General features: G+C 64.3%; 43 protein-coding genes, 1 rRNA gene and 2 pseudogenes. 16 read left to right on the top strand and 30 right to left on the bottom strand.

The annotated features are described in order from the left end of the window. The first annotated feature begins 146 nt into the window (after positions 1-146). From BLV20_RS17995 to BLV20_RS32090, 3 genes and pseudogenes are all read left to right on the top strand, one after another. Positions 147-1601 carry an ArnT family glycosyltransferase gene (locus BLV20_RS17995; RefSeq protein ID WP_092303732.1) on the top strand — a complete coding sequence of 485 codons (1455 nt, stop codon included), beginning with the start codon at positions 147-149 and terminating at the stop codon, positions 1599-1601. 459 nt (positions 1602-2060) lie between these two features. After that, positions 2061-3074 (top strand): annotated as a pseudogene (locus BLV20_RS32095) (methyl-accepting chemotaxis protein); the annotation flags it as partial. 42 nt (positions 3075-3116) lie between these two features. Then, a complete protein-coding gene (locus tag BLV20_RS32090) occupies positions 3117-3980 on the top strand; it encodes a methyl-accepting chemotaxis protein (protein ID WP_371914326.1) in 864 nt (287 codons plus the stop codon). A gap of 995 nt (positions 3981-4975) precedes the next feature. Here BLV20_RS32090 and BLV20_RS17985 read toward each other — a convergent pair. The 7 genes from BLV20_RS17985 to BLV20_RS17955 form a co-directional block, all read right to left on the bottom strand. After that, positions 4976-5533, bottom strand: a complete 558-nt coding sequence (locus tag BLV20_RS17985; RefSeq protein WP_092303728.1) for a hypothetical protein — start codon at positions 5531-5533, stop codon at positions 4976-4978. A gap of 129 nt (positions 5534-5662) precedes the next feature. After that, a complete protein-coding gene (locus BLV20_RS17980; protein ID WP_092303726.1) occupies positions 5663-7033 on the bottom strand; it encodes a DUF1329 domain-containing protein in 1371 nt (456 codons plus the stop codon). A gap of 44 nt (positions 7034-7077) precedes the next feature. Beyond that, positions 7078-9063 carry a DUF1302 domain-containing protein gene (locus BLV20_RS17975; protein ID WP_256577822.1) on the bottom strand — a complete coding sequence of 662 codons (1986 nt, stop codon included), beginning with the start codon at positions 9061-9063 and terminating at the stop codon, positions 7078-7080. 53 nt (positions 9064-9116) lie between these two features. Continuing rightward, positions 9117-10442 carry a phospholipase C/P1 nuclease family protein gene (locus BLV20_RS17970; protein WP_092303724.1) on the bottom strand — a complete coding sequence of 442 codons (1326 nt, stop codon included), beginning with the start codon at positions 10440-10442 and terminating at the stop codon, positions 9117-9119. 190 nt (positions 10443-10632) lie between these two features. After that, positions 10633-12195, bottom strand: coding sequence for an FGGY-family carbohydrate kinase (locus BLV20_RS17965; protein ID WP_092303722.1), 1563 nt, complete (start codon positions 12193-12195; stop codon positions 10633-10635). Further along, the gene (locus tag BLV20_RS17960; RefSeq protein ID WP_092303720.1) at positions 12192-13805 is read right to left on the bottom strand and encodes a glycerol-3-phosphate dehydrogenase/oxidase; all 1614 of its coding nucleotides are present in this window, start codon (positions 13803-13805) and stop codon (positions 12192-12194) included. Before BLV20_RS17960 ends, BLV20_RS17965 begins: the two co-directional genes overlap by 4 nt. 5 nt (positions 13806-13810) lie before the next feature. Continuing rightward, on the bottom strand, positions 13811-15406 hold the full coding sequence (locus BLV20_RS17955; RefSeq protein WP_092303718.1) for an FAD-binding oxidoreductase: 1596 nt from the start codon (positions 15404-15406) through the stop codon (positions 13811-13813). 251 nt (positions 15407-15657) lie between these two features. Between BLV20_RS17955 and BLV20_RS17950 the strand changes: the two genes are divergently transcribed. Then, the gene (locus BLV20_RS17950) at positions 15658-16683 is read left to right on the top strand and encodes an AraC family transcriptional regulator GliR (protein WP_092303716.1); all 1026 of its coding nucleotides are present in this window, start codon (positions 15658-15660) and stop codon (positions 16681-16683) included. A gap of 836 nt (positions 16684-17519) precedes the next feature. Here the strand turns inward: BLV20_RS17950 and BLV20_RS17945 are convergent. From BLV20_RS17945 to BLV20_RS17915, 7 genes are all read right to left on the bottom strand, one after another. Further along, a complete protein-coding gene (locus BLV20_RS17945) occupies positions 17520-17888 on the bottom strand; it encodes a glyoxalase superfamily protein (protein WP_092303714.1) in 369 nt (122 codons plus the stop codon). 114 nt (positions 17889-18002) lie between these two features. After that, positions 18003-19463, bottom strand: a complete 1461-nt coding sequence (locus BLV20_RS17940) for an N-acyl-D-amino-acid deacylase family protein (protein ID WP_092303712.1) — start codon at positions 19461-19463, stop codon at positions 18003-18005. Between the two features lies 1 nt (position 19464). Further along, on the bottom strand, positions 19465-20325 hold the full coding sequence (locus BLV20_RS17935) for a MurR/RpiR family transcriptional regulator (protein WP_092303710.1): 861 nt from the start codon (positions 20323-20325) through the stop codon (positions 19465-19467). 15 nt (positions 20326-20340) lie between these two features. Then, on the bottom strand, positions 20341-21690 hold the full coding sequence (locus BLV20_RS17930; RefSeq protein WP_092303708.1) for a GntT/GntP/DsdX family permease: 1350 nt from the start codon (positions 21688-21690) through the stop codon (positions 20341-20343). A gap of 301 nt (positions 21691-21991) precedes the next feature. Continuing rightward, entirely contained in the window at positions 21992-23659 is a 1668-nt protein-coding gene (gene ggt / locus BLV20_RS17925; RefSeq protein WP_092303706.1) for a gamma-glutamyltransferase, read from the bottom strand. A 171-nt stretch (positions 23660-23830) separates the two neighbouring features. Continuing rightward, positions 23831-24742 (bottom strand): LysR family transcriptional regulator, encoded by a 912-nt coding sequence (locus tag BLV20_RS17920; RefSeq protein ID WP_092303705.1) that lies wholly within the window; start codon positions 24740-24742, stop codon positions 23831-23833. Between the two features lie 172 nt (positions 24743-24914). Further along, positions 24915-25505, bottom strand: coding sequence for an NADPH:quinone oxidoreductase MdaB (locus BLV20_RS17915; RefSeq protein ID WP_092303703.1), 591 nt, complete (start codon positions 25503-25505; stop codon positions 24915-24917). A gap of 204 nt (positions 25506-25709) precedes the next feature. Here BLV20_RS17915 and BLV20_RS17910 point away from each other — a divergent pair, with 204 nt between their 5' ends. Then, complete coding sequence (locus BLV20_RS17910) at positions 25710-26024, top strand: putative quinol monooxygenase (RefSeq protein WP_092303701.1); 315 nt, start codon at positions 25710-25712, stop codon at positions 26022-26024. Here BLV20_RS17910 and BLV20_RS17905 read toward each other — a convergent pair. After that, positions 26014-26778 (bottom strand): sulfite exporter TauE/SafE family protein, encoded by a 765-nt coding sequence (locus BLV20_RS17905; protein WP_092303699.1) that lies wholly within the window; start codon positions 26776-26778, stop codon positions 26014-26016. The genes BLV20_RS17910 and BLV20_RS17905 overlap by 11 nt on opposite strands. Positions 26779-26975: 197 nt before the next feature. Here BLV20_RS17905 and BLV20_RS17900 point away from each other — a divergent pair, with 197 nt between their 5' ends. After that, positions 26976-27860, top strand: coding sequence for a LysR family transcriptional regulator (locus tag BLV20_RS17900; protein ID WP_092303698.1), 885 nt, complete (start codon positions 26976-26978; stop codon positions 27858-27860). 105 nt (positions 27861-27965) lie between these two features. Here the strand turns inward: BLV20_RS17900 and BLV20_RS17895 are convergent, their stop codons facing one another. From BLV20_RS17895 to kynU, 3 genes are all read right to left on the bottom strand, one after another. Further along, positions 27966-29372, bottom strand: a complete 1407-nt coding sequence (locus BLV20_RS17895) for an amino acid permease (protein ID WP_092303696.1) — start codon at positions 29370-29372, stop codon at positions 27966-27968. Further along, positions 29329-29493, bottom strand: coding sequence for a hypothetical protein (locus BLV20_RS31455; RefSeq protein WP_175540226.1), 165 nt, complete (start codon positions 29491-29493; stop codon positions 29329-29331). Before BLV20_RS31455 ends, BLV20_RS17895 begins: the two co-directional genes overlap by 44 nt. An 82-nt stretch (positions 29494-29575) precedes the next feature. Continuing rightward, positions 29576-30826, bottom strand: coding sequence for a kynureninase (gene kynU, locus BLV20_RS17890; RefSeq protein ID WP_092303694.1), 1251 nt, complete (start codon positions 30824-30826; stop codon positions 29576-29578). Between the two features lie 183 nt (positions 30827-31009). On the opposite strand from kynU, the gene BLV20_RS17885 reads away from it, so the two are divergent. Next, positions 31010-31483, top strand: coding sequence for an Lrp/AsnC family transcriptional regulator (locus BLV20_RS17885; RefSeq protein WP_092304050.1), 474 nt, complete (start codon positions 31010-31012; stop codon positions 31481-31483). 5 nt (positions 31484-31488) lie between these two features. On the opposite strand, the gene BLV20_RS17880 is transcribed toward BLV20_RS17885, so the two are convergent. Then, positions 31489-32502: an AraC family transcriptional regulator gene (locus BLV20_RS17880; protein ID WP_092303692.1), complete on the bottom strand. Its 1014-nt coding sequence runs from the start codon at positions 32500-32502 to the stop codon at positions 31489-31491. Between the two features lie 483 nt (positions 32503-32985). Between BLV20_RS17880 and antA the strand changes: the two genes are divergently transcribed. The 4 genes from antA to BLV20_RS17860 all read left to right on the top strand — a co-directional run bounded on the left by antA (position 32986) and on the right by BLV20_RS17860 (position 37368). Continuing rightward, on the top strand, positions 32986-34371 hold the full coding sequence (gene antA, locus BLV20_RS17875; RefSeq protein WP_092303690.1) for an anthranilate 1,2-dioxygenase large subunit: 1386 nt from the start codon (positions 32986-32988) through the stop codon (positions 34369-34371). A gap of 2 nt (positions 34372-34373) precedes the next feature. Continuing rightward, complete coding sequence (antB, locus tag BLV20_RS17870) at positions 34374-34865, top strand: anthranilate 1,2-dioxygenase small subunit (RefSeq protein WP_025809954.1); 492 nt, start codon at positions 34374-34376, stop codon at positions 34863-34865. 12 nt (positions 34866-34877) lie between these two features. Beyond that, positions 34878-35897 carry an anthranilate 1,2-dioxygenase electron transfer component AntC gene (gene antC, locus BLV20_RS17865; protein WP_092303688.1) on the top strand — a complete coding sequence of 340 codons (1020 nt, stop codon included), beginning with the start codon at positions 34878-34880 and terminating at the stop codon, positions 35895-35897. 73 nt (positions 35898-35970) lie between these two features. After that, on the top strand, positions 35971-37368 hold the full coding sequence (locus tag BLV20_RS17860) for an amino acid permease (protein WP_092303686.1): 1398 nt from the start codon (positions 35971-35973) through the stop codon (positions 37366-37368). 184 nt (positions 37369-37552) lie between these two features. On the opposite strand, the gene kynA is transcribed toward BLV20_RS17860, so the two are convergent. Both kynA and kynB read right to left on the bottom strand, forming a co-directional pair. Next, positions 37553-38407 (bottom strand): tryptophan 2,3-dioxygenase, encoded by an 855-nt coding sequence (gene kynA / locus BLV20_RS17855; protein ID WP_092303684.1) that lies wholly within the window; start codon positions 38405-38407, stop codon positions 37553-37555. 104 nt (positions 38408-38511) lie between these two features. After that, positions 38512-39153: an arylformamidase gene (gene kynB / locus BLV20_RS17850; RefSeq protein WP_092304049.1), complete on the bottom strand. Its 642-nt coding sequence runs from the start codon at positions 39151-39153 to the stop codon at positions 38512-38514. 265 nt (positions 39154-39418) lie between these two features. On the opposite strand from kynB, the gene BLV20_RS17845 reads away from it, so the two are divergent. After that, positions 39419-39769, top strand: a complete 351-nt coding sequence (locus BLV20_RS17845) for a cupin domain-containing protein (RefSeq protein ID WP_023969491.1) — start codon at positions 39419-39421, stop codon at positions 39767-39769. Between the two features lie 234 nt (positions 39770-40003). Here the strand turns inward: BLV20_RS17845 and mmsB are convergent, their stop codons facing one another. After that, entirely contained in the window at positions 40004-40891 is an 888-nt protein-coding gene (mmsB, locus tag BLV20_RS17840; RefSeq protein ID WP_092303682.1) for a 3-hydroxyisobutyrate dehydrogenase, read from the bottom strand. Between the two features lie 11 nt (positions 40892-40902). After that, on the bottom strand, positions 40903-42429 hold the full coding sequence (locus tag BLV20_RS17835) for a CoA-acylating methylmalonate-semialdehyde dehydrogenase (RefSeq protein ID WP_092303680.1): 1527 nt from the start codon (positions 42427-42429) through the stop codon (positions 40903-40905). A 152-nt stretch (positions 42430-42581) separates the two neighbouring features. On the opposite strand from BLV20_RS17835, the gene BLV20_RS17830 reads away from it, so the two are divergent. The 4 genes and pseudogenes from BLV20_RS17830 to BLV20_RS31050 form a co-directional block, all read left to right on the top strand. Next, positions 42582-43532, top strand: coding sequence for a LysR family transcriptional regulator (locus BLV20_RS17830; protein WP_092303679.1), 951 nt, complete (start codon positions 42582-42584; stop codon positions 43530-43532). A 145-nt stretch (positions 43533-43677) separates the two neighbouring features. Continuing rightward, positions 43678-44832 (top strand): polymorphic toxin type 44 domain-containing protein, encoded by a 1155-nt coding sequence (locus BLV20_RS17825; RefSeq protein ID WP_092303677.1) that lies wholly within the window; start codon positions 43678-43680, stop codon positions 44830-44832. Further along, positions 44813-45232, top strand: a complete 420-nt coding sequence (locus BLV20_RS17820) for a hypothetical protein (protein ID WP_092303675.1) — start codon at positions 44813-44815, stop codon at positions 45230-45232. Before BLV20_RS17825 ends, BLV20_RS17820 begins: the two co-directional genes overlap by 20 nt. Positions 45233-45250: 18 nt before the next feature. Next, positions 45251-45364 (top strand): annotated as a pseudogene (locus tag BLV20_RS31050) (LysR family transcriptional regulator); the annotation flags it as partial. On the opposite strand, the gene BLV20_RS17815 reads toward BLV20_RS31050, so the two are convergent. The 7 genes from BLV20_RS17815 to rrf form a co-directional block, all read right to left on the bottom strand. Beyond that, on the bottom strand, positions 45364-45867 hold the full coding sequence (locus BLV20_RS17815) for an outer membrane lipoprotein YfiB (RefSeq protein WP_092303673.1): 504 nt from the start codon (positions 45865-45867) through the stop codon (positions 45364-45366). The pseudogene BLV20_RS31050 and the gene BLV20_RS17815 overlap by 1 nt on opposite strands. 4 nt (positions 45868-45871) lie before the next feature. Continuing rightward, a complete protein-coding gene (locus tag BLV20_RS17810) occupies positions 45872-47140 on the bottom strand; it encodes a diguanylate cyclase DgcN/YfiN (RefSeq protein ID WP_092303671.1) in 1269 nt (422 codons plus the stop codon). Next, positions 47137-47712, bottom strand: a complete 576-nt coding sequence (locus BLV20_RS17805) for a regulatory sequestration protein YfiR (RefSeq protein ID WP_092303669.1) — start codon at positions 47710-47712, stop codon at positions 47137-47139. The genes BLV20_RS17810 and BLV20_RS17805 overlap by 4 nt, the downstream gene beginning before the upstream one ends. A 420-nt stretch (positions 47713-48132) precedes the next feature. Then, a complete protein-coding gene (recD, locus tag BLV20_RS17800) occupies positions 48133-50208 on the bottom strand; it encodes an exodeoxyribonuclease V subunit alpha (protein ID WP_092303667.1) in 2076 nt (691 codons plus the stop codon). Next, positions 50205-53897, bottom strand: a complete 3693-nt coding sequence (gene recB, locus BLV20_RS17795) for an exodeoxyribonuclease V subunit beta (protein ID WP_092303665.1) — start codon at positions 53895-53897, stop codon at positions 50205-50207. The genes recD and recB overlap by 4 nt, the downstream gene beginning before the upstream one ends. Then, positions 53894-57346 (bottom strand): exodeoxyribonuclease V subunit gamma, encoded by a 3453-nt coding sequence (gene recC, locus BLV20_RS17790; protein ID WP_092303663.1) that lies wholly within the window; start codon positions 57344-57346, stop codon positions 53894-53896. The genes recB and recC overlap by 4 nt, the downstream gene beginning before the upstream one ends. Positions 57347-57509: 163 nt before the next feature. Beyond that, positions 57510-57625: ribosomal RNA gene (gene rrf, locus BLV20_RS17785) — 5S ribosomal RNA — on the bottom strand. Positions 57626-57671 lie beyond the last annotated feature (46 nt).

Below are 57671 nucleotides of genomic sequence, written 5' to 3'. Positions count from 1 at the left end.
CGTTGTGTACCACATTCGGCAAGGAAAATGGACGGCGGCAAGGGCCGGCCAGCCGATCTTTCGCGCGTTCACCAAATGTTAAGAATCGCCTCCGTATACTCGGGCCGCCAGGCCTTTCCGGCGCCACCTCTTCGGCAGTTCCCACCATGTCGCGACCCGCCCCGTTGCTGTTTCTGCTTGCCGCTTTGCTGTTCTTCTTCGCCCTGGGCAACCACCAATTGCAAGGCTCCACCGAAGCCCGGGTGGCCGGGATCGCCATGCAAATGCACCTGGACGACGACTGGGTGACACCGCGCCTGTTCGGCCAGCCCTTCCTGGAGAAACCGCCGCTGAGCTTGTGGCTCGACGCCAGCGCCATCCGCCTGTTCGGTGGCACGCCGTGGGCGGTGCGCCTGGCCTCGGCCTTTGCCGGGCTGTTCAGCGTCATGCTGCTGTACGCCATGCTGCGCCGCTTCGGCCGGCCAAAGGCGGTGGCCTGGGTGGCGGGCGCGATGCTGGCGACCATGGCCAGTTACTGGGGCAACGTGCGCGGGGTCGGTGAAGACGCCTTACTCAGCCTCGGCGTGAGCCTGGCGCTGCTGGCGTTTTTCCAGGCGCAACGGCGCCAGGCCGAACGCCAGCCGGCCACCCTGGGCTGGTTGCTGTTCGCCCTCGGCATCGCCATCGCCACCCTGAGCAAGGGCGTGCTGGGCCTGGCGATGCCGGGCGTGGTGATCTTCGCCTACCTGCTGGCCGACAGCCTGATCGAAAAGCGCTTCGCCTTCGGCCACTGGCTCAAGCCCGCCTTGCTCACCCTCCTCGGCCTGGTGCCGCTGACGATCTGGCTGTATTGCCTGTACCAGCGCGGTGGCCTGCAGGCCCTGGGCGAAGTGCTGTGGACCAACAGCGTCGGGCGCTTCGATGGCTCCTTTGTCGAGGCCGGGCACTACGAACCTTTCTATTACTACCTGGCCAAGCTGCCGCAGGCCTTCCTGCCGTGGAACATCCTGGTCTACCTGGGCCTGTGGCACTTTCGCAAAAGCCTGGTGAAAAACCGCTACCTGCTGTTTTTCAGCCTGTGGCTGCTGGCGCAGTTCACCCTGCTGTGCCTGGCGTCGAGCAAGCGCACCGTGTACCTGATGTCGCTGACCCCGGCCGCCGCGGTGCTCGCAGCCGAATACGCAGCGGTGCTGTACGAGCGCCTGCGCCAGCGCGCCGGGGGTGAAGGGTTCTGGGGTGTCGTCGGGCGCCAGCGCCGCGGCCTGGCCATGGGCGGGCTGGCGCTGGTGGTGTGCAGCTATCTGGCGGCCGCGCAATGGGCCGCGCCACGGGCCGATCGCACGCTGTCCTTTGTGCCGCTGATCAGCGAGATCCAGACGCTCCAGGCCGCCGGGCAACAGGTGGCGCTGTATCAGGCCAACGAGCGCACCGGCGGCGCCAGCGTGTTCTACACCCAGAGCCTGCTCAAGGACGTGCAGACCGAGGCTCAGCTGCGGGACTACCTCGGCGCTTCGCCCACCCACGTGGCGCTGATGGCCGCGCAGGACACCCCGCCGGCACCGCTCAAGGTGCTGAAGAAAATCCAGGTCAGCCGCCAGGCCTATTACTTCGTCAGTTATTGAGGCAGTGGGCGCACAGCGCTGAGCGAACGCCAGTCACCGGCTTCGATGAAACCGAGCATGCGCTGGCGACCAGCGCAGGTTTTACCACCGCAAGGCTGAGTCCCGACGTCACCTTCCAACCGCCCCCTTGAGCACCCGAGATTGATCGAGCAGTGCCGCCCCGGCCTGCCCCTGACAACCGCGCGCGGCAGCCGATCGATGCCGCGCACTTTAGGCCGCCAGGCGTGGGCCGGGGGGTGAAACGGATGTGAAAAAAGCTCAATCGGCCAGGCGGCGTGCGCAGCGAAAACAGGCCCTCGGCAAGCCCCAAAACAGTGCAAAAAACTAATCCGACGAAATCGTTTCAGCTATTGCCCCTGCCGCCGATACACACCTGCGAACAAATCCTTGCTGGCCACCAATAACAACAATCTTCCAGCGATACACGATCAAGCAGCACAACGTTCCTGGAGGAATTGCATGAATAGCTGGTTCGGCAACATCAGCGTCAACCTCAAGCTGGGCCTGGGCTTCGGCCTGGTCCTGGCCCTCACCACCATCCTTGCGATCACGGGCTGGACCAGCCTGGGCGGTCTGATCGACCGCAGCAACTGGATGAGCGACATCACCCAGCTGAACGCCGGGCTGACCAAGCTGCGCGTGACCCGCCTGCAATACATGCTGACCAACGGCGACGAAACCGCCGCGCAGAATGTGCAGGCCACCCTGGACGACTTCTCGGCCCAGCAGCAGAAGCTGCAGAACAGCTTCAAGAACCCGGCCAACGTCAAGCTGCTCAAGGAACAGGGCGCCACCATCAGCGCCTACCAGGCGTCCCTGAACAAGATGCGCAACGCCTACCGCAACGCCAATGCCGCCCGCGCGGTGATGAACGGCAACTCGGAAGCGGCGCGCAACCTGATCAACAGCATCACCGCGCACGTTCAGCAAATGCCCCTGAGCGACCAGCGCTTCGAACAGTTCCAGGCCATCACCAAGGCCCGCGAAGAGTTCCTGCTGGCGCGTTTCGAAGTCCGTGAATACATCTACAACAGCACCCCGGACGCCGAACGCAATGCCGCCGCCCAAATGAACGCGGCGATTGCCGCGCTGGGTGGCCTGGACAGCCATTTCAGCAGCACCCAGGGCGATGCCCTGCGCCAGTTGAAAACAGCGCTGGATGACTACCGCACCTCCCTGCTGACCTTCAAGGCCGCGGTCGGTGAAGCCGGCCAGGCGCGCAAGGAAATGACCGAACAGGGCGCCCTGATCGTCAGCCAGAGCGAAGAGCTGTACCAGTTCCAGCTCGACCGCCGCGACGAAGAAAGCGTCCAGGCCCGCAGCCTGCAAATGATCAGCACCCTGCTGGCGCTGCTGGTGGGCATCCTGGCCGCGGTGATCATCACCCGCCAGATCACCCGTCCACTGCGTGAAACCATGACCGTGGTCGAGCGCATCGCGTCCGGCGACCTGACCCAGGACGTGCGCGTTACCCGCCGCGACGAACTCGGCGTGCTGCAACAAGGCATCGGCCGCATGGGCGTGACCCTGCGCGAGCTGATCGGTGGCATCCGCGACGGCGTGACCCAGATCGCCAGCGCCGCCGAAGAGCTGTCGGCGGTGACCGAAGAAACCAGCGCCGGGGTCAACAGCCAAAAGGTCGAGACCGACCAGGTGGCCACCGCCATGCACGAGATGACCGCCACCGTGCAGGAAGTCGCGCGCAACGCCGAAGAAGCCTCGCAAGCCGCGGCCGCCGCCGACGGCGAAGCCCGCGAAGGCGACAAGGTGGTGGCCGAAGCCATCGCCCAGATCGAACGCCTGGCCAGCGAAGTGGTGCGCTCCACCGACGCCATGAGCGTGCTGCAACAGGAAAGCCAGAAGATCGGCAGCGTCATGGACGTGATCAAGGCCGTGGCCGAACAGACCAACCTGCTGGCCCTGAACGCCGCCATCGAAGCCGCCCGCGCCGGTGAAGCCGGCCGCGGTTTCGCCGTGGTCGCCGACGAAGTGCGCGCCCTGGCGCAACGCACGCAGAAGTCCACCGAGGAAATCGAAGGCCTGGTGGCCGGCCTGCAGAACGGCACCCAGCAAGTGGCCAACGTGATGAACAACAGCCGCAACCTGACCGACAGCAGCGTCGACCTGACCCGCAAGGCCGGTGCCTCCCTGGAGAACATCACCCGCACGGTGTCGAACATCCAGTCGATGAACCAGCAGATCGCCGCCGCTGCCGAACAGCAAAGCGCCGTGGCCGAGGAAATCAGCCGTAGCATCATCAACGTGCGCGACGTCTCGGAACAGACCGCCGCCGCCAGCGACGAAACCGCCGCGTCCAGCGTCGAGCTGGCGCGCCTGGGCAACCAGCTGCAAATGATGGTCAGCCACTTCCGCGTCTGACCCTCAAGGCCCTATCGCAAGCAACCTCGCTCGCGATAGGCCGCCCACCCTCCCCAATCCCCGTAGCCGCTGCCGCAGGCTGCGATAAGGCCGAAGGCCTTCGCCGGTCTCAAGACCTTGCGCCTGCTGCGCAGTCGATCGCAGCCTCGCGGGGCTCGGCAGCGGCTACAAAGCGCCGACCGGCAGGTCGCGCATGGCTTTTGACTTTGATCTACCCGCCCCATCGGCAAGAACCTCACTCTCAGACAGCGCCGTACACGAACTAACGCCCACAACCCCTGTAGCCGCTGCCGCAGGCTGCGATAGGACCGAAGGTCCTCCAGCGATCTCAAGCCCCTGCGCCCGCTTCGCGGCCGATCGCAGCCTCGCAAGCTCGGCAGCGGCTACAGGGTTTAGCGCCGACCGGTAGGTCGCGCATGGCGCTGCTTTGCCCTTTGGCTTTTGATCTTGATCTACCCGCCCCATCGGGAGGCCGAGTGGAGGTGTTCATCAGGGGGATGGCGCGCAGCGCCCCTCGACGCAGTCGAGGACATCGTATGGAGGTTGAAGCGAAGCCAACCGGAGTCGATGCCCCCTGAGGGACGCCGGAGCGAGGGAACCTGAGCGCAGCGAAGGCCGTACGCCAGGGGCGAGACCTTTTGGTTACTTTTGGGGCGTTTGCCAAAAGTGACCCGCCGTAAGGGCGGAACCCTAAGCGGCCGTGACCGCAGGAATGGATATGTACACCGTCCAAGAAATGCACCGCCAGAACAGACGTCATCGCGGGCAAGCCTCGCTCCTACGGAGGCTGACAAAACATGCCCCCCATAAGCCGCCGTTACCGCAGGAACGGATATGTACACCATCCAAAAAAATGCAGCGCCAGGACGGACGCCATCGCGGGCAAGCCTCGCTCCTACGGAAGCTGAAACCGTTGGTGGCCGCGACCGCACATCCAAAAAATGCAGCGCCAGCACAGACGCCATCCCGGGTAATCGAGCGCCGTCCGGCCGCTCCTACTCAATCCGCCAAATCCGCACCGTGGCGTTCTTCAACTCCAACGACCACTCCTCTTGCGACAAACGAAGCCGCCGCAGCGTCTCCCCCATCTGCGTCTCCGCCACATAATCCTTGGCAATCACCAGAATCAGGAACTTGTTCCGAAACCCCTCCATCCGTCGCAACCGATGCAGATCGGCAAACACCGACCACGCCACAGACTCCGCCGGGTCAACCTGCGGAAACCAGAGCCGGCCATCGCCATCTTCTTGCAGCACCGATAGGGTCTGGCCCATGCCCTTGCCCATCAGGCACTTGGGAAACGACACATCCCCCAGGCACTTCACCTCGGCCGCCATATCGAAGTCTTGCGTGTACAGGTCGACTTTGGTGCGTCCAACCGCGTTGCCGCCGGTCCAGACATCGGTATGACCCCGCTGCCAGGCATACAGGCTGAGCTCGGCCTGAATCCAGTGCTCCCGGCAATCGCTCAGCTCCAGCACCTGCGCCATGCGCTCGCTGATCGCATCGAACGCCCCGAGAAAAACCTCTGGCCATGCAATGGCTGTGTTCATTTTTTGGACTCCGTTCCTGAAAGGGTCAGGGGGAGCTTTCGCGCTCCCCCAAGTGTGCTGCCTCTTGCGTATCGGCCCCCGTTGCCGCGTCTTGAACCGTCAACGCCCTCGCCAGCCCAAGGCAGCCCCTTACCGGGTCCCGCGCAAGCGCAACGCCGACGGCATGAAGTAAGCGTCTTCCGGCACCGGTTGGGCAAAGTCCACGGTCTGCGCTTCCTCGTTATCCAGGTTCTGCACGTAGTAGCGGCGCGCCTGCAGGTCGTGGAACACGTCCAGCGCGCTCCAGGTCGTCGGCAGGTCGTAGAAGTTCTTCAGATAGGCCATCGACACCCGCCACAGATCGCCGCGGCCATCGTATTGGTCCACCACCGCCGCGCCCCAGCTGTCCTCGTCGAGAAACAGCACACGCTTGGAATAGATGTGCCGGGCGTTGGGCTTCAAGGTGCCTTCCACCACCCACACCCGATGCAGCTCATAACGGCTGTGCTGCGGGTTGAGGTGCCCGGCGTGGAGCAAATCGGCGTACTTCACCGCCGGGCTGGACACCTTGTAGTTGTTGTACGGAATGTAGATCTCCTTCTTGCCCAGCAGCTTCCAGTCGTAGCGGTCGGGCGAGCCGTTGAACATGTCGGTGTCGTCGGCCGTGCGCAAGCCGTCGGACGCGGCGATCGGCGTGTCGTACGCCAGGTTCGGCGCGCGCCGCACCCGCCGCTGGCCGGCGTCGTAGATCCAGGCCTGGCGGGCCTCCTTGATCTGGTCCAGGGTCTCATGCACCAGGGCGGCGCCACCGGCCAGGCGTGCCGGGCTTTTCACGAAGGCCAGGTAATAGAACAGCACGTTCTTCAAGCCGGCGAATTGCCCGTCCTTGCGGTAGTAGTTGAACAGCCCTTCCTGCTGCGAGGTCACCAGCGCGAAGCTGCCATTGCGCTGCACCGGCGCCTCGGAAGCGCGGCGTACCACATAGGTGCCGCGGTAGCGTGTGATGTGGTTCCACAAGGCCTCGACCCCACTTTTCGGGATCGGGAACGGCACCCCGCCGTAGGCGTCGGCAAAGCCGTTGCCACCGTCGAGCAGCTTGGCGCTGGTGGCGTTCTTGTAGGTGTTGTCATACACCCATTGCGGCGCCGAGCCAGAGCGGCGGCTCTTGTACACCGGCATCTGGAAGGTGTCCGGGTAGCTGTTGAACAGGGCGATTTCACCGGCGGTGAGGTTGGCCTTGTACTGCTCCAGGTTGGCCTTGGTGATGGTGAACAACGGCGTGTCGCCGGCGAACGGGTCGACATGGTGCTTGCCGGGTTGATAACCCTGGGGCGCCTGGGTGATGCCGCCGTCCCAGGCCGGAATGGTGCCGGCCGCGTTGCCGGCACGCTCGGCGCCCAGCGGCGTCAGGCTGCCCTTGAGTGTTTGCGCCTCATCGCCGTTCGCCGCCAGGGCGCTGGCAGCGGCCATGCCCAGGGCCAGCGCCAGGCCGGCGTGGATCAATCGGTGCTTGTGCAACATGGATGTTCTCCGAAGCGGCTCGACAGGTGCCGCAGGCTGATGGCTCACAGGAAGTACTTGAGGTTGAAACCGATGTTGTCGCGGTCACGCACGCCGTTGTTCTGGCCACCGCCGAAAAACTCGGTGTACTGCAACTCGGCTTCCAGCTTGTTCTGGTAGTTGGCCTTGACCCCCAGGGTGTAGGCCTTGCGGCCCTCGATGAAGTTGCCGGCCTGGTAGGAGTTGCCCTCGAAATCGTCCTTGTAGACCACGTAGGGCGACACGTTGACCCCGGCGTAGACGTCGTTCCAGGTGCCGTTGAACATCAGCGTGTAGCTGTAGGCGTTGCGGTTGACCTGGTCGTCGCGCTCGCCCCCGGAGACGTAGGAAAAGTTGCCGGTGCCGGCGTAATAGCGGGTGCTGCCGTCATGGGCCGTGTACTTCAGGCTGCTGCCGCGCAGGTGCTCGGAGGCCAGCTCGAAGACCCCGAACAACGAGTCGAACGACAGGCTTGGGCCGAAGTTGTAGATGCTGCCCAGGGAGGCGTTGAAGGCTTCGATCCGTTCGGCGTTATTGATCTCGCTGTCGAGCCGGACCATTTGCCCGCCGACATTCACGGTCCGGCCAGCCGCCGCGGCCGCCGCGCCGTTGGCCAGGTCGCCGACCAGGTCGTTGGTGGCCGCGATGCCGATCGGCAGGTTCGGCCGGTAAGCCAGTTCGCCGAACACCGATGCCGGCCCCAGGGTGGTGTTGAAGCTGAAGCCATACATGCGGATGTCTTCGGCGTACCGGCGGTGAGCCTGGATGTTGCCCATGACGTCGGCCGTGGCCAGGCCGTTGGCCAGCGCCTCGGCCTGGCTGCCGGCCACCGGGCGCAGCATATTGGCCAGGGCCTCCATGTCGACGCCCTGGTACCCGCCCAGGTCGGCGGCGATGGTGGGCTCCTTGGCGTGATAGTTGACCAGGTACAGGCCGAACTCGGTGCTGTTGAGCGACTCGGCCATGTAGCGAAAGGCAAAGCCGTATTGGCCGTCATTGCGCGCGTTGATGTCCTTGCCCACCGAGGCCACCTTGAGGGTGTTGCCGAATGCCGGGGTGATGCCGTTGGCGTACAGCCCGGTGCTGCGCAGCACGTTGCCCAGCACCGGGTTGTTGCCCAGGGATTCATACAGCCCGATGACGTTGCCGAAGCCCGGCACCGGGGTGTCCAACGCGGTGCCGGTGAAGTTGTTGTAGGCCGTGCGCCCGCCGTCGGCGAACAGGTCGGTCTGCGAGTAGAAGGTGCCGACCGGGTCGATGCGCGTTTCCTTCCAGTTCCACTGGTAGAAGCTTTCCAGGGTCAGGTTGTCGCTCAGGCCGATGTTGAAACTGATGGCCTCCACCGGCATCAGCACTTCCTTGACCTCGGCGCCGGGCAGGCGGTACTTGGCGGCGTCCACCGGGTTGGTGGTGTTGACCCCGCCGCGATAGAAAATCCCCTCGCCCCAGTTGAACACCTGGCGCCCGAGCCGCACCGACAGCGGCATCTGCGCCACATCCCAATTGCCGTAGACATAGGCGTCGAGCATCTCCACGCGGCTGCCGGCGATGTCGCGGGTCTGGCTGCTGAAGTGATCGTCCTGGGGGTTGCTCTGGCTCGGCTGCGAGGGCTGGTTGTTTTTGTAGTAGTCGTTGCGCTTGTCCATGATCTGGGTGTCATAGAACGCCGTGCCGCGCACGAACATGCCGTAGTTCTGGTAGTTGGCCTCCAGCTCCGAGGTGATCTTGTAGACCTCCGAAGCCAGCCCGGTGTCGAAGTTGCGATTGCCGTCGTTGGTGTTGACGTCATCGTTGCTCTTGTCCCGCCCCTGCACCCGCCACAGGCGGCCGTAGGACAAGGTGCTGTCGAACGAGCCGGTGACCTGGTTGTCCAGCACGCTGAACTCCAGGGCCTGCACCGTATCGACCGCGCACCATTGCAACAGGCCCAGCAGCCCGACCCCGGCACAGCTGGGTGCCGCGTACCATTTGCCCGGTGTCCCCGGGTGCTGACTCCACACGCTGATCGCCATCGCTTGCATCCCCCTGACTGACTCTTGTTATTTTTTTGCCGACTGGCGCTGCACTACTCGGTGCCTGGCCCGGCATCCGCCTGGATTCCGGCGCGCACAAAATTGCGGCTGTGGGCGCCCAGGTTCCGGATCAGTTGCAACAGTTGCTCGTTCAGCGCCGCATGCTCATGACGTTCCCGGGCCAGCACGTTGCCGGCGCTGAAGCTCTGGTTGGCCGCCGGAGTCTGCAGCCACTGGCCGATGGCTTCGTCGAAGGCCGCGGCCTGGGCGCTGGATTCGGCGCTGACCACCTCGCGCGGGTAGTCCGGCGAATAGGCCGGGTAGTTCGCGTCCCGCTCGGTGTCGGCATAGGCCGCCAGCAGCGGGTGTTGCTGCCCGGCCAGCAGCAGGCCGTGCAGCCAGTTGAACTGGTATTTCTCCACTTCCGTGTGGCGGGTGGCGGCGCGTTCGATCGCGGCTTTCTTGTCCGCGTCGTAGCCGGCCAGGGCCTTGCTCTCCATCAGCAGCATGTCGGCCAGGTCGACGCCCGGCAGCGCCGTGGCGTGGTAGGGCTGGGTCAGGTCCTGGATGTAATGCAGGCCCCAGCCGAGAAAGCGGTAGCCCCAATACGGATGGCCGCTGGCGAAGGCAAAGCGCGCCAGGTCGAGAAACTGGTAGGCCCGCCAGTGCGGCCAGTTGCGTTGCAGGAACGGCGCGGCGGCATACACCACCGGGTTTTCATGGAAGAAGCCCATGTGGAACGGCGCCTGGGAGCTGTACTGGAAACGCGCATCGCCAAAGGGTTGCGGGCCGAAGCCATAGCGCGCGCCGACATCGCCGGGGTTGTCGCTGAACAGGTTGATGTCGTGGCCGTAGTCCGGCTCGTCGGCGGCACTGGCCAGCACCGCCAGCGGCGCGACGCGCTCGGCGGGAGCCAGGGCAATGAAGCGCTGGATGTTCCAGGGCGAAAGGGTTTGCTCGACCATCACCTGGTCCGCCGCCAGGTGCTGGCGTTGCGGCTGGTCTTGCCCGGTCATTGGCTGGATCGCCAGCGCCAGGTGGATCTTCGGGTTGAGCCGCAGCGCCTGGAGGAATGCCTGGCGCGGATTGTCCCCGGGCCGCTCGCCCAGCTTCAGCTCGTCCGGGCGCGGCGGATAGTGCGCCAGGCGCTCCCGGGCGAACTGCTCCTGCCGCTCGAGCAGGACCACCAGCCCCGCATGCTCCTGCACCAGGAACCGCTCCAGGGTTTCGACCTCGACTTCGGGCGCGTCGCGCAACTGCGGCAACGCCTGCAAGGCCAGGTAGCTGCCCACGGTATGGTTGGACCAGGCCAGGGCATCGGGCGCCATCGCGCAGGTTCCCCACGCCAGCCCCCACCACAGCGCTACAGACAACTTCATCGGCTTTTCGCTCTTATTGGATCAATCGACACTGGGGATCGAGCCTAACAACCGCCCCCGGGCCTGACACTGTCCAATCTGGCCAAAAAAACTCTCCGATAGCGCCACGCCGTCGCCCACGCGCCCAGCCACCCGCCAACGCCGCGCGCCGGCAAAAACCCGGCGCGACAGGCGCTGGCGCGCGGTCGGTTCAGGCCGGGTAACCGGTGATCTCGCGGATGCTGCGGTACAGCGGGCTGAGCTGGCGGTACATGCGCACGTACACCTCGCGGTACAGCCGCTGATAGATCTGCTGCGCCTGGGGTTGCGGCTGGAAGACCTCGGCGACGCGGGTCATGCCGGCGATAGCCGTGGGGAAATCCGGGTACAGGCCCAGCCCGACCGCACAGGCAATCGCCGCGCCGAGCCCGGAGGCTTCGTACACATGCGGACGCTCGGCGGGCAGGCCGAAAATGTCCGCCGTCAGTTGCATCGCCGCATCGCTCTGGGAACCGCCGCCGGCCACCCGCAAGCAGGTAATCGGGGTGCGGGTGCGCTGCTCGATGCGCTCCTTGCCCTGGCGCAGGGCGTAGGCCAGGCCTTCGAGAATCGCCCGGTAGATATGCGCCCGGGTGTGCACGTCGCCAAAGCCGATCATCGCGCCCTTGGCCTCGACGCCCGGCTCGCGGATTCCGGGCGACCAGTAAGGTTGCAGCATCAGCCCCATGGAGCCGGGCGGCACCGCGTTGACCAGGGCGTCGAACAACACCTCCGGCTCCGTCCCTTGCTCGCGGGCCTGCTGCATTTCCCGCAGGCCGAACTCCTGCTTGAACCAGCTGACCATCCAGTAGCCGCGATAGATCATCACTTCGCAGTTGTAATGGTCGGGCATCGCCGAGGGGTAAGGCGGGATCAGCGGGATGATTTCCCGGTAGCGCGAGCGCGTGGTGGTGATGGTCGCCGTGGTGCCGTAGGACAGGCAGGCGGTGCTGCTGTCCTGCACCCCGGAACCCAGCACTTCACAGGCCTTGTCGGCCCCCGCGGCAATCAGCGGCAGGCCTTCGGGAATCCCGGTCAGCTGGCTGGCCGCGGCGCTGATGTGCCCCAGGACCTCGCCCGGCTTGCGCAGGCTCGGCAGTTGCTCGGGGCGCACCGCCAGGGCCTGCCATTTCCAGTCACGGGGCGTGGCCCAGCGCAGGCGCTTGTAGTCGAAGGGCAAAAAGGCCACGCAACAGCCGACCGAGTCGACAAAGTTTCCGGTCAGCCGATGGGTGAGAAAGCCCGACAGCAGCAACAGCTTGTCGGTGGCCGCCCAGACCTCGGGCTGGTGCCGGGCGATCCAGTTGACCTCGGCCTGGGCGCGAAAGTAATCCACCGTGGCCTGGGCCCCGATCAGTTTGAACAGCCAGCTCCAGGGGCCCTTGATGTCGCCCTCGACTTCGCTCTGGCGCTGGTCGAGCCAGAGGATTGCCGGGCGCAGCGGCTTGCCGTCGGCATCGACGTTGATCAGGGTGCCGCGCTGGGTCGTCAGCGACACGCCGCGGATCTGCCGGCGATCGATGCCGGTCTGCTGCCACAGCTGCTGGCAGGCCTCGCCGAGTTTGCGCCAGTAGTAATCGGGGTCCTGTTCGGCCCAGCCGGGCTGGCTGGAATAGTAGGCCTGCAACTCGACCTTGCCCTTGCCCAGCAGGTTGCCTTGCAGGTCGAACAACAGGGCCCGCACGCTCTGGGTGCCATTGTCGATCGCCAGCAGATAGGGCTTGTCGTTGTTCATGGATGGCTCTTGGGTAGGCTTCGATAGGCAACCTCGGGCAGGCTGTGATAACGCAGCCACAGGTCGTGATAACGCTGTTGTTCCTGCTCCCAGCGCGCGTCGTCCCAGCCGAGCAGGGGCTGGCACAGTTCGCGGATCGCCGGCAGTTCGGCCGCCGCGCCGTTGGCCAGCAACAGGCCCAGGCGGGTGCGGCGCAGCAGCAGGTCGTCCAGGTGCAGGACCATTTCGCTTTGGGCGGCAAACGCCAGCTCGGCCCACAAGGTGTCGCTGCTGCCGACGCAGCCGCATCCCAGCTGCGCCAGCCACTGCGCCAGTCGCGGCAGGTCGCGCCCATGGCGCCCGGCCAGGCGGCGCAACTGGCCGCTGCTCAGGCCTTCGATCTCCACCGCCGGCACGGCCGCGAACACCGCCGCGTCGCCAGTGTCCAGGGTTCGCCCGAGCATCTCCGCACAGGCCTGCAACACCTCGATAGCCTGGGTACGAAAGGTGGTCAGCTTGCCGCCGGCCAGGGTCACGCAGCCCGGCTCGCACCACAGCGCATGCTCGCGGGTTTCATTCGAAGGCTTGCCCGCCGCGTCGGCATTGCCCACCACCGGGCGCACCCCGGACCAGGTCGACAGCACATCGGCGGCACTGATGCAGGCCTCGGGAAATTGCTGTTCGCAGGCCGCCAGCAGATAGGCCAGCTCCTCGGCACTGATGCGCGCGCTCTGGTCGAGGTCGTCGCGGTGGTCGAGGTCGGTGGTGCCGACCACGGTCGCGCCTTCCCAGGGAAACACGAACACCGGGCGCCGGTCGCTGCCATGCAGGAAGCTGAACGCCTGGGCCACCGGCAGGCGCCAGCCGGGCAGCAACAGGTGGCTGCCGCGCAGGGGCCGCAAGTGACGGTTCTCGCCGGGCGGCGCGAAACGCCCGGCCCAGGCCCCGCTCGCCACCGCCAGCACCGAACAGCGCAGGTTCAGCGTCTGGCCGCTTTCCACGTCCTCGACCGACACCCCGCACACTCGCCCCTGCTCGCGCAGCACCTGCTGCACGCGCAGGCCATTGAACGCCTGGGCGCCATCGGCCCGCGCCTCGGCCAGTACCCGCATCACCAGCCGGGCATCGTCGGTCAGGGCATCGAGAAAACACGAGCCGCCGAGCAAGCCTTCGGCCTTGATGCCGGGCGCCAGGTAGCGCATCTGCTCGACATCATGGAAACGATGGTTGCGCCGCCCGGCCAGGGCGTCGTACACCGCCAGCAGGCCGCCGAACACCCGCGGCCCGGGAAACACGCCGCGATAGTGCGGCATCAGAAAGCTCATGGGCTCCACCAGCCCGGGCGCCTCGTCGAGCAGGCGCTGGCGTTCACGCACCGAATCGCGGGTCAGGCGCCATTGGCCCTTGGCGATGTAGCGCAGGCCGCCATGGACCATTTTCGAGGAGCGGCTGGAAGTGCCCCAGGCAAAATCGCGCTGCTCCAGCAACAGGCAGCGCCAGCCGCGCCGCGCCGCCTCCCGCAGGATCCCGGCCCCGCTGATGCCGCCGCCGATCACGATCAGGTCCCAGTTCTGGCCCGCCAGGGTCGGCAGCTGTGCCTGGCGCCATTGGGCGTTCCATTCCGTGCTCATGGGCCTCACTCCTCCAGCAGGGTGCCGGGGTTGAGACGCCCGGCAGGGTCGAAGTGCCGGCTGAGGCTGCGCAGGGCGGCGATCGCCAGCTCGCCTTTTTCGTGCGGCAGGTAGGGCGCGTGGTCCTTGCCCACGCCGTGCTGGTGGCTGATGGTGCCGCCGTGCTCGACGATGGTCTGGCTGGCCGCATGCTTGAGCGCCTTCCAGCGGGCCAGGGTGGCCGGGTAATCCGCGGCCGGGCGGAACACGTAGCTGGTGTAGATGCTCGAGCCCTCGCCGTAGACATGCGACAGGTGGGTGAAGACATGGACCCGTTCGCCTTCGGCCGCCAGGCAATCGCGCAGGCTGGCCTCGATGCGCTGCAACAGGTTGTCGACGTTGCTCCAGTCGGTGGCGGTCTCCAGGGTGTCGACCACATAGCCGGCGTGCCAGAGGCTCTCGCGCAGGTAGGGAAACCGAAAGCGGTTGTGCGCCCACTTGTTGCCCAGCAAGGTGCCGGTGAACACCCCGCCGAAGGCCTTCAAATGCTGCCTGGCCTGGCGCAGGGACAGGGCGTTCTGCTGGCGGTTGCCGGTCACGCCGAAGGTCAGCAGGCACTTGCCCTGCCCCGCCCCGCGCAGCTTGAGGTATTTCTCCAGCCAGGCGATCTGCCGTGGATGGCCGGCCAGGGCCAGCTGGGTCTCGGTTTCCACTGCGTTCGACAGCCGCAGCATGGACAGCGGCACCCGCGCCTGGGCCAGTTGGCGGATGGCTTGCAGCGCCTTGGGCCAGTCCGGCAGGAACACGCCGTAGAAGCGCTCGTCCTCGACCAGCGCGCTGACCCGTACCTTGACCGAGGAAATGATCCCGAAGCGGCCCTCGCAGCCCAGCACCACCTCGCGCAGGTCCGGCCCCGCGGCGGACGCCGGGAATGCGGGAATCTGCAAGGGGCCGGCGAAGGTTTCCAGGGTGCCGCCGGCGAACAACTGCTCGATGCGCCCATAGCGCAGGGATTGCTGGCCGCTGGAGCGGCTGGCGACCCAGCCGCCCAGGGTCGACAGCTCCCAGGACTGCGGGAAGTGCCCCAGGGTGTAGCCGCGGGCGCGCAGCTGGCTTTCCACCTGCGGGCCGCTGGCGCCGGGGCCGAAGGTGGCGATCAGGCTGCTTTCGTCCAGTTCCAGCAGGCGATTCATCCGCGCCATGGACACGGTCAGTACCGGCCGCGTCGAAACGGGCGGGTTGATGTGCCCGGCCACCGAGGTGCCGCCGCCGTAGGGAATCAGGCACAGGTCCTGCTGTTCGGCCATGACCAGCAGTTGGCGAACCTGCTCGGCGCTGTCGGGAAAGGCCACGCCGTCCGGGTAGCGCTCCAGCGTGCCTTCGCGCAGGGCCAGCCAGTCCGGCAGGCTCTGGCCGCGGGCATGCAGCAGCCGGTCATGGGCCTCGATGCTGTACAGCGCATGGGGCATCAGGCGCGACGGCGGCACCCGGGTCAACGCGGTTTCCAGCGAAGCATCCGCCAGCCGGCTCCCCGCGCCGATACGCTGCGCAAGAAACCCCGCCCCCTGGGCGGGCAATTCGACCACCGTGCTTTGTTCGCCCCAGCCGTTCCAGCGTCGCATGCCTGTGCCCCTTGTATCGTGCTTATTAGTGTTGGTTTGCAAGGCCCCCATACTAGTTCGCGGCGCACGGGTGTCACGGTCGCATCAGGCCAGTTCGAGTAGCCAATTGGGTCAGCCGGGGACAAGGTCCCGAAGCATTTACTTTAGCCCCGCTTTCAAATTACCTTTCAGGGCGCCGACGCCCGCTGGAACAGCCACCCCATTCGGCTCCCGCGCGCGTCCATCCACGTCCCGGCGCCAGGAAACCCATCATGCACAGCCTCGGCTACACCTCGGTCCCACCGCTGCTCAAGTACCTGCGCTATGCCGAGCAGCTGGGTATCGCCATCGAACCTGCGCTGGCGGCCGCGGGCTTGCAGGCCCAGCAATTGAGCGACAACAGCCTGCGCCTGCCCGGCGAGGCCCATGAGCGTTTGCTGGACTATCTCTGCGAGCATTCGGCAGACCCGCTGTTCGGGCTCAACTCGGCGCGGTTCGTGCTGCCCAACTCGTGGAACGTGCTGGGCTACATCACCATGAACTGCGCGACCCTGGGCGACGCGATGAACCGGATCATGCCGTTCGAAAAGCTGGTGGGCGACATGGGCGTCAGCCGCGCCGAGCAGGTCGACGGGCAAATCCACTTGACCTGGAGTTGCCGCCACCAGCGCCCCACCTCGCGCCGGCACATGGTGGAGAACGTGCTGGCGTCGTGGCTGCTGTACGCGCAGTGGATCGCCGATACCCCGCTCAGCCCCATCGCCGTGTGGTTCGAGCATTCGCTGCCGGCGGGGGCCGAGCTGGCCCAGTACGAGGCCTTTTTCGGCTGCCCGGTGCTGTTCGACCAAGCCTATTCGGCGTTGATCGCGCCCGCGCAATACATGCAACTGCCCCTGCGCCAGGCCGACGCCCAGCTGCTGCGCACCCTGGAGGAACATGCCCTGGGCCTGATGGCCTCGCTAAGCGATGCGCCGCTACCGCAACAGGTGAAAAACGTCCTGCGCCAACTGCTCAAGGAAGGCCTGCCGCGCAAGGAGCAGGTGGCGAAACAGCTGGCCACCTCCGTGCGAACCCTGCAGCGCCAATTGCAACAAGCCGGCACTGGCTACCAGCAGATCCTCGATGACCTGCGCCAGGAGCTGGCCGAGCATTACCTGCTGCACAGCGATCTGGCGATTCACGATATTTCCCAGTACCTGGGCTTTACCGAACAACGCTCCTTTCACCGCACCTTCAAAAGCCGCACCGGCATGACCCCGGGAGAATTCCGCCAAACCCAGCGAACCCCCTCCCCGTAGCCACCCCATTCCCTGTAGCCGCAAAGCTTGCGAGGTACATCACCGCACTCCTGTAGCCGCTGCCGAGCCCCGCGAGGCTGCGATCGACCCCGCAGGGGGCGCAAGATTCTTGAGACCGCTAGAGGACCTGCGATCCTGTCGCAGCCTCGCTGCGCTCGGCAGCGGCTACAAGGTCCAGACATGCCAGGTACATCGCCCTTCCCTGTAGCCGCTGCCGAGCCCGCGAGGCTGCGATCGACCCCGCAGGGGGCGCAAGATTCTTGAGACCGCTAGAGGACCTGCGATCCTGTCGCAGCCTCGCTGCGCTCGGCAGCGGCTACAAGGTCCAGACATGCCAGGTACATCGCCCTTCCCTGTAGCCGCTGCCGAGCCCGCGAGGCTGCGATCGACCCCGCAGGGGGCGCAAGATTCTTGAGACCGCTGGAGGACCTGCGGTCCTGTCGCAGCCTCGCTGCGCTCGGCAGCGGCTACAAGGCGCCAGGCATGCCAGGTGTATCGCCCCTCCCTGTAGCCGCTGCCGAGCCCGCGAGGCTGCGATCGACCCCGCAGGGGGCGCAAGGTTCTTGGGACCGCTGGAGGACCTGCGGTCCTGTCGCAGCCTCGCTGCGCTCGGCAGCGGCTACAAGGTCCAGGCGCAAGGCGAGGGGCATCACCCCACTTCTGTAGCCGCTGCCGAGCCCGCGAGGCTGCGATCGACCCCGCAGGGGGCGCAAGATTCTTGGGGCCGCTGGAGGACCTGCGGTCCTGTCGCAGCCTCGCTGCGCTCGGCAGCGGCTACAAGGTCCAGGCATGCCAGGTGTATTGCCCTTCCCTGGCGCAAGATGCGAAGCGCTGGCTCAGACGCTGATGGCGTTGGTGAATACCAGCCGATTGCCGAACGGATCGAGCACGGTCATGTCCTGGCTGCCCCAGGGCATGGCCTGGATCTGCGGGTGGGCGAAGCGGTAATCCTTGGCCAGCAACTGCTGCTGGAAAGCTTCCAGCTCGTCGGTCTCGATACGCAGCGCCGAGCCCGGCGTGCTGTCGCCGTGGTGTTCCGACAGGTGCAGCACACATTCCCCACGCGACACCTGCATGTACAGCGGGAAGTTGTCTTCGAAGCGGTGCTGCCAGTCGAGGGCGAAGCCCAGGAAGTCGATATAAAACTCCCGCGCCTTGGCCTCGTCGAAGATCCGCAGGATGGGGGTGGTTTTGCCAAAGCTCATTGCGCGACTCCCTGATCAAAGATGCCCACGGTACAACCGGTGGATGTCAAAACGTCGGCCCGGCGCAGCCATTCTTTAATATCACTACGCCATCATTGTGACGAACTCATCAATTCATCCGTTGAAGCCTTCGCGCAAATCCCCTTGCCGCGCCAGAAAGCGCCCGTGCCTGCGGCCATTGGCCTGGCCTTCGGCGTAGCTGCGCACGCCGTTGACCCACACGCCGTCGATCCCCTCGGCCGCTTGTTGCGGGCGTTTGAAGTCGGCCACGTCGCGAACCCGCGCCGGGTCGAACAGCACCAGGTCGGCCCAGTGCCCTTCGCGGATTTCGCCGCGCTGCTTGAGGCCGAAACGCGCCGCCGACAGCCCGGTCATCTTGTGCACCGCGGTGTGCAGCGGGAACAGGCCGAGGTCGCGGCTGAAATGCCCGAGCACCCGCGGGAAGGCGCCCCACAGCCGTGGATGGGGGAACGGGTCTTCCGGCAGGCCGTCGGAACCGATCATCGACAGCGGGTGGGCAAGGATGCGCCGCACATCGGCCTCGTCCATGCCGTAATACACCGCGCCGGCCGGTTGCAGGCGGCGTGCGGCGTCCAGCAGGGTCGTGCGCCACTCGGCGGCGATGTCCATCAGGTCGCGGCCGCTCAGCTCCGGGTGCGGGGTGGACCAGGTGATGGTGATGCGAAAGGCATCGGTGACCTGCTTGAGGTCGAGGGTCGAGGAACTGGCCGCGTAGGGGTAGCAGTCGCAGCCCACCGGATGCTCCTGCGCCGCCTGTTCCAGCGACGCCAGCAATTGCGGACTGCGCCCCCAGTTGCCCGCTCCGGCGCATTTGAGATGGGAAATGATCACCGGCGCCTTGGCCTGGCGACCGATCAGGAAGGCTTCGTCCATGGCCTCCAGCACCGGCTCGAATTCGCTGCGCAGGTGGGTGGTGTACACCGCGCCGAAGGCGCTCAGTTCCGCGGCCAGTTGCAGCACCTCGGCGGTTTCGGCCGAGAAGGCGCTGGCGTAGGCCAGGCCTGTGGACAAGCCCAGGGCGCCGTCTTCCAGGCTGGCGCGCAGTTGCTCGCGCATGGCGGCGATTTCTTCGGCCGTGGCAGTGCGATACAGATCGTCCAGGTGGTTGCTGCGCAGCGCCGTGTGGCCGATCAACGCCGCCACATTGACCGCCGGTTGCGCGGCGTCCACCGCGTCGCGGTAGTCGCGAAAGCGCGGGTAGACGAAGGCCGCCTGGCTGCCCAGCAGGTTCATCGGGTCCGGCGGCGCGCCGCGCAAACTCACCGGCGAGGCGCTGATGCCGCAGTTACCGACGATCACCGTGGTCACGCCCTGGCTGAGCTTGGGCAGCATCTGCGGCTGGCGGATCACCACGGTGTCGTCGTGGGTGTGCACATCGATGAAACCGGGGGCCAGCACCCGCCCGGCGGCGTCGATTTCTTCGCCGGCGACGGCGCCTTGCAAGTCGCCGATGCGGGCGATGCGACCCTCGAGCAGGGCGACATCGGCGGGGTAAGCCGGGCGGTCGCTGCCGTCGATCACCAGGGCGTTGCGGATCAGGGTGTCGTAGCGCATGTCAGTCTCCCAGCGGCAGGCAATCGTCGCCGCCGCGGTAATCGTCCAGGGCCAGCTTGATCCGGCGCAGGCGTTCCTGGTTGTCTTCGGGCAGGGCCAGCGCCAGCTCGGTGGCCAAGACGTCGATGGCCAGCAGCATGCCGTAGCGCGCGGCGGTGGGTTTGTAGATGAAGGAGGTCTCGGCGCTTTGCAGCGGCAGCAGCACGTCCGCCAGTTCCGCCAGCGGCGAGTCGGCCAGGGTGATGGCCAGCACGCTGGCGCCGTAGCTGCGGGCCAGCTCGACGCTTTCCAGCAGCTCCGGGGTGATGCCGGTCAGCGAGCAGGCGATCAGCGCGTGTTGCGGGCCCAGGGCGGCGGCGGTCACGCGCATCATCACCGGGTCGTGGCAGGCGGCGATGGGGTAACCGAGGCGCACCAGGCGCACCTGCAACTCGTCGCTGCACAGGGTGGAGCAACCGCCCATGCCGAAGGCGTGGATCATCTGCGCCTTGCCCAGCAGGCGCACCGCGTCCCTGAAGCGCGACTCGTCGAACCCCGCCAGGTGCTGGTGCAGGGTCGACTCGATGTCGCCGACGATCTGCCGGTAGAACCCCGACTGCTCCGGCGCGCCCGCCGGGTCGAGGAAGCGGCTGCCGACGCCGCTGGCCTGGGCCAGTTGCAGGCGCAGGTCGCGCAGGTCGCGACAGCCGACGCTGCGGGCAAAGCGCGACAAGGTGGCGGCGCTGACTTCCGCCTGCCGCGCCAGCTCTTCCAGGCTGGCGGAGGCGGCGAAGCCGACGTCATCGAGCATCAGACGGGCGATGCGGCCTTCGCCGGCGCTGAAGGAATCCTGGCGGGAGCGGATCTGGTAGAGGATGTCCATGAACGGCACCTGGGCTCAAAGCAGTTGGGCAAGACCGACGGTCAGGGCGAAGGCGACCACCGAGATCAGGGTCTCCAGCACCGTCCAGGTCTTGAAGGTCTGGGTCACGGTCATATTGAAGTATTCCTTGATCAGCCAAAAGCCGCCGTCGTTGACGTGGGAAAAGATCACCGAACCGGCGCCGGTGGCCAGCACCAGCAGCTCCGGGTGCGGATAGCCGAGGCCGATGGCCACCGGCGCCACCACGCCCGAGGCGGTGGTCATGGCCACGGTGGCCGAGCCGGTGGCGATGCGCATCAGCGCGGCGAACAGCCAGCCCATCAGCAACGGCGAGAGCTGGAATTCATGGGCCAGGCCGACGATCTGGTCGGTGACCCCGGCGTCCACCAGGATCCGGTTGAGGCCGCCGCCGGCGCCCACCAGCAGGGTGATGCTGGCGGTCGGCGCCAGGCATTCGTTGGTGAACCTGAGGATCGAATCGCGGTTGAAGCCCTGGGCCAGGCCCAGGGTCCAGAAGCTCAGCAAGGTCGCCAGCAACAGGGCGATCACCGAGTTGCCGATAAACAGCAGGAACTGGTTGAGGCCGCTGCCCGGGGTGGAGATCAGGTTGGCCCAGCCGCCGATCAGCATCAGCACCACCGGCAACAGGATGGTGGCCATGGTGATCGCAAAACTGGGCAAGCGGGTGCGCGGCTCACGGTCGAGGAACTGGCGCGCCAGCGGGTTTTCCGCCGGCAGCTGGATGCGCGGCACGATGAACTTGGCGTACACGGGGCCGGCGATGATCGCCGTGGGAATGCCGATCAGGATCGCGTACAGCAGGGTCTGCCCCACCGACGCCTGGTAGGCCTGCACCGCCAGCATCGCCGCCGGATGCGGCGGCACCAGGGCGTGCACCACCGACAGGCCGGCGACCATCGGCAGGCCGACCATTAGGATCGACACGCCGACGCGCCGCGCCACGGTGAAGGCAATCGGCACCAGCAACACGAAACCGACCTCGAAGAACAGCGGCAGGCCCACCAGGAAGGCGATGCAGACCATCGCCCAGTGCGCGTTGCGCTCGCCGAAACGCTCGATCAGGGTCCGCGCCACCTGCTCCGCGCCGCCGGACTCGGCCATCATCTTGCCGAGCATGGTGCCCAGGGCCACCACCAGGGCGATGTGCCCGAGGGTCTTGCCGACACCCGCCTCGTAGGCCCCGACCACGCCGGACGGCGGCATCCCGGCCATCAGCGCCAGGCCCACCGAAACCAGGGTGATGACAATGAACGGATTGATCCGGTAACGCGCGATCAGGACGATCAGCGCGATGATGGCGATGGCGGCATAGCCCAGCAGCCAGTAGCCCGATGCAGGTGTCATGCGGTACTCCTCGAAAAAGGGTCACGTCGAATGCTTGTGAAACTCATAAATCATTTCGTGACCGTATTTTCAAACCACATGAAAGTAACTTTCGCGTAGGGACATGCTTTGTCGCGGACAGGCATGCCGTGTCGCGAATAATGAAAATTGGCGAGGGGTATTTTCATCCGCTGTAGCGGAGGTCTGCTTCTTTCTGTAGGAGCGAGGCTTGCCCGCGATGGCGTCGTTTCTGACACACCGCGGGGCCTCGATCGCGAGCAAGCTTCGCTCCTACGGAAGCTTGCTCGCGCGATCGGCGAGGTTATTTGACGACTTTGCCCACGCCGCGTCCGCGTGGGTCGGAGGCGGTTTCCAGTTGCGTGCCGGTGACCCGGATCGCCTGGATATCGCCCATTTCCCAGCCCTGGTCTTCCAGGGTGTAGCCCATGGCTTTCAGCTCGTCGGCGACCTTGCCGGTAAGCGGCGCGTAGGCGTCGTAGTAAATAGTGTCCTTGGGCAGCAACTGGTGATGCACGCGTTGCGCGGCCACGGCTTTTTCCAGCGGCAGGTTGAAGTCGTAGAGGTTGTTCAGCACCTGGAAGATCGAGGTGAAGATCCGCGACCCGCCCGGCGTGCCCAGCACCAGGGTGACCTTGCCGTCGCGGGTCACCAGGCTCGGGCTCATGGACGACAGCATGCGTTTGCCCGGCGCGATGGCGTTGGCGTCGCCGCCGACCACGCCAAAGGCGTTGGCCACCCCGGGCTTGGCGCTGAAGTCGTCCATTTCGTCGTTGAGTAGGAAGCCCGCGCCCTTGACCACCACGCCGCTGCCGTAGTCCCAGTTGAGGGTGTAGGTATTGCTCACCGCGTTGCCGTCGGCATCGACGATGGAGAAGTGTGTGGTCTGGTGCGGCTCGAGGCCTGGGCGGACTTTCTCGGTGGGCGAGATGGCCGTCGGGTTGATCTCCGCGGCACGCTTTTTCAGGTAGGCCGGGTCGGTCAGTTGCTTGACCGGCACGTCGGAGAATGCCGGGTCGCCGAGGTAGTCGGCGCGGTCGGCGAACACACGCTTTTCGATTTCCGCCAGCAGGTGAATGTACTTGGCCGAGTTCAGTTCGACGCCCTTGAAGTCCGCGGTGCGCTCTTCCTTGATCGTCATCAGTTGCGCCAGGGCCACGCCGCCGGAGCTTGGCGGCGGCGCGGTGTACAGGGTGTTGCCGCGCCAGTTGACCTGCAGCGGCTCACGCCAGACGACTTTGTAGTCCCGCAGGTCCTGCTTGCTGATCAGGCCTTTGTCGGCCTGCATCTGCGCCACCAGCAGGTCGGCGGTCTTGCCCTCGTAGAACTCTTTCACGCCCTGGTCGGCGATGCGCTCCAGGGTCGCGGCCAGCTCCGGCTGGCGGAAGGTTTCGCCGACTTTCATGCTGCCGAAATAGTCGCCGAAGTTGGTGCTGTCCTTGAACAGCTTCAACGCATCCTCGCGGTATTGGTATTGCTTGTCGGCAACCTTGAAACCGTTTTTCGCATAACCCACCGCCGGGGTAATCAGCTCGCTCCAGGGCAACTTGCCGAACTTCTTGTGCGCCTCCCACAGGCCCATCACCGTGCCCGGCACGCCGGCGGCGCGCGCGCCGACCAGGCTGAGGTTCTCGATGACCTCGCCCTTTTCGTTCAGGTACATGTCGCGGGTCGCGGCCTTGGGTGCGGTTTCGCGATAGTCGAGGAAGTAGGGTTTGCCATCGATGAACAGGGTCATGAAACCGCCGCCGCCAATGTTGCCGGCCTCGGGGTAGGTCACCGCCAGGGTGAAGGCGGTGGCGACCGCGGCATCCACCGCGTTGCCGCCCTTCTTCAGAATCTGCGCCGCGACGTCGGCGCCATACTGGTTCGGCGCGGCAACCGCGCCGCCTTCGAGCAACGCGGCGAAGGTCGGCGAGCTGGCGGCGATCGCCACGCTCAGGGCCAGGGTTTTAAACAGCGGGATACGCATGGAGTCCGTCCTTTTTAGTTGTTATCAGGCCAGACGAACCTTAGGCGTAATGTGCCGATTCGAGCAAACGACAAGCGCAAAACGGCCGCCCACAGGCAGCCGTTTGTCGTGGATGAATCAGTCCGGTCGCAACCGCGATAGCGCAGCGGCTGGCGACGCCGGGAGCCCGGTTCAACCTTCGAACTGCGGGTTGGCGTAGTCGGCCAGCTTGCCCTGGATAAAGTCGAGGAAGCACTGGATGCGCAGGGCCAGCTGCGAGTTGCGGTAGTACACGGCGTTGATCGGCTGGCGATAGCCGCTGTTGAATTGCGCGAGGAGCGGCGTGAGGCGCCCGGCGCGGATGTCGTCGATGGTCATGAAGTGCGACAGGCAGGCAATGCCCTGCCCTGCCAGCGCCAGGTGGCGCACCGTTTCACCGCTGGAGGCGCTGATGCCCGGCTGGATCGGCCAGCGGTCGCCGTGCACATGGCGCAGCGGCCAGTGGTTGAGGGTTTCGGTCTGGGTGAAACCCAGCAGGGTATGGTCGCTCAGCTCGGCCACGCTGGCGGGGGTGCCGTGGCGCTTCAGGTAGTCGGGGCTGGCGAGGATGTGCAGCGGGCTGCAACCGAGCGAGCGCGCGTGCAGGGTCGAGTCCGCCAGGGTGCCGATGCGGATCGCGATATCGGTGCTCTGTTCCAGCAGGTCGATGATCAGGTCGTTGCTGTTGAGCTCCAGCTGGATGTCCGGGTACAGGCTTCGGAACTCGGCGATGTAGGGCACGATGGCGTGCAGCATGAACGGCGCGGCGGCATTGATCCGCAAGCGCCCGGACGGCGTCTGCTGGCGGGACGACAGGCGTTCTTCGAGTTCGTCCATCTGGTCGAGGATCAGCTTGGCCTGCTCGAAGAAATACTTGCCCTCTTCGGTCAGGTCCATGCGCCGCGTGGTGCGGTTGATCAGCGTGGTGTCGAGCTTGGCTTCCAGGCGCGACAGGGTGCGGCTGACCGCCGACGGCGTCTGCCCGACCTGCTCGGCCGCCGCGGAAATCGAACCGCACTCGATGACGCAGACGAAGATCTGCAATTCGTCGGATCTGGCTTTCACGTAAATCCTCTATCTCGGTTGAACGCGTGTAGCCGCTGCCGCAGGCTGCGATAAGGCCGAAGGCCTTCAGCGATCTCACGACCTTGCGCCCCCTTCGGTGGCGATCGCAGCCTGCGGCAGCGGCTACAGGTCCCGCATCGGGTTCGCGGCACGCCACCGATAGTAGCCGGATTTATGCGGGGAGGTTGAACACCGCCTTGAGGTGTTCTTCGTAGCGCTGCACGTCGGCTTCGATGTTCGGGCGCTTCATCACGTCGACGCAAAGGAAGGTCGGCAGGCCGCGCATGCCGAGGAACTGGTTGGCCTTGTGGAACGGGAAGTACACCGCGTCCACGCCCTTGGCTTCGAAGAAGTCGGTCGGGTCGTCGAAGGCTTGCTGCGGCGCGTTCCAGGTCAGCGACAGCATGTACTGCTTGTCGTGGATCAGGCCGCCGCTGCCGTACTTCTGCGAGGCGTCGGAACGGGTGCGACCGTCGCTGGCATAGAGGCTGCCGTGGCCTTCGGTGAAGACTTCGTCGATGTACTTTTTCACGATCCACGGCGCGCCCATCCACCAGCCGGGCATCTGGTAGATGATCACGTCGGCCCAGAGAAACTTGGCCACTTCTTCCTTAACGTCATAACCCTCGTCGATATGGGTGACTTTGACGTCCACACCGCCACGGTCCAGCACCGCCACCGCGGCTTCATGCAGGGTCGCGTTGTAGCGGCCGTCGGAGTGGGCGAACTTCTTGCCGCCGTTGAGCAACAGTACTTTTTTCATGATCCAGCCTCATCAGGAACGACCCTTTGGCGCTGCGTTGCAGGGCCGGGTCGAGAAGATTAAAAACGATGGGGCGGAGAATATCGTTGAAAGACGATATGAATAAGCGCGATCCGGGCAAATGACATTTGACCGATACGCACGAATAGGTGGCGGATTCGTGTCGTAGAATTTTCCAAAATTTCCATTACCCAGGAACGCAGCATGTCCGAACAGCACGGCTTTATCCTTCACGCCAAGACCCGCCCGGAAATGTCCGAGGCCTTCGAGGCGCTGTTTCGCGCCTACGTCGAACCAAGCCGCGCCGAACCCGGCTGCATCGAATACCACATGCTGCGCGACCAGCAGGACCCAAGCCTGTTCATCTTCTACGAGATCTGGGAATCCCAGGCGTACCTGGACGTGCACTCCAACCTGCCGCACATGAGGGCCTTCTTCGACAAGCGCATGGATTACCTGGAACGCGACTTCGAGATCCGCCGCATCGATATGCTCAGCCCATCGTCCGCTAGCCGTTGATTAGTAGATGGGCACCAAGCAGGACCAGGCCACTGAAGAACACCCGCTTGAACAGCACCGCGCTGATGCGCTGGCGCAGTGCCTGGCCCAGCCACATGCCGAGCAACGCCGGCACCAGCATCAGCAGCGAGGCGCCGAGTTCACCGCCGCCCAGGGCGCCGCGCCCGTACAGGCCGGCCGCCAGGGCCAGGGTCGAGACGGTGAACGACAGGCCGAGGGCCTGCACCAGTTCATCCTTGTGCAGCCCCAACGCCTGCAAATAAGGCACTGCCGGAATCACGAACACTCCGGTGGCCGCGGTGATGACGCCAGTCACCAGGCCGCAGGCCGGGCCCAGCCAGCGTTCCATTCGCGGCCGCAGCCGCAGGGTCGGCAGCAGCAATCCGCTCAGGGCATAGAGCAATAACGCCGCGCCCAATGCCCGCACCACCCAATGTCCACCATCGATGCCCAGCCACAGGCTGCCCAGGCCAGTGCCGATAAAAATCGCCAGCAGCATCGGCCACAAGCGCTTGAGCAAGCCCAGCAGGTGCCCGCCAAAGGCCAGTTGCCAGAGGTTGGTCAGGGTTGCCGGAACGATCAGCAAGGCCGCAGCCTGCGTCGGTGCCATAGCCAGGCCGAGCAGGCCCATGGCGATGGTCGGCAGGCCGAGGCCGATCACGCCCTTGATCATGCCGGCCAGGGCAAAGGTGCCGATCACCAGCAGGGACAGGATTAAACCGAGGTTCTGGTAAAACGCGAGGGATGTGTTCATGGCGCTATCCTGCGCCTGGGGTGGCGGGCTGAAAATCTGCCATATACTGAGGCAGCCTCTTGCCTGGACAGAGGCTTTGGATTTTCAGTGGCTGTGATGGCCCTTTCGCGGGCAAGCCTCGCTCCTACAGAAAATCATCGTCTGTAGGAGCGAGGCTTGCCCGCGATAGCCGCACAGCGTTATCAAGGCCCCCCCCAATGCACTTCGACCTCACCGACCTGCGCCTGTACCTGAACATCCTCGACGCCGGCAATATCACCGCCGGCGCCAGCCGCAGCCATTTGTCCCTGGCCGCGGCCAGTGCGCGAATCCGCGCCATGGAGGCGTCGCTGGGCACCGAGTTCCTGCAGCGCGGCCGCCGCGGCGTCAGCCCGACGCCCGCCGGCAACGCCCTGGCCCAACACGCGCGCGGCCTGCTGCAACAGGCCGAGCACCTGCGCCAGGACCTGGCCGAATATGCCCGGGGCGTCAAAGGCCAGGTGCGCCTGCTGTGCAACACCACGGCGATCACCGAATACCTGCCGGAGCCGCTGGCGGACTTTCTCTGCGCCCACCCCAACCTCGACATCGACCTGCAGGAACTGCCCAGCCCGCGCATCACCCACGCCCTGCGCCAGGGCGCGGCGGACCTGGGGATAGTTTCCGACGCGGTGGACACCCAGGGCCTGCAGACCCAGGCCTTTCGCGACGACCCGCTGGTGCTGGTGCTGCCCGCCAACCACCCGCTGGCCGACAAGCCGGCGCCGAGTTTCAGCGACAGCCTGCAGCATCCCTATGTCGGCCTCGCCGCCCACAGCGCCCTGGCGGTGTACCTGGAAGAACAGGCCTTGCACCTGGGGCTGCGGATGCCGATCCGCATCCGCGCCGATGGCTTCGATGGGGTAATGCGCATGGTTGCCCGTGGCGCCGGGCTGGCGGTGGTGCCGCGCGCCGCCGTCGAGCGCCGCGGGCCGGACCCCGCGCTGAACATGCAGCCGCTGAGGGAAGCCTGGGCGCAACGCAAACTGCTGCTCTGCGCCCGCGACTTCAGCGCCCTGCCGCCCTATGCCAAGGCCCTTCTGAAAAGCCTGGGCCAACTGTAGGAGCGGCCGGTCGACGCATGATTGCTCGCGATAGCGTTCGTCGCGATGCAGCAGTGGATGGCCGCTGCGCGGATCGCGAGCAAGCTTCGCTCCTACGGGTTTTGGTCAGACCTTTGACAAGGCTCCGGCCGGCGTCCGGGATTTCCTGAAGAACAGCCAGTACGCCAGGGTCAGGAGCAGCAGGAACGGCACGCCGAACACCAGGGTCATCCTGAAGGCCTCGGTGAAGTAGGTGGTGATCATCACCGCGCCCATCAGCACCAGGCCCAGCAGCGTGCTCCAGGGGAACAGGCGCATGCGGAACGACAGCTGCAGCTCGCCGTGCCGCTGGTGGTAACGGCGGAAGCAGTAGTGCGTGAGGAAGATCATGAACCAGGTGAAGATCGCGCCGAACATCGAGATCGCCATCATCAGGGTGAACGAGCTTTCCGGGTACAGCACGTTGATCAGGGTCGCCAGGCCAATGCCCGAACTGGACAGCAGCAAGGCGTTCAGCGGGATGCCGCTCTTGCTCAGGGCGCCCATGGACTTGGGCGCATAGCCGCCGCGCGACAGGCTGAACATCATGCGCGTGGTGATGTACAGCTGGCTGTTCATCGCCGACAACGCGGCGATCAGGATCACGAAGTTCATCACCCCGGTGGCGCCGGGAATGCCGATGGTCTGCATCACCGTGACGAACGGGCTCTGCGCCTTGCCGGCCTGGACCCAGGGCACGATGGCCAGCATCAGCGCCAGGGTCAGCAGGTAGAACACCACCAGCCGCACCATGGTCGCGCGAAAGGCCTTTTTCACCGCCTGCTGCGGGTCCTCGGCTTCGCCGGCGGCCACGGCGATCATTTCCACGCTCAGGTAACTGAAGATCGAGACGATTACCGCGATCCACATGCCCTGAAACCCGTTGGGGAAAAAGCCGCCATGGGCGCTGTAGTTGTGCACGCCGTAGTCGGCATTGCCGGAGCCGAACACCACATACACCGCGAGGATGATGAAGCCGACGATGGCGGCGATCTTGATGGTCGAGAACCAGTATTCGAAGCTGCCGAAGGTTTTCACGCTGATGGCGTTGAGCAGGATCAGCACGCTGGAGAACGAGACGATCCACACCCATTCCGGCACGTTGGCGAACCAGTACTTCATGTACATGGCAATGGCCGTGACCTCGGCGCCGACCGCCAGCACGATGGCCGCCCAGTAGGCGTAGCGCACCAGGAAGCCGGCCAGCGGGCTGATGTAGAACTCGGCATAGGCGCCGAAGGAGCCGGAGGTGGAATGGGCGACGGTCATTTCCGCCAGGCAGCCCATCAGCAGCAAGGTGATGAGCGCGCCGATGGCGTAGCTGAGCAGCACGCTGGGCCCGGCATAACCGATGGCATAGGCGCTGCCCATGAACAGGCCGGTGCCGATCGCCCCGCCGATGGCGATCATGCTCATCTGCCCGGCCGTGAGCTGGCGGCGCAAGCCCTGTTCACGATTGGAAATCGCTGCAAAACCCTTGTTGGTCGTGGTCACGTTTGTGAGCCTCTTTATTGTTATTGGCACGCTTGATGGCTTTGTCTTGTAGCCGCTGGCGCAGCCTGCGATCGGCGACGAAGTCGTCGTGAAACCGGGCAACGCGGTGTTTCGGTTGCATCGCCTGCTCCGGTCTTACGCCTGCTGCGCCCGAACGCGGACCGAGCCGATCGCAGCCTGCGGCAGCGGCTACAGGGGATGTTTCAGGTCACGCTATGGCGGATCTTGAACTGCGGTTGGGACCAGGTTTTCTGGTCGAGGATTTCACCGAGGATCTGCACCGCGTCCCAGACTTCGCTGAAGCGGGTGTACAGCGGCGTGAAGCCGAAGCGCATGATCCGCGGTTCGCGATAGTCGCCGATCACGCCGCGGGCGATCAGGGCCTGGATCACCGCATAACCTTCGGGATGCTCGAAGCTGACATGGCTGCCGCGCTTGTCGTGTTCGCGCGGGGTGATCAGCTTCAGGCCATGGGCCGCGCAGCGCTGCTCCACCAGTTCGATGAACAGGTCGGTCAGGGCCAGGGACTTGCGCCGCAGGCTGGCCATATCGGTCTGCTCGAAGATCTCCAGGCCGCACTCGACCATGGCCAGCGACGTGATCGGCTGGGTGCCGCACAGGTAGCGGGCGATGCCGCTGCTTGGCTGGTATTGGGTTTCCATGTCGAACTGCCGTGCATGGCCGAACCAGCCGGCCAGCGGCTGCGTGACCAGGTCGCACAGCGCCGGCGAGACCCAGGCGAAGGCTTGCGAGCCCGGCCCGCCGTTGAGGTATTTGTAGGTGCAGCCGATGGCGTAGTCGGCGCCGGCCTGCTTCAGGTCCACCGGCACCGCGCCGGCGGAGTGGGCCAGGTCCCAGAGGCTCAGCGCGCCGCATTCGTGGATCAGCGCGGTCATCGCCGGCATGTCGTGCATGTAGCCGGTCTTGTAGTTGACGTGGGTGAGCATGACCACCGCAGTGTCTTCGTCGATGGCTTGGGGCAGCTCCTCGGGGCTGTCCACCAGGCGCAGCGAATAACCCTGCTGCAGCATCTCGGTCAGGCCCTGGGCGATGTACAGATCGGAGGGAAAGTTGCTGCTCTCGCTGACGATCACTTTGCGCTGCGGCGCCTTGAGCGCCTGCACGCGCAAGGCCGCGCTGAGCACCTTGAACAGGTTGATCGAGGTGGTGTCGGTAATCACCACTTCGTTGGCATCGGCGCCGATCAGCCTGGCCAGGCGGTCGCCCAGGCGCTGCGACAGGTCGCGCCAGCCCGCGCTGTTCCAGCTGCGGATCAGGCCATTGCCCCATTCCTCGGCAATCACCTCTTGCGCCCGTTGCAGGGACGCGACCGGGCGGGCGCCGAGGGAGTTGCCGTCGAGATAGATCACCCCTTCGGGCAGCGCGAACTGGTCGCGCAGCGGCGCCAGCGGATCCTGTGCGTCGAGGGCCAGGCAGTGGTTTCTTGTAGTCATGGGAAGTCCTGTTTTCACTATGGCGTACGGCAGCGCCCCATGTCCTCGGGACATCGGCGGCTGCACGGCGAAGAAATAATGAACGAAGGCCTGGAGAATTTTCGTGCAAAATGCGCTATGAGAGCGGCACAACCTCGAAGATTATTCGACTACAACTTAAAAAAACGCGGATAAATGCCAACCATGATTCTCGACTCGACAGACCTGCGAATTCTGCACTTCCTGCAACAGGACGGCCGTATCAGCAACCAGGAGCTGGCGGAGAAAGTCGCCCTTTCGCCCTCGGCCTGCCTGCGGCGCCTGCGCCTGCTGGAAGGTGAAGGCATCATCAGCGGCTATCGCGCGGTGCTCAACGCCGAGCGCCTGGGAATCGAACTGGAAGCCATCGTCCATGTGTCGCTGCGCCAGGACGTGGCGGACTGGCATGAGACCTTTATCAAGAAGGTCCAGCAGTGGCCGGAAGTGGTCACCGCCTACGTGGTCACCGGCGCCAGCAACTACGTGCTGCGGGTCCAGGCGCGCAACCTCAAGCACTTCTCGGATTTCATCGTCAACCAGCTGAACCGCACGTCCGGGGTCACCGACATCCGCTCGGAAATCGTCCTGCAGAAAATCAAGGAACAGGACAGCCTGCTGGACCTGGTGCTGCGCAAGTAGGCGGCCTAGAAACCACTCAAGCGCCGCGCATCGTGGCGCTGCAGGGTGACGCTGGGCGGCTCGTCGAACAATTTGCGGTACTCGGCGGAGAACCGTCCCAGGTGGCTGAAGCCCCAGCCCAGGGCGATCTCGGAGATGGTCCGCGCCGAGCCGTGTTCGAGGATCCCCTGGCGCACCGCGTTGAGCCGGTACTTCTTCAGGTACGCCATCGGCGACAGGGCGAAATATTTCTTGAAGGCCTCGAACAGCTTGAAGCGCGACACCCCGGCGGCGGCCTCCAGATCTTCCAGGCACAGCGGCTCGCGGGCGTGGTCGTGAATGTACTGGCGGGCGCGGACCAGATAGTGGGGCAGCTTGACCTCCAGCACCTCGCGCAACTGCGCCGAATAGTTGTTCGGCTGGGCGAGGATCAGGCCCTTGATCAATGAGCTTTCCAGGTCGCGGGTGAAGGCCAGCTGCTCGTAGAGCTCGTTGCTGCGCTCCAGTTCGGCGATGAAATAGCGCGCCATGCGCCACCAGGAAGCCGAGGCCCCTTCCACCGCGTCCATCACCGCCTCGAAGCGCAGCGGCGCTTGCGGCGGGCGTTGCAGCAAGGCTTCCAGGGCCTCGCCCATGGCCGCCCGGGTAATCACCACCTGGACTTTGCGGCAGTCGCCGGAGATCGCCAGCATCTGGCTTTCGTTGGGCGCGATGATCACGCCCTGGTCGCGGTTGGAGCGCAGCAGCCGGCCGCCCTTGCTCAGCTCCTGCTCGCCGCTCAGCGGCAGGCTCAGGCTGTAGCTGCTGAAGTGCTCGGCGTCCTCGATATCGACGGTGACGTCGGTGCCGTATTCGATGGTGCCCAGGGTCGTGGCCCGCGACTTGAAGACGTTGGCGCTGTGGTGAAAGCGGATGCGCTCGGGGGTGCGGGTCTCAAGCCGGTGCGGCCCGCAGATTCCCGACATCCAGCTCCTCGCCCCTTCGAGGTCGTAGCGATCGACCCGAATATCGCGAAACTGCGAATCAGCCTTGCTATTCATCACGGCGCACCCACGGCAATATTTTTTTGCGCGCTCTGACGGCGCGTCTGGCTTGAAGTACTGGCTTGCTTGCAACAGCCAACAGCAAGTTTTGCGCCACCGCCCAGCGCTGCCAACCAACTGGATAGCAATCGCCGACTAAGTGGATAGAGCCTGGCTACCCGCTGCGCAAAAGCCCCGCAAGACTGCGCCAAACAGTAGCTCATCGCGGCATCGCGGTGCAGCCGTTGATCGCCTGCCACCCAGACCGTGGGTATTCCAGCCCCACCTGTTACCCCCGCCCCGTAGGAGCGAGGCTTGCCCGCGATAGCGTTTTTCCTGGCACACCGTGCCGCTTTGATCGCGAGCAAGCTTCGCTCCCACGAAGCCCTCGGGCCGTTCAACTTTGTGGATGGCCTTGGCCGACTAAGCGGATAGCCACCCCTGCCCCGCACTCTCTCTAATGCATGCACCGATTGGCCTGAACAAGAAAGGTGCTCACTCATGAGTGGTGCAAGAAACGCAGAACAATGGAAAAGCTTCATCGACGGCTGCCTGGATTTTCGTCCGGACGACGGTGTATTCCGCATTGCCCGGGACATGTTCACCGAGCCCGAGCTGTTCGACCTGGAGATGGAACTGATCTTCGAGAAGAACTGGATCTACGCCTGCCACGAAAGCGAGCTGGCCAACAACCACGACTTCGTCACCATGCGCGCCGGACGCCAGCCGATGATCATCACCCGCGACGGCGAAGGCCGGCTCAACGCGCTGATCAACGCCTGCCAGCACCGCGGCACCACCCTGACCCGGGTCGGCAAGGGCAACCAGTCGACCTTCACTTGCCCGTTCCATGCCTGGTGCTACAAGAGCGACGGGCGCCTGGTGAAGGTCAAGGCGCCGGGGGAATACCCCGAAGGCTTCGACAAGGCCACCCGCGGCCTGAAGAAAGCCCGCATCGACAGCTACAAGGGCTTTATCTTCATCAGCCTCGACGTCCACGCCGACAATTCCCTGGAAGACTTCCTCGGCGACGCCAAGGTGTTCTTCGACATGATGGTCGCCCAGTCGCCCACCGGTGAGCTGGAGGTGCTGCCCGGCAAGTCCGCCTACACCTACGACGGCAACTGGAAACTGCAGAACGAAAACGGCCTCGACGGTTATCACGTGAGCACCGTGCACTACAACTACGTGGCCACGGTGCAGCACCGCCAGCAGGTCAACAGCGAGAACGGCGGCACCAGCGCCACCCTCGACTACAGCAAGCTCGGCGCCGGCGATGCCAATACCGACGACGGCTGGTTCGCCTTCAACAATGGCCACAGCGTGCTGTTCAGCGACATGCCCAACCCTGCGGTGCGCTCCGGCTACGCCACCATCATGCCGCGCCTGGTAGAGGAATACGGCCAGGAAAAGGCCGAGTGGATGATGCACCGCCTGCGCAACCTCAACGTCTACCCGAGCCTGTTCTTCCTCGACCAGATCAGCTCGCAGTTGCGGATCATCCGCCCGCTGGCCTGGAACAAGACCGAGATCATCAGCCAGTGCATCGGGGTCAAGGGCGAATCCGACGCCGACCGGGAAAACCGCATTCGCCAGTTCGAGGACTTCTTCAACGTCTCGGGCATGGGCACCCCCGACGACCTGGTGGAGTTCCGCGAAGCCCAGCGCGGTTTCCAGGGCCGCCTGGAACGCTGGAGCGATATCTCCCGCGGCAGCCACCGCTGGGCAACCGGGCCAACCCGCAACAGCGAGGCCATCGGCATCCAGCCAGCCATGACCGGCACCGAATTCACCCACGAAGGGCTGTACGTCAACCAGCACCGCAACTGGCAAAAGTTCCTCCTCGACGGGCTGGCCAGCCAATCCCTGAAACTGCGTGAGGTGTGAACATGAGTGCGCAACTGCAATACCGCATCGAGCAGTTTTTCTACCGCAAGTCCGAGCTGTGCGACGCCCAGGACTGGGACGCCTACCTCGAGCTCTTCGACCCGCAGAGCGAGTTCCACCTGCCGCAATGGGACTCCGAGCATGTCTACACCACCGACCCGAAACGCGGCATGTCGCTGATCTACTACGCCAACCGCTCGGGCCTGGAAGACCGGGTGTTCCGTATCCGCACCGGCAAGGCCGCCTCGACCATTCCGATGCCGCGCACCCTGCACAACATCAGCAACGTGCGGATCGCCGAGCAGGCCGACGGCAGCCTGCAAGTACGGCTGAACTGGCACACGCTGTTCTATCGCCTGGCCACCGCCGAGCAGTTCTTCGGCCATGCCACCTACAACCTCAAGGCCCACGGCGACAGCTGGCTGATCACCCGCAAGCATGTGCTGCTGCTCAACGACACCATCAACTCGGTGCTCGATTTCTACCACCTCTGACGGAGACCGGGCATGAACCACAAGGTCGCGTTCAGCTTTGCCGACGGCAAGACGCTGTTCTTCCCTGTAAACGCCAATGAAATATTGCTCGACGCCGCCCTGCGCAACGGCATCAAGATTCCCCTGGACTGCCGCGAAGGCGTTTGCGGCACCTGCCAGGGCCGCTGCGAATCGGGCAACTACAGCCAGGACTACGTGGACGAGGAAGCGCTCTCCAGCGCGGACCTGGCGCAGCGCAAGATGCTCAGCTGCCAGACCCGCGTGCAGTCCGATGCCACCTTCTATTTCGACTTCGACTCCAGCCTGTGCAGCGCCGCGGGGCCGGCACAGCTGGGCGCCACGGTCCGCGAGGTGCGCCAGGTCTCCGAGAGCACGGCGATCCTGCAACTGCAGCTCGACGAGGACCAGCCGGTGCTGGACTTCCTGCCGGGGCAATATGCCCGGCTGTCGATCCCCGGCACGTCGAGCAAGCGCTCCTACTCGTTCGCCAACCGTTCGGGCAGCCCGCAATTGCAGTTTCTCCTGCGCCTGCTGCCCGACGGGGCGATGAGCAATTACATCCGCGAACGCTGCCAGGTCGGCGACCGCATCCAACTGGAGGCGCCGCTGGGGGCCTTCTACCTGCGCCATATCGTCCGGCCGCTGGTGCTGGTGGCCGGCGGCACCGGGCTGTCGGCGCTGCTGGCGATGCTCGAACAATTGGTCGCCGACGGCTGCACCCAGCCGGTGCACCTGTACTACGGGGTGCGCGACGTCGCCGACCTGTGCGAAACCGCGCGCATCGAGGCCTACGCCAGCCAACTGCCGGGCTTTCGCTACACTCCGGTGATCAGCGAGCCGACGGCGGACTGGCCGGGCAAGCGCGGTTATATCGCCGAGCATTTCGATTGCAGCGAACTGCGCGATGGCCCGGTGGACATGTACGTCTGCGGCCCGCCGCCGATGGTCGAGTCGATCAAGAACTGGCTGCAAGATCAGCAACTTGAGAGCGTTCAGCTGTATTACGAGAAGTTCACCGAGAGTAATATCTGATCCGTCAGCATTCAGCCGCGATCTGCCTGCAAACATGGGCAGACCTGATAACAACGAGAAGAGAGCGTGATTAGTGGATGAGATCTTGAAACCCGGCGAACTCAAGCGTGGCTTGAAAAACCGCCATATTCAGCTGATTGCCCTGGGCGGGGCGATCGGCACCGGACTGTTCCTTGGCTCCGCCGGCGTGCTCAAGTCCGCCGGACCTTCGATGATCCTCGGTTATGCGATTGCCGGGTTCATCGCCTTCCTGATCATGCGCCAGCTCGGCGAGATGATCGTCGAGGAACCGGTGGCCGGGTCCTTCAGCCACTTCGCGCACAAATACTGGGGCGGTTACTTCGGCTTTCTCGCCGGCTGGAACTACTGGGTGCTGTACGTGCTGGTGGGCATGGCCGAACTCACGGCCGTGGGCAAGTACGTGCAGTTCTGGTGGCCGGAAATCCCGTCCTGGGTCAGCGCGGCGGTGTTCTTCGTGCTGGTCAACCTGATCAACATGATGAACGTGAAGTTCTTCGGCGAAGCCGAGTTCTGGTTCGCCATCATCAAGGTGGTGGCCATCGTCGGCATGATTGCCCTGGGCTGCTACATGCTGGCCAGCGGCAGCGGCGGCCCGCAGGCGTCGGTGAGCAACCTGTGGAGCCACGGCGGGTTCTTCCCCAATGGCGGCACCGGCCTGCTGATGGCCATGGCCTTCATCATGTTCTCCTTCGGCGGCCTGGAACTGGTGGGCATCACCGCCGCCGAGGCCAGCGAGCCGCGCAAGGTAATCCCCAAGGCGATCAACCAGGTGGTGTACCGGGTGCTGATCTTCTACGTCGGCGCCCTCACCGTGCTGCTGTCGCTGTACCCCTGGGACCAGTTGCTGCAGACCCTCAACGCTTCCGGCGACTCCTACAGCGGCAGCCCGTTCGTGCAGATCTTTGCCCTGATCGGCAGCGACACCGCGGCGCATATCCTCAACTTCGTGGTCCTGACCGCGGCGCTGTCGGTCTACAACAGCGGCGTGTACTGCAACAGCCGCATGCTCTACGGCCTGGCCGAACAGGGCGATGCGCCCAAGGCGATGATGAAGCTGAACAAACAGGGCGTGCCACTGCTGGCCCTGGGCGTCTCGGCGCTGATCACCCTGCTTTGCGTGGTGGTCAACTACCTGGCGCCGCAAGAAGCCCTGGAACTGCTGATGGCGCTGGTCGTCGCGTCGCTGATGATCAACTGGGCGCTGATCAGCCTGACCCACCTGAAGTTCCGCAAATCCATGGGCCAGCAAGGCATCGTGCCGTCGTTCAAGACCTTCTGGTTCCCGTTCAGCAACTACCTGTGCCTGGCCTTCATGCTGGTGATCATCAGCGTGATGCTGATGATTCCCGGCATACGGGTTTCGGTCTACGCGATCCCGGTGTGGGTCGTGCTGATCTGGCTGTTCTACCGCCTGCGGGTAACCCGGGCCGGCGCTCGCGCGGTGGCCTGACGACGGCGGCACATGCCCCTGTAGCCGCTGCCGCAGGCTGCGATCGACCGGTACGGTCGCAGCGATCTTGAGGACGCCGGAGGTCCTGCGGACCTATCGCAGCCTGCGGCAGCGGCTACAGGGATTGGCATAAACAAAAAGGCCCGGCATTCGATGAATGCCGGGCCTTTTTTTGCCCTGTCGCTTACAGCGCCGAGCGCACGCGCCATAGCTCGGGGAACAAGACGGTGTCGAGCATCTTGCGCAGGTAGCCGACGCCTTCGGTGCCGCCGGTGCCGGGCTGGAAGCCGATGATGCGTTCCACCGTGGTCACATGGCGGAAGCGCCACTGGCGGAAGGAATCCTCCAGGTCGATGAACTTCTCCGCCAGCTGATACAGGTCCCAGTAGCGCGACGGATCGGCATAGACCTCGCGCCAGGCCGCTTCCACCGATGGGTCGTGCTGGGTCGGCGCGTTGCTGTTCAGGGCCAGGCGCTCGGGGTCGATGGCCAGCCCGGCCTTGGCCATCAGGCCGATGGCTTCGTCGTACAGCGACGGCGTGGCGATCGCCTGCTCCAGCTCCTTGAGCAGCTCCGGACGATGGGCATGGGGACGCAGCAAGGTCGCGCTCTTGTTGCCGAGAATGAACTCGATCTCGCGGTACTGGAACGACTGGAAGCCCGACGACTGCCCCAGGTACGGGCGGATCGACTTGTATTCGGACGGCGTCATGGTCGCCAGCACCGCCCAGGCGTGCACCAGCTGGTCGAAGATCCGCGACACCCGCGCCAGCATCTTGAATGCCGGTGGCAGTTGCCCCTGATGCACATGCTCCCGGGCCGCCTTGAGCTCGTGGAGCATCAGTTTCATCCACAGCTCCGAGGTCTGGTGCTGGATGATGAAGAGCATTTCGTTGTGGTCCGGCGACAAGGGGTGCTGGGCATTGAGGATGCGCCCCAGGTCCAGGTAGTCGCCGTAACTCATGGAATCGGCAAAATTCAGCTCGGCGTTATGCCAGTTGTCGGGTGGTGGGTTGTTCGAATAGGGACATTGACTCATCGCGTGGGCTCCTCATGTCAGGTCGCGGCTGGTCGATCACCCGCGCCGGCCTTGATCGGACGCGCGGGGTCGAAGCTTCGTTGTTGTAAATACTATTGTAGGAATTATCGCGGCAACGGCCGCAGGATCGCACGCACCGGGCTCGCATCCAGATGAGCGAAACGCAGGGGCAGCGCGATCAGTTCGTAGTCACCTTCGGCCACCTCGTCGAGCACGATGCCTTCGAGAATCGCCAGGCCATGACGGGCCACGGTGTTATGGGCGTCCATGGTTTTCGATTGCTGCGGGTCAAGGGACGGGGTGTCGATGCCGATCAGGCGCACGCCGTGGCTGGCCAGCAGCTCGACGGTTTCCTTGGCCACGGCGCTGAAGTCCGGGTCCCAGGTGCTCAACGGGGCCTGCCGATAGGTCCGCAGCAGCACTCGCTCGGGCAGGTTGTCCAGGTGCCCTTCCAGGTGCCGGGGCAATACCAGCGGGCCGCAGCCCAGGCAATGCACGACCCGGCACGGGCCGAGGTAGACGTCCAGCGGCACCTCGCCGATCGGCGCGCCATCGGCGCTGTAATGCAACGGCGCGTCGACATGGGCGCCGGTGTGCGGCGACAGGGTGATGCGCCCGACATTCACCGGGCATTCGGGTCCGTACTGCCATACCCGTTCTTCCTGGAACGGCGTGTCGCCAGGCCAGGTCGGGGTCGCGGTACTCAGGGGCGGGCTGATGTCCCACCAGCTTGGGGTTGTGTTCATAGCGCTGCTCTCGGCCACTTCGAGCTGAATCATACGAGCGATGCCTGTGTAGATTCTTGCGAAATACTTCGGCAGCGCAGGATCTTTCGCAAAAACTGCCAGGAAAGCGCAAATTCACGCTGGGAAATTTCAATGTAAACAGCGGCAACATGTTGCGGGCGGGCACTGCGTTTCTGGGCACCCCGATGTCGAGTACAGACAACTGACCGGCGGCCGGGCGCTATAGGGTGCGACTTCCGTTCCCAGCCAATATTCCGGAGTCCTCATGACCGCGACTGCCCCCATCACCGTCCTGCGCGATACCCATCCTCTGCCCGTGCTCGATGCCTGCAAATGGGAAAAACTCGAAGGCGACCCGCATACCGTCAACCTCAACGCCTACACCAGCGAAGACGGCAGCAAGATCATGGGCACCTGGATCTGCACCCCCGGCAAATGGCGCGTGGACTACGTGAAGTGGGAGTACTGCCATTTCCAGGAAGGCTACTGCGTGATCACCCCGGACGGCATGGAGCCGATTCACCTGCGCGCCGGCGACATCTTCGTGGTCGAGCCCGGAATGAAAGGCACCTGGGAAGTGGTCGAGACCGTGCGCAAGTATTTCGTGTTCGCCTGATCCACCGCGCGGCATCTCTGCTTATGTAGGAGTGGGACGCCTAGTCCTTGCTCGCGATAGCGCCGCATGCAACGCATTGCCTGGATCGCGGGCAAGCCTCGCTCCTACGGATTGCACCTGATACGCCAGAAACAAAAAACCGGGAGCCCACCCGACGTGAGTCCCGGAAAGCTTGCAGCGTTCACAGAGGTTGGCGAAACCTGCGCTCTTTGAAGAACGCAGGTTTCACTGTTTCTAGGTCGGCTTGCGATAGCTGTTGACGATCGCCGAGAAGTCCATGCCGCCTTCGCCGCGCAGGCTCATGGCCTGGTACAGCTGCTGCGCCACGGCGCCCAGGACCACCGGTTGGTGAGCCTGGCGGGCGGCCTCGGTGGCCAGCCCCAAGTCCTTGAGCATCAGCTCGGCGCCAAAGCCGCCGGTGTAGCCGCGCGCGGCCGGCGCGGTTTCGATCACGCCGGGCCAAGGGTTGTAGGTGTCGGAACTCCAGCAGCGCCCGGTGGAACTGTTGATGATGCCCGCCAGCACCTTGGTGTCGATGCCCAGGGCGTCGCCCAGGGCCATGGCTTCGCTGACGCCGATCATCGAAATGCCCAGCAGCAGGTTGTTGCAGATCTTGGCGATCTGCCCGGTGCCCACTTCCCCGCAATGCACGATATTGCGCCCCATCTGCGCCAGCACTGGCTGCAAGATAGCGAACAGTTCGGCACTGGCGCCGACCATGAAGGTCAGGGTGCCCGCCGCCGCGCCACCGGTGCCGCCGGACACCGGCGCATCGGCCATGGCCACGCCTTGCCTGGCGGCGGCCGCGGCCACGTCACGGGCGGTCTGCGGATCGATGGTGCTGCAATCCACCGCCGGCGTGCCATGGGCGATCCCCGCCAGCACTCCGTCGTCACCCAGCCAGACGCTGCGCACATGGGCGGCGGCCGGCAGCATGGTGATCACCAGCTCGCTGTCTTCGGCGGCAGCGCGCGGCGAGGTGCTGATGCTGCCACCCAATCCGGCCAGTTCCTGGAGCACGGCCTGGTTCAGATCGAACAGGTTCAGCTGATGCCCGGCCTTGAGCAGGTTGCGCGCCATGGGTGCGCCCATGTTGCCCAGGCCAATGAATGCGATTTTCATGAGCGGACTCCTCAACGCAAATGGATGGTGGTGTTCACGCCATCGTTGACGCTGTCATCGTCGAACCAGCGACTGGTGACGGTCTTGGTCTGGGTGTAGAACTGCACCACTTGCTTGCCGTAGGGCCCCAGATCGCCCAGCTTGGAACCACGCGAACCGGTGAAGCTGAAGAACGGCACCGGTACCGGAATCGGGATATTGATGCCGACCTGGCCGACATCGATTTCAGTCTGGAACTTGCGCGCCGCCGCGCCGCTTTGGGTGAACAGGCCGGTGCCGTTGCCGAAGGGGTTGCTGTTGACCAGGGCGATGGCCTGGTCGAGGGTGTCCACTTCCAGTACCACCAGCACCGGGCCGAAGATTTCCTGGGTGTAGATCTGCATGTCGGTGGTCACCCCGGAGAACAGGGTCGGGCCGACGAAGTTGCCCTGCTCGAACCCCGGCACCTTGACGTCGCGACCGTCCAGCTCCAGCTTGGCGCCTTCCTTGATGCCGCTTTCGATCAGGCTCAGCACACGCTCCTTGGCGCGCTTGGAAATCAGTGGCCCGACATCGGTGCCCGGCTCGCTGCCAGCATTGACCTTGAGCTTCTGCGCCAGCGCCTTGAGGTCTGGCAGCCATTGTTTGGCCGCGCCCACCAACACCACCACCGAGGTGGCCATGCAGCGCTGGCCGGCCGCGCCGAAACCGGCGCCGACCAGGGCATTGAGCGCCTGTTCGCGGTTGGCGTCAGGCAGCACCACGGCGTGGTTCTTGGCGCCCATCATCGACTGCACGCGCTTGCCGTGCTTGCCCGCCAAGTCGTAGACATGGGTGCCGACCGCGGTGGAGCCGACGAACGACACCGCCTTGATGTGCGGGTGGGTGCACAGCTTGTCCACCACCTCCTTGCCGCCATGCACCACGTTGAGCACGCCAGGTGGAACGCCGGCTTCCAGCGCCAGTTCCACCAGTAGCATGGTCGACAGCGGGTCCTGCTCCGAAGGCTTGAGCACGAAGGTGTTGCCGCAGGCAATGGCCATCGGGAACATCCACAGCGGAATCATCGCCGGGAAGTTGAACGGGGTGATCCCGGCGCAGACGCCGATCGGCTGGCGCAGGGTGTAGGTATCGACGCCGCCGGCGACGTTCTCGGCGAACTCTCCCATCTGCAGGCTGCCGATCGAGCAGGCATGCTCGACCACTTCCAGGCCGCGGAAAATGTCGCCTTCGGCATCGGCGATGGTCTTGCCCTGTTCGGCGCTGAGCACCTGGGCAATACGCTTGGAGTGTTCGCGGATCAGCGCCTGCAGCTTGAGCATGATGCGCATCCGCGCGCCGATCGGGGTCAGCTTCCAAGTCTGGAAGGCGCGATGCGCGGCTTCGATGGCGGCGTCGACTTCATCCGTTGTGGCAAAAGGCACCTTGGCCAGCACTTGCTGGGTGGCCGGGTTGGTGATGTCGTGCCACTCGCTGGTCTGGGATTCGACCCACTGGCCGTCGATCAGCAGCTTGACCTGCTGCAAGGTGGTGCCGTCGGGCTTGAGGGATGCGTTCATACGGGTCTCCTGACTTCTTGAGGTTCTTATGCAGGGAGCCAAGGCGTGGGGCGCCTTGAAATGAGGCGTGCGTCGCGAGTTGGTTGTCGGACTGTTTTTGGAGTATAGATGTGCAAACTTCTAATAAGAACGCACATAAAAGCCGGTCCATCATGCAAAAAAACATCACCTCCCTCGGCTCGCTGAACTGGGACGACTTGAAGTTTTTCCTCGAAGTAGCCCGCACCCGCAAGGCCAGCAGCGCGGCCAAGCGCCTGGCCGTGGACTACACCACGGTGTCGCGGCGCATCGGCTCGCTGGAAGGTGCACTGGGCACGCTGTTGTTCGAAAAGTCCCGGACCAACGGTTTTGTCCTGACCGCCGAGGGCCAGCGCCTACTGGGTTATGCCGAGTCGATCGAGAGCACCCTGCACATGGCCTGCGAACAGGTCTCGGGCTCGGGCGTGGCCTTGTCCGGCCACGTGCGCATGGGTTGCACCGAAGGCTTCGGCAGTTTCTTCATCACCCCGCAGCTGAGCCATTTCGTCGATGCCTACCCGGCGATCTCGGTGGACATCCTGCCGCTGCCGCACTTCATCAGCTTGTCCAAGCGCGAAGCCGATATCGTCATCGCCCTGGAGCGCCCGGAACATGGCCCTTACGTCTGCTGCAAGCTCTGCGATTACCGCCTGCAGCTCTATGCCACCCAGGACTACCTCGACCAGCACCCACCGATCCGCCGCCCGGCGGACCTGAGCGAGCATCAATTCATCAGCTACGTGGATGATCTGGCGTTCAGCTCCGAACTCTTGTATCTGGCCAATGTACTGCCCGGCGCAAGCGCCAATCTGCGCAGCACCAGCGTGATCGCCCAGTACGTGGCCGCCCAGCAAGGCCGCTCGCTGGCAATCCTGCCATGCTTCCTCGCAGCCCAGGACCCGAGCCTGCTGCCGGTGCTGCCGGCGGAAATAAACATCACCCGGCAGTTCTGGATGTACTGCCGCGAAGACCTGCGCAAGCTTAAGCGGATCACCTTGTTGTGGGATTACATCCGCAGCGTGACCGAACACAATCAGGGCCTGCTGATGGGGCAGAGCCGGGAGATGGTGTTTGCCGACTCATAGCCGGCACGGAATCACGAAAGCTGATCGCAATGAGAGCGGGCTTCATCCAAGTTCAGAATCGTCCTAAAGCCTTGCCCATCGTCACTTGCTAGGTTCGCGAAGCTCGACAAAGAGCCTCGCGGATCAGCTAATGCAAGGACGATAAATGCTTTCTTCTGCTCGCCTGGGCGACAAACACCTCTGCCCGCTTCCCGGTCATGGCAGCACTCCGATTGCTTGTGCTTCTGGTGACATCAACATCAACTTCATGGGAGCAGCCCGTGTCGGTGACACTTGCGGCTGTGGCGCGGTCATCACCACGGGGTTTCCCTCGATCATCCTGAATGGTCGCCCCATGGCCCACTTAGGGAGCCCCACCAGCCACGGTGGGACGATCATCACCGGCTCAGGCGATACCTTCGGTGGCTTTGTCATGGGGCCCACTCCTGGCGCTGCAATCATTAACTTCGCGGCGCTCGGCGTGTTCCGCCCAGACGGCTCGGTAGACGATGAAAAGATGGCGACCTTGCTGGCCGACCCGAAGCTGATGGAGAAGGCGACTGCTGCAAAGGCTTTGGTTGATCCCAATGCGGCCTCTAAGGCGCCTGAAGAGAATCCAGAAGAAAAGGTCTGTAATGACCCTGACATGATGGAGGAGTTGGCAAGCTACATTGCGGGCGAAATGAATACCAACATCAACAGCCCGTCTGTGCGGCAGATGAAAGACCTCAACAGCTTTAGCCCAACAGCTGAAACAAAGAAGTATAAGGAGCTTCCTTTCTATCTTCGTCTTGGTCAAAGCCCTGACTTCTACAGCTTAGCGCTGGGAAAGAAAGCGAAAGCTTTGGCTATCTGGACAGAGCGAGTCGGTCAGGGTCGCCCATGGGACCACAAGCCTATTATTCGTAGGACCATCGGGGGAATTTGGCACAAACAAGGAGAACATGATTATTTCTACGACATCTGGTCGAACATTCACTACGGCTATGTGGGGATGGCTGGAGGCCTTTCTGAAAGCGTCCTCTTGGACGGTGCAGGTATAGAACAAATAGGGTCAGACGCTGCTCGGAAGATTGAAGAGATGTATAAAAAACCTAAAGCAGAGTGGGAACTACCCGGTCCACATCGCTCAGCAGATATCGAGGGCATGCGGGCATGGGATGATGCGCCTGATCGAACATCCATTAGCATTGGCATTAAACTCTATCGACAACACCCCCACGGAGGCGTCACGGCAAAGATGATCATGGACGAGGTTCTTGCAGTACCGCTTCAAGAATGGAGAAAGGGGGCTCGGGTACATGTCTGCAAAGAAACATAAGGTCCGATATGGCCGCTGGCTACTTCTGATTCTTGTCATCCTCCCTGTAGCACTTTGGAATTTTGCCTCCCCGGTTGTATCGGTCGACTTTTCCCCGGACAGCAAGGAAGAGTTCCGATATGTCTGGAACACTCAGGACAGAATCCACAGAGGCGACATTAAGCATGGGGGCTCTGCCATTGAGTCCGGCTACATATTTCCTGACGAAGACTTCTTTATGATGTTCTTTTGGTGGACGGACAAAGGTTTTCAACAATGCGTCGACATCACACCTAAGCACTGGGCAACGATAGAAATCCACCTTGATGCAACAGGAAGAATCGACACCGCCAAAACCGGCCCTGACGTCATTTCCCGCTTGAAACAATGCCCGGGCGAGCCTGACCCTTTCCGGACCTGAGCTTCCTGCCAATAGCGCCGCGAAGAGCTGCGCAAACTCAAGCGTCCCCTGCTGTGGGACTACATCAGCAGCGTGATCAAACAGAATCAGGACCTGCTGAAGGGGCAGACCCGGAGGATGGTGTTTGCCGATCAGTCGGCGATGACCACGATCGAGACGCGGCGGTTTTCGGTACGTCCGGCCACTGTGCTGTTGGAGGCCACTGGTTCTTTGCTGCCGAGGCCACGCAGCTGGATGTTTTCCTCGCGCATGCCAGTGGTCACCAGCACCTTGCTCACGCTTTTCGCCCGACGCAGGGACAGTTGCTGGTTGTAGGTTTCCTTGCCGGACGCATCGGTGTGGCCGTCGACCCGGACCTTGTCGATGTTCACGCTGACCAGCGCCTTGCCGATATGCTCAACGATGCTGGTGCTGGCGGCATTCAACCTATCGATGTCGCTGCCGAACAGCACCTTGCCGGACAGGCCGAAGGCCCAGCCCTCGTCCGTCAGCTCAAAGCCCTCCTGCTTGAGCACCGACACTTGCTGCGGGGTCAGCCCCTTGGGCGGCACGCTCTGGCAACCGGTCAATGAAAGCAGCGCCAGCAACAAGGCTGCGGCGAAAAAGCGCTGGGAAGGTCGAATCAATGAAAACAAAGGATCAGCTCCTGGATTGAACGTGAACCACGGGGGACTCCGACCCCGCAGTGTGTTGCCCGCCTCGAGAGACACGTTTGGCCTGATACATCGCCGCATCGGCGGCGTTGAGCAGGGCGCCCGGGGTGGTGCCATGATCAGGGTAGACGGCAATACCGATACTGAGTGACGTCAGTACCGAAGTGCTGCCCGGCAAAGCAATCGGCGTCTCCATGCTGGCGATGATTTTTTCGGCGATACGCTCGGCATCCTCGATGCGGTGCAGCGGAGTCAGCAGAATGGCGAATTCGTCGCCTCCCAGGCGCGCCACCAGGTCTTCCTCGCGCAGCTGCGCCCGCACCCGCGACGCCACCGCCATCAGCACCGCATCGCCGGCGGCATGGCCGAAGTTGTCGTTGATGCCTTTGAAGCGGTCACTGTCGAGGAACAGCACCGCCACCCGCTCATTGAGTTTGCTGGCGCTGCGCAACGTGCGGATCAAACGCCCCTCGAAAAACGCCCGGTTCGGCAACCCGGTCAGGCTGTCGTGGCTGGCCTGGTGGGCCAGGGTTTCGTTTTCATTCTGCAAATGGGTTTGCCAGGCTTCCAGCTCATCGAGCAGGGCATTGAAGTCGTTGCCCAGGTTATCCAGCTCGGCAATCTTTGCCGGCGGTACCCGTACGTCGAACGCCCGCTCGCGGCGCGCGGCATGGGCCACATCGGCCAGGCTGCGCAGCGGTCCGGTAATCCCGCGCAACTGACGGCGGGCAAGGTACAGCGCCACCCAGGCGCTCACCGCGGTACACAAGACAATGCCCACCAACCCGCTGAGCAGGAACCGCAGCAGGCTGCCGCCGTGCCCGGTCAAGGCAATGCTGCCGATTTCCTGGCCCTGGTGCATGATCGGCACCGTGATGGGTTTCTCGAGAAAGGCCCGGGCGATCTGCATTTCCAGGTCGGTCAACAATCCGGTTTCCGGCCGTTCCCAATGGGCCAGCACACTCCCGCGGACGTCGAGAACCTGGGCATCGGCCACCTCTTCGGTGGAGGCAATCAGGGCCAGGGCCTCGGTCGCCGCGGCACTGTCGTTGAACACCACCGCGGCTTCGACGGTGTAGTTGATCGAACGGGCGATCAGGTGCAGGTTGTGGTCGGCATACACCCGCAATGCCAGCACCCCAAGAAACGTCAACGACAAGCTGGCCATGGAAATGGCCAGCAGCGCGACGGTCAGGTGCCCGCGACCGATGACCGAATGCAACGTAGGACGGGCAGGAGACTTGAAGAGGCTCATGGGGCCGCCGGTCGACGACGGGAGAGTTGCAGCACGCTCGGATGAATCCGTACGCCGCTGCGGGCCACCGAATCCAGGTTGACCTCGAACGACACCTGATTGTCACTGACGCGCAGGCAGAACAGGCTGCCCACTGTGCAGCGGTCGCCGCCTTCGCTGATGCTCAGCACCGGATGACCGACCAGAGAAGTGAACAGGCGGGAGCGCTGGTCGTCGGTCAGCTTGCCGATGTACACCGCGTCGCACTCGTTGACGATGGACGGGTTGTCGGCCAGCAAACGCCGCACCAGCACCGGACGGCCAGTAGCCTGGGTCGTGCCCTTGACTAGGTTGTCGGTGTATTCGGTCGGCCCCACCACGCACAGACGCAATTGCGCTGGCTCCACCGGCCAGCGCGCATAACTGAGAATGCCCAAAACCACCTGGGTTACCGCCTTGGCGCGCTGGTCTGCCAGGCTGGTGGCAGGCTCGGGTTGCGCGACGGCAAAAGTGCTCAACAGACAGACAAGGGCGGACAGCAGTGCCTGCCTCCAGCCCGAAAAGCGCTCCGTCGCCGAGACAGCCACGTTCATGCAGGGATTCTCTTTGATCTTCATACAATGATGCCGCAACGATAGCACAGCCGGTGAAACCACCGCGAGGCTCCCCAGCATGGGTGGCAGGCTATTGGATCAGAAAAAAATGCCGTAATGATTCGAGCTTTCTTGTTCTTCATGCCTGCAACGCCTGCTTGGGATCAGCACCAGAAAGTGAGCCGTCCAGACCGACCCCGTAGAGATCCAGCTCAAGGATTGTCTTTCGCTACTGCCCAGCTTCGCCGCCTCGGCCTTGTGCCTTTGCGGTGCCATGAGTGGCCCGAGGCATCGTTGAGGTTAGCCGATGCCGCGGGAAATATTTCACGCACTCCGGGGTTATAGCGCCGGCAAGGCCCAGGCTCTCGACAAGCTGTTGGCCGCGGCGCCCTGATCGGGGCAGAGCGCCGGGGTTGATGCTCAACCCAGGTCGAGCATCAACCCGCTCAAGCGCTTGACCTTGCGCCGCACCGCCTCTTCGAACACCCCGGCCCGCGGCTCGATCAGGCTGAACCAGTCCTTGGCCCGGGTGATGCCGGTGTAGATCAGCTCCTTGGTCAGCACCGGGTTCAGCGCCTCGGGCAGGATCAGCGCGGTATGGGCGAATTCCGAGCCCTGGGATTTGTGCACGGTCATGGCGTACACGGTTTCCACATCGTTGAGCCGGCTCGGCAGCACGAAACGCACGCCACCCTGGCCATCGTTGCGCGGGAAGGCCACCCGCAGCACCAGGCGCCCGTCCTGCGCGCCTTCGTGCTCGGGCAGCTTCAAGGCAATACCGATATCGCCGTTCATCAGGCCTAGGCCGTAATCGTTGCGGGTCATCAGCACCGGACGACCTTCGTACCATTGCTGATCGCTTTCGATCAGCCGCGCCTTGAACAACGCGGCGGTGATCCGCTGGTTCAACCCCTCGACACCCCAGGGCCCCTTGCGCACCGCGCAAAGCAGCTGGAACTGGTCGAAGGCCTGCAGCACGTCGCGGGCCCAGGCGGTCCAGCGTGGATCTTCCAGCGCGGTATCGGCGGGCGGACGCTGGCCGCGCAACAGGCTCAGGTAATGCCGGTACCCCTGCGGCCCGTCGCCATGGCCTTCCAGCAGCAAGCGCTCCAGGGCGCGGTCCTGCTCGCCCTTGAGGCTCAGGTTGTACAGGTCGGCGTGGCTGCGGGCCGCCAGCAGGCGCCGCGCTTCCTCGGCCTGCTGCTGGTTGACCCAGCGCGCCAGTTGGCCGATTCCGCTGCCTTCACCGAAACGCCGGGAGTGGCGCAGCATCACCACCTGCTGGGCCAACGGATGAGTGCCCGCGCTGTCTTCCTGCAAACCGCTGTCCGCCAGGCGCTCGCCGCTGACTGCCTCGAGCCAACTGCGCGTCTGCGGGCTGTACCAGCCGGCCTCGGCATCGCGGCACAGATCGCCGAGCACCGCGCCGGCTTCCACCGAGGCCAGTTGATCCTTGTCCCCAAGCAACACCAGCCGCGCGTGTACCGGCAGCGCATCGAGCAGATTGGCCATCATTTCCAGGTCGATCATCGAAGCTTCGTCGACCACCAGCACATCCAGCGGCAAGCGGTTACCGGCGTGATGGCGGAAGTGCCGGGTCCCCGGACGGTTGCCCAACAGCCGGTGCACCGTGGTCACGTCGCTGGGGATTTTTTCGCGCACGCTGTCGTCCACCGACAGGGAACGAACTTGCAGGCTGATGGATTCGGTCAGGCGCGCCGCCGCCTTGCCGGTAGGCGCGGCGAGGCGGATGCGCAAAGGCTTGCCGGCCTCGACAGCCGGCGCCTGGAGCAAGGCCAGCAAGCGCACCACGGTGGTGGTTTTACCGGTGCCCGGCCCGCCGGTGATGATGCTGAACGCGCCACGGGTGGCAAGCGCGCAAGCCAGCTTCTGCCAATCGACCGGCCCCGCCGCCTTGGCCGCGCCGAACAGGCCGCCGAGGCGCTCGGCCAGGTCCGCAGGCGTTTCCTCCTGCACCGCCAGGCGCTGGCGCAGGGCATTGTCGATGCGCCGCTCATAAGCCCAGTAGCGGCGCAAATACAGACGTTTGCCCGACAACACCAAAGGCCGCTGGCGGGCCGGCTCGCTCTGGTCCGCCGCCAGCGCCACCAGGCGACTGGCCGCCAGGGCCTTGCACCAATGCGCGCCATCCAGCGTCGCCAGCACCTGCGACGGCAACACCGCCGCCGTGCCTTGCAGATCGCCTTCCGGCGGCAGGGACAGGGCGAAGTCCGGTTCCTTGAGGGTTTCGAACAGGTCCAGGCAGACGTGGCCGTGGCCCAGTTGATGGCTGGTCAGCGCCGCGGCCATCAGCACCAGCGGATCGCCTTGCGGCTCCAGTTCATGCAGGAAGGCGACGAAAGCCTTGTCCAGGGCCCGCAGCCAGCCGCGCTCGACCCAACGGTCGAGCAACAGCAGCAAATCGGCAGCCCGTGCCAGGGGCGCAAGATCAGGTTGGGGCTTGGGCTCCAGCGGCGTCAGCAGATCCTCGATCACAGCAATACTCCCTGTTCCCACGCCGGCTCGGCCCTGGGCTGCTCGGGCTTGCCCTGGAACAAACGATCCAGGCGCTCGATCAGCTCGCGGGGTGGCCGGGTAAAAAACACTCCGCGGCTGGCCGAGCCCGTGCCGCGCAAGAACAGGTACAGGGCACCGCCCATGTGCCGGTCGTAGTCGTAATCCGCCAGGCGTGCCTGCAACTGGCGATGCAGGGCCAGCAGGTACAGCACGTATTGCAGGTCGTATCGGTTGTCGAGAATCGATTGTTCCATGGCCTGCTCGGTGTAGGCGGCGTCATCCACGCCCAGCCAGTTGGATTTGTAGTCGGCCACGTAATAACGCCCTTCGTGCTCGAAGGTCAGGTCGATAAAGCCCTTGAACATGCCATTGAGCAGGACCGGTTCAGCGGTCACCCGAGGCACGCCCTGGTGCGTGTATTGGCGCACCAGCTCGTCGAGCTTGAGCACATCGACCTTGTGGCTAGCGAACCAGAATTCCATCTCGACCCGGTATTGGCTCAACTGCGCGAGCACCACCGGCGGCTGCCCCGCACCAACGGGCAAAGGCAGGTGCAACAGGTGCCGCAACCAGTCGCTCAAGGTGCGGATCCAGCCTTCCCAACCGCGGCGATTACAGCGCCGACCGATAGCATCCTCAATGGCCGCGGGATCGCTGGCAAAACCCTCGTCGCCGGCCCATTCCAGCAGGCCGTGAAGGAAGGTCCCGGGGTTCGGCCCACGAGGGAAACGATGAATGTCCGCGCCGCTGGCCACGACTTCACGCGGGGCATCGGGGTCGAGGCGCTCATCGTCGAAGAGTTTCTGCGCCTGCGGGCTTTCTGGCGCTTCGGTATTGCCGGCGCCCAGGTTGTCGCTGATGCGCAGGGCGCTATAGGAAGCGATCCACCAGTTTTCCGCGGCGCGTCGCTTGGGCGCCAGGGGCGCGAGCAGCGTTGCATCGTTGCGCGGCGGGTAGAAGCGGTTGTCGGAGGCGTTCGGCATTTCGCTGACACTCAAGGCCTCGCAGCCTTGCTGCAAGTCTTGCAGCCAGCGCGCCAGGCCGCTGGACTCGCTCAACGGCGCACCGCCGCCCAACAGGTAGCCCAGGGCCGAAAGATGCAGCACCGAACTGTTGTGGTTGCCGCGCTTGAGATCGGCGACACCCAGCCAGCAGGCATGCTGGGCACGGGTCAGGGCCACGTAGAGCAGGCGCAGGTCCTCGGCCAGGCGTTCGTCGTCGGCCTGGGCAATCAGTTCCGGCGTTGGTCGCAGCGTCACTTGGGCCTTGCCCGACTCGTCGTGGTAGTGCAGCGGCAGGCGACTGCCATCCACTGGCTTGGCCGAACAGATGAACGGCAGGAACACCAATGGGTATTCCAGGCCCTTGGACTTGTGGATGGTCACCACCTTGACCAGTTGCTCGTCGCTTTCCAGGCGCAGGATCTGTTCTTCCCCAGCCTGCCCGGACAAGGCCAGGTGCTCGGCCAGATGGCGGATCAGCGCTTGCTCACCGTCGAGTTCGGCAGCCGCCTGCTGCAACAGCTCGGAGAGGTGCAGCAGGTTGGTCAAGACACGCTCGCCATCACTGCGGGCGATCAAGGCCTGGGGCAGCTGGAAGTCATGCAGCAAGCGCCGCAGCATCGGCAGCACGCCCTGGGTGCGCCAGATCAGGCGATAGCCGCGGAACTGCATGACCCGGCTTTCCCAGGCCAGTTCGTCCTGGTTCAGGCGTTCCAGCTCGGCCAGTGGCAGGTTCAGGGTGATGGAGGCCAGCGCGGCGCGCAGTGGGCGTTCGATATCCGGCTCGGCACAGGCCTTGAGCCAGGCCAGCAGGTCGTGTGCCTCCTGGGCGGCGAACACCGAGTCCTTGTCCGACAGGTAAACGCTGCGCACCCCGCGCGCGGCCAGCTCGCCGCGCACTGCCTGCGCCTCCTTGCCATCACGCACCAGAATGGCGATATCCGCCGGCAGCAGCCCTTTGAAAGGCTGGCCATCACGGGCAAAACCGGCGCTGGCCTGTTGCCCGCCGTTGAGCAGGGCCACAATTTCGCTGGCGCAGGCCGCCGCCAGTTGCTGCCGGTACAGCGCACCGGAAATGGCTTGCTCCGAGGGCAGGTGCCAGATATTCAGCGCTGGCACCTGCTGCCCTTCCCTGTGCAGTTGCTCCTTGCGCCCCTGCGATGCCACCGACAGGAACGGCACCGGGTTCTCTCCGTCTCTCTCCCGGAACAGGAATGCGCCGCGCCCCTGCTCACGGCGCTCGGCACGCTCGAATACGTGGTTCACCGCGTTGACCATGGCATGGCTGGAGCGGAAGTTGGTGCCCAGGGTGTGCAAGCGGCCGCTGGTGGCTTGGCGCGCGCGCAGGTAGGTGTAAATGTCCGCCCCGCGGAAGGCGTAGATCGCCTGCTTGGGGTCGCCGATCAGGAACAGCCCCGTCTCGGGGTTGTTGTCCTCGATGCGGTAGATGCTTTCGAAAATCCGGTACTGGACCGGGTCGGTGTCCTGGAATTCGTCGATCAGGGCCACCGGGAATTGTTCGCGAATCAGCGTCGCCAGACGCTCGCCCCCCTCGGCCTGCAATGCGGCATCGAGGCGCAGCAGCATGTCGTCAAAGCCCATCTCGGCGCGTCTACGCTTCTCTTCCTCAAAGCGCGCGCCGACCCAGCGTGCGGCGTGTTGCAATACCGCGGCGTCGGGGCTTGGCAAGGCATCGAGTGCGGCCTTGAGCGCGGCCATGGCCTGCAGCGCGGGATGGTCCGGCGCCTCGCCCTTCCAGGCCTCGGCCATGCCTTCGGGGGTCAGGCGACTGAAGCCGGTGCCGATGTCCAGTTGTTCTATGGTTTCGTCTTCGGCCCAGGCGGTGATCTTTTCGAACCAGGGCTCGAAATAACGCGCCTGCATCTTGCGGCCATCGACCGCCTTGCTGGCGACGCCTTGCAAGCAGATCTCCCGCAACTGGGCGGCCCATTGCAGCCAGGGGGCCTTGAGCTGCACCAGGGCGGCGCGGCGCTCCAGCAGGCAGGCTTCGATCAGTTGCGCGGGCGTCTGCTCCTCGTCCACTTCCCGCTCGCCGCCAAACAGCGCACGTACCCTCGGTAGCAAGGCCGCGGGGCCACCCCAGTTGGTCCGCACCCAGTTCAGCGCATCGCCCTGCATCGGGTAGCAAAACAGCCGCCAGTAGTCGCGCAACACTTCGCCAAGCAGATCGCTGTGATCGGTTTCCAGGGTCTGGGTAAACAAGCTGCCGCTGTCGAATGCATGCTCGCGCAACATGCGCTGGCACCAGCTGTGAATAGTCGAGACCGCGGCCTCGTCCATCCATTGCGCGGCGATGTCCAGGCGGCTGGCACAAGCGGGCCATTGTTCGTTGGCGAATTGGTCGCGCAGCTCGGCAATCAGGGCGTCGGGCGCGGCGGTTTCATCGCGAAAGAAGCGCGCGGCTTCAGCCAGGCGGGTGCGAATTCGCTCGCGCAATTCCTTGGTAGCCGCGTCGGTGAAGGTCACCACCAGAATCTGCGGCGGCAGCAATTCGCGACTGAACCCAGCCTGTTCGCCGCCATGCCCCAGTACCAGGCGCAGGTAGAGCGCCGAGATGGTAAAGGTCTTGCCGGTACCGGCGCTGGCCTCGATCAGTTGGCTGCCCCGCAGCGGAAACGCCAGGGCCAAAGGTGCTTGCCGGGTCATGCGTCCACCTCCCCATTGGCCGCGGAACGCCAGGGCGCCTGCAACAACGGGCGGTATAGCGCATCAACCCAGCCGCTGAAGGTTTCATCGGCGATCAGTGCATTGAAGTCCGGATACTGGCGCGCCAGGGCCGGGCTTTCCCGACGCTCGCCATCGCTGGTCTGGCCGTCGCCTTCATACGCTTTACGCGCCGCGACTTCGGCCTTGCCCGGGTCGCTCTGGCCCAGCCAGGCAAACGCGGTTTTCACCGCTATCGGCAACGGCTGGCGCATGCCCGCCTGCCAGGCCAGCAGCAAATCGCCCAGGCTTTGCAGCGCTGAATCGCGGTCCAGAGGCGGCAGCAATAAGGTGTCGTCGCTAGCTACCAACGCGGTGGTCAAGGTATAGCCACTGGCACAAGCCACCAGATGGTTGACCCAAGGACGAATCAGACGGTGCCACTTGCGAGTCTTGGTCGAGCCGATGCTGTTGGGAATGGTGGTGACCGACAGCAGCCCACCATCGCTGCGTTGGTGCAAACCGCTCAGCCAGCCTTCAAGCTTCACGTCCTTGAGCTCAAGGCTAATCGGCAAGGCGCTGGTGACGGGGGTTGGCCATAGAGCCAGCAGTTGTCGATAGCGCATCAGCAGATCCGGCAAAGGTTCGATCAACTCTCTTTGCAGGCTCTCGCCAAAGCCGGCCATGGGCAGCAAACCGCTGGCCTGTAGCCGTTGCGCCTGGGCCTGCAGCGCCTGGTCCGGATCATCGGCGCTGTTCAGCGCCGCCTCCAGCAGGCTGTCGCTCAGGCTGTAGCGTTGCAGCGCGTCGAGCACAAAAGGCTCCTCATCGGCCAACGGCGCATCGGCCGCCTCGAAGAACACCTTGAGGCGCTGGCTGAAAAAATGCCGAACCGGATGGCGCAGGAAGTCCTGCAACTGGCCCAGGCTCAAAGGTTCGTCCTGGACATAGGGCGCCAGAAGCTCGAGCGCTTGCGCGGCTGGCTGAACCTGATGCAACAGTTGCCACTCACGGGCATAGCTGAACAGCCCATCGCCCTCATGGAAATAGCGGGCGCTGAAAGGCTGCAGCGGATGCTCCTGGGTCATGGCATGAAGCAGGTCATCCTGGTCATTCGCCAATTTCCAGCCGCTGGCCAGGTGATCGCGCAGCTGGCCGATCAGCACCGAGGCCGGGCGTTCGCTGTTATCGCGAATGCTGCGCCCGACCCAACTGACATACAGCTGATCCCGCGCCGAAAGCAGCGCCTCCAGCAACAGATAACGGTCGTCCTCGCGTCGCGAGCGGTCGCCGGGACGGTAGTCGCTGCCCATCAGGTCGAAATCCAGCGGCGGCTGTGCTCGCGGATAGTCGCCGTCGTTCATCCCCAACAGGCATACCAGCTTGAAGGGAATCGCGCGCATCGGCATCAACGTGCAGAAATTCACCGCACCGGCCAGGAAACGCTGGGACAAGCGCCCCTGGTCGAGGCCGGCCAACCAGGCCTCGCGCACCACGGTCAGCGGCAGCTCATCATGCAAGCCGACCGACTCGCAGGTTTCCAGCCAGGTTTCGCGCAAGTCTTCGAGCTGGCTCAGCAGGTAGTCGTCATGCTCGGTCCCGGCCAGGAAGAACTGTTGTGTAAGTGCTTGCAGACGCTCGCCCCACTGTTGCGGCGAAGCCGGCAAGGTGAGGTCCTGGTACGCCGTCTCCAGGGCATCGAGCAAGGCCACCAGCGGGCCGATCAAGGCCGCGTCCAGTCCACCGATTTCATCGTAAGGCTCAATTCCCTCGCAAGCATCGGAGCGCCCCACGGCATAACCCAGCAACATGCGGCGCAGGCCGAAACGCCAGCTGTTCTGCTCCAGCTCTTCTGGTAGCCCCAGATCGGCCCGCTGTTCGGCGTTCATGCCCCAACGGATGCCGGCGCCTTCGATCCAGCGATGCAAGGTCGGCAGATCGGCTTCGTCCACAGCAAAGCGTGCGCGTAGTGCTGGGACATCCAGCAGATCGAGGATTTCACTGACTGGGAAACGGCTGTCCGGCAACTTGAGCAGATGCTCCACGGCAATCAGCAAGGGGTCGCGGCCGCGCTGGCCCTGGTCTGTCAGGGTGAATGGAATGAAACGTCGATCGTCACGCTCCAGCTGGCCGAAGACTGCGCGTATATGCGGCGCGTAGCTGTCAATGTCCGGGACCATCACGATTACATCTCGCGGACGTAACTCGGGGTCTTCACTGAAGCGTGCGAGCAGTTGGTCGTGGAGGATCTCCACTTCGCGCTGGGCGCTGTGGGCAATGTGAAAACGGATCGACTTGTCCTGCTGCAGATCGACCGCCGGCCAGAGTTGGCGGGTCTCCTCCAGCGGACGCAGTTCGAGAATGTCATCCTGCAACTGGTTCAGTAGGGTCTGCGGCTGATTCTCGCTGAACAGGTCGATACGGCCGTCACGAAAGGCCGAACGATAGCTGTTGGGATCGTCGTAGCTGTCGAGCAGGTTGATGTAGTCGCGACCCTGTTTCCCCCAGGCGGCGAGCAGCGGGTGGGCATGTTGATGCAGGGTTTGCGGGTCGAGCACCACCGGCATTCCAGCCTTGCGCGCCTGACGCTTGTATTGATGGCGCAGCAGATCCTTGTCGGCGACGATATCCGCCCAATGGTGACGGCAGGGGTTATGCACGCACAGTAATACCTGGCTGAAGCGGGCCAACCCGGCCAAGGCTTCAAGGGCTTGCGCCGGCAGGGAGGAAATCCCGAAAACGATCACTCTTGAAGGCAATCCCTGCGGTGCCGTTTCCAGGTTGAGGATCCGTTCGATGAAACGTTGATGAACACCGGCGCGACTTTGCGCCATGCCCTCCTCCCCCACATCCAGCAATAACGCTCGCCACAGCTCGGCCTGCCAGCAGTTGGCGGGGGTCAGGGCCTTGGGCTCACCTCGAGCGCTGCGCAACTGATGACGTCCGGCGGCCCAGTCTTCCAGCCAGTCGGCGCGATAGACCTGATATTGGTCGAACAGGTCAGCCAGTCGCTCGGCCAATTGATAGCGCTTGCGCAAGTCGGTGTCGTGAGTGAGGAAGCGGCGTAGAGGCTCGAAATGCGGCTGATCGATCAGCTCGGGCAAAAGCCGCATCAGGCGCCAGGTCAGCGGCGCTTTATCCAGCAGGGATTTGGGCGGGATTTCATCGCGGCCCAGCACCATGCGATAGAGCTGCCACATGAAACTGCCGGGGAGTTGCACGTCGATGGCGGCGGCGATGCCGCAGCCGCCCATATCGTCTTCCTCAGGGTCCTCGGCCAGTGCCAGCTTCAGCCATTGGGCAATGCCATTGCTCTGGACCAGGGCGATCTCGTTTTCCAGAGGCGCCAAAGGGTAACGCCGCATCCAGCTGACCACCAGGCTGCGCAACTCGTCCAGGCGGTTACCGTGAACCACCATAAAACCAGCGCTGAGGGACGTGGCGTCCGGCATAAGGGCTTCCTTGGAAAATGCAAAAGCTAGGGCCGAACCTTAGCACTGTCACGCAGCGGTGGCAGCTGAAGGGACCAACATGAGTGTTGCGAGGAATGAGGCATTTTTTGTTGCACAAAAACAAAACCCCAACTGCTTTCGCAATTGGGGTTTCGGAATTTAATCTTGACGATGACCTACTCTCACATGGGGAACCCCCACACTACCATCGGCGATGCATCGTTTCACTGCTGAGTTCGGGATGGGATCAGGTGGTTCCAATGCTCTATGGTCGTCAAGAAATTCTGGGGCCAGACCGTTGGCTCAAGGGCCGAACGTGCCAGCA

Source organism: Pseudomonas sp. NFIX28 (assembly GCF_900107395.1).
In the GTDB taxonomy this organism is placed as follows: domain Bacteria; phylum Pseudomonadota; class Gammaproteobacteria; order Pseudomonadales; family Pseudomonadaceae; genus Aquipseudomonas.
This window is presented reverse-complemented; position numbering and strand designations above follow the sequence as displayed.

Coding starts and splice junctions, on each gene's coding strand:
- BLV20_RS17950 (WP_092303716.1), top strand. CDS start 15,658: ATGCACAGCCTCGGCTACACCTCGGTCCCACCGCTGCTCAAGTACCTG.
- BLV20_RS17885 (WP_092304050.1), top strand. CDS start 31,010: ATGATTCTCGACTCGACAGACCTGCGAATTCTGCACTTCCTGCAACAG.
- BLV20_RS17980 (WP_092303726.1), bottom strand. CDS start 7,033: ATGTTGCACAAGCACCGATTGATCCACGCCGGCCTGGCGCTGGCCCTG.
- BLV20_RS17830 (WP_092303679.1), top strand. CDS start 42,582: ATGCAAAAAAACATCACCTCCCTCGGCTCGCTGAACTGGGACGACTTG.
- BLV20_RS17935 (WP_092303710.1), bottom strand. CDS start 20,325: ATGGACATCCTCTACCAGATCCGCTCCCGCCAGGATTCCTTCAGCGCC.
- BLV20_RS17835 (WP_092303680.1), bottom strand. CDS start 42,429: ATGAACGCATCCCTCAAGCCCGACGGCACCACCTTGCAGCAGGTCAAG.
- BLV20_RS17995 (WP_092303732.1), top strand. CDS start 147: ATGTCGCGACCCGCCCCGTTGCTGTTTCTGCTTGCCGCTTTGCTGTTC.
- BLV20_RS17930 (WP_092303708.1), bottom strand. CDS start 21,690: ATGACACCTGCATCGGGCTACTGGCTGCTGGGCTATGCCGCCATCGCC.
- antC (WP_092303688.1), top strand. CDS start 34,878: ATGAACCACAAGGTCGCGTTCAGCTTTGCCGACGGCAAGACGCTGTTC.
- BLV20_RS17825 (WP_092303677.1), top strand. CDS start 43,678: ATGCTTTCTTCTGCTCGCCTGGGCGACAAACACCTCTGCCCGCTTCCC.
- BLV20_RS17955 (WP_092303718.1), bottom strand. CDS start 15,406: ATGCGACGCTGGAACGGCTGGGGCGAACAAAGCACGGTGGTCGAATTG.
- BLV20_RS17945 (WP_092303714.1), bottom strand. CDS start 17,888: ATGAGCTTTGGCAAAACCACCCCCATCCTGCGGATCTTCGACGAGGCC.
- BLV20_RS17905 (WP_092303699.1), bottom strand. CDS start 26,778: ATGAACACATCCCTCGCGTTTTACCAGAACCTCGGTTTAATCCTGTCC.
- BLV20_RS32090 (WP_371914326.1), top strand. CDS start 3,117: ATGGGCGTGACCCTGCGCGAGCTGATCGGTGGCATCCGCGACGGCGTG.
- BLV20_RS17880 (WP_092303692.1), bottom strand. CDS start 32,502: ATGAATAGCAAGGCTGATTCGCAGTTTCGCGATATTCGGGTCGATCGC.
- BLV20_RS17805 (WP_092303669.1), bottom strand. CDS start 47,712: ATGAACGTGGCTGTCTCGGCGACGGAGCGCTTTTCGGGCTGGAGGCAG.
- kynA (WP_092303684.1), bottom strand. CDS start 38,407: ATGAGTCAATGTCCCTATTCGAACAACCCACCACCCGACAACTGGCAT.
- kynB (WP_092304049.1), bottom strand. CDS start 39,153: ATGAACACAACCCCAAGCTGGTGGGACATCAGCCCGCCCCTGAGTACC.
- BLV20_RS17970 (WP_092303724.1), bottom strand. CDS start 10,442: ATGAAGTTGTCTGTAGCGCTGTGGTGGGGGCTGGCGTGGGGAACCTGC.
- BLV20_RS17985 (WP_092303728.1), bottom strand. CDS start 5,533: ATGAACACAGCCATTGCATGGCCAGAGGTTTTTCTCGGGGCGTTCGAT.
- BLV20_RS17965 (WP_092303722.1), bottom strand. CDS start 12,195: ATGAACAACGACAAGCCCTATCTGCTGGCGATCGACAATGGCACCCAG.
- BLV20_RS17910 (WP_092303701.1), top strand. CDS start 25,710: ATGTCCGAACAGCACGGCTTTATCCTTCACGCCAAGACCCGCCCGGAA.
- antB (WP_025809954.1), top strand. CDS start 34,374: ATGAGTGCGCAACTGCAATACCGCATCGAGCAGTTTTTCTACCGCAAG.
- BLV20_RS17845 (WP_023969491.1), top strand. CDS start 39,419: ATGACCGCGACTGCCCCCATCACCGTCCTGCGCGATACCCATCCTCTG.
- kynU (WP_092303694.1), bottom strand. CDS start 30,826: ATGACTACAAGAAACCACTGCCTGGCCCTCGACGCACAGGATCCGCTG.
- mmsB (WP_092303682.1), bottom strand. CDS start 40,891: ATGAAAATCGCATTCATTGGCCTGGGCAACATGGGCGCACCCATGGCG.
- recC (WP_092303663.1), bottom strand. CDS start 57,346: ATGCCGGACGCCACGTCCCTCAGCGCTGGTTTTATGGTGGTTCACGGT.
- BLV20_RS17810 (WP_092303671.1), bottom strand. CDS start 47,140: ATGAGCCTCTTCAAGTCTCCTGCCCGTCCTACGTTGCATTCGGTCATC.
- BLV20_RS31455 (WP_175540226.1), bottom strand. CDS start 29,493: ATGCAACCGAAACACCGCGTTGCCCGGTTTCACGACGACTTCGTCGCC.
- BLV20_RS17820 (WP_092303675.1), top strand. CDS start 44,813: ATGTCTGCAAAGAAACATAAGGTCCGATATGGCCGCTGGCTACTTCTG.
- BLV20_RS17915 (WP_092303703.1), bottom strand. CDS start 25,505: ATGAAAAAAGTACTGTTGCTCAACGGCGGCAAGAAGTTCGCCCACTCC.
- recB (WP_092303665.1), bottom strand. CDS start 53,897: ATGACCCGGCAAGCACCTTTGGCCCTGGCGTTTCCGCTGCGGGGCAGC.
- BLV20_RS17900 (WP_092303698.1), top strand. CDS start 26,976: ATGCACTTCGACCTCACCGACCTGCGCCTGTACCTGAACATCCTCGAC.
- BLV20_RS17940 (WP_092303712.1), bottom strand. CDS start 19,463: ATGCGCTACGACACCCTGATCCGCAACGCCCTGGTGATCGACGGCAGC.
- BLV20_RS17975 (WP_256577822.1), bottom strand. CDS start 9,063: ATGGCGATCAGCGTGTGGAGTCAGCACCCGGGGACACCGGGCAAATGG.
- antA (WP_092303690.1), top strand. CDS start 32,986: ATGAGTGGTGCAAGAAACGCAGAACAATGGAAAAGCTTCATCGACGGC.
- BLV20_RS17960 (WP_092303720.1), bottom strand. CDS start 13,805: ATGAGCACGGAATGGAACGCCCAATGGCGCCAGGCACAGCTGCCGACC.
- ggt (WP_092303706.1), bottom strand. CDS start 23,659: ATGCGTATCCCGCTGTTTAAAACCCTGGCCCTGAGCGTGGCGATCGCC.